The organism is Ravibacter arvi (assembly GCF_039540405.1).
Taxonomy (GTDB): Bacteria; Bacteroidota; Bacteroidia; order Cytophagales; family Spirosomataceae; genus Ravibacter; species Ravibacter arvi.
Window position 1 is genome coordinate 634386 of sequence record NZ_BAABEY010000036.1, and the last position, 57671, is coordinate 692056.

Genomic DNA, 57671 nt, shown 5'->3' on the forward strand with positions numbered 1-57671 from the left:
TGAAATTTTGTCTCCCTCCAGGTTCATGAATTCATTGGCCGGTACGTTGTCGGGAAGAATATAGCTGCCTTCTTCCATCAGCGTGGCCGGGAATATGATACAATGGAAAACGATATTGTCCTTTCCGATGAAATGGACCAATTTGGTTTCGCGGTCTTTCCACCAGTTTTCCCAGCCGCTGTCGTCTCCGTTCTTTTGGATCAACCAGTCTTTAGTCGCCGAAATATACCCGATGGGGGCTTCGAACCACACATATAAGACCTTACCGTCGGTATCGGGGAGGGGAACCTTTATTCCCCAATCCAGGTCACGCGTCATGGCCCGGGGTTTTAACCCTTCTTTTAACCAGGATTGGCACTGCCCCATTACATTCGTTTTCCATTCCGGGTGGCTATTGATAAATTCCTCTACCTTCGGCTGCAGCCTGTCGAGTGGAAGGTACCAGTTTTTTGTAGCCTTCAGTACGGGTTTAGCGCCTGAGAGCATGGATTTCGGGTTGCCAAGCTCGCGGGGGCTGAGGGTCGAACCGCAACGCTCGCACTGGTCGCCGTAGGCATCAGGGTTTTGACAGGTCGGGCAGGTGCCTACAATGTAACGGTCTGCCAGAAACTGGCCTGCAACTTCGTCATAATATTGCTCGGTGACTTCCTCGTCAAACGCGCCTTTTTCATAGAGCGTCGTGAACAGTTCTTGCGAAGTCTGGTGGTGAATTTCACGGCTGGTACGGGAATAAATGTCGAAGGATATGCCCAATTCGTGAAAGGCATCCCTGATCTGGTCATAGTATTTGTCTACCACCTGCTGGGGCGTTAATCCCTCTTTTTTGGCTCTCAGGGTAATCGGAACGCCGTGCTCGTCGGTTCCGCTGATGAACGAAACTTCGGCGCCGGTTGAACGCAGGTATCTGACATAAATATCCGCCGGAATATAGCATCCGGCGAGGTGTCCGATATGGATCGGTCCGTTTGCATAAATAAGCGCGGCGGTAACGGTATATCTTTTTGGATTTTTCAAAGCAGGCATTTGCGCGATGGTTGCATAACAATTAACAGGGCGTAAAGTTAGGAAAAAAAAAGCGGGCCGGGCGCGCCGGAAGTACCTGCTTTCATGAAGGTAAAGTGGAGTTTTGCTTCCGCCGGCCGGCTCTCAATAACAAATTTGCTACTTTTGTCTACACATGAAGGCGGATTTGCTCAAGCGATAATTACTAATAAGATCTTATGGGAGGAAATAAGCTCCGGTCCACATTTCTCTACGCCCTTTTTGCCGCCCTGTGGCTTTACGTGTTTTTTATGAGCGTCGTGAAGCCCCCTTTTTTATCCTACTATACATTTGATGAAACCTTCGTGACAGATTCGGGCGTCTTCCTCTGGTACGGCATTACCCCGAGAATCCTGGACTGGCCTGCCTCGCCGAGCGTATTGATGTATGCCGGTATCTTCGGCCTGTCGCTGCTGTACCAGGTGGCCGCACACCTGTCCGAACTGAAAGGGTTCCTGGACGCCTTTGTGGTAATGGACCGGACTGCGTACGACTACCTGTTTGATCGGGAAGCTTATATCCTGGCCGGAAGGGCCGTGCAATTGCTGATCGTGTTGACGGTGATGTTGTGGACGATCAGGTGGCTGATGCGAAAGACCAACGTATTGTTGACGGATCAGAGCCGTTTCTGGATCATCCTCGTGCTGATTTCCACCCACCTGCTCTGGAACAACGGGGTAGTACTGAGGCCGGAAGCAATTTCCGCTGTTTTTTTTCTGCACATTTTATGCCGTTTGGTTTTTTCAGAGCGGCTCGCCTGGAAGGATGTATGGGTGCTGTCGCTGCTCTTCGGGATCGTGGTGGCGGAGCGGCTGATTTTTATGTTCATGGCTCCCTTCTTCTGGTGCAGCATCTGGCTGCTGTCCGACACGGCCCGGTGGAGCCGTTTGCAGGTTTCCATAGGGGTGTTTACGGTTTCATTCCTGGCTTTTTGCCCCTTCGTCCTTTCCGATCCGCTGATTGTCTCCAAGGCCTTTTTCGGCGGAATTATGGCCAAAGTAAACGATGCGCCCATGGAAACTTTTTTTAACCGGGGATTTATCGCGAGTTATTTTGAAAGCCCAGCCGGTTACCTGGCACTCCTGCTTACCTTGCTGGGGATAACCAGGCTGGTAAAGGAAAAGAAAGCGATTTACTTCGTGATGATCGGAAATTGGCTGTTTTTCCTTTTCCTGGTGCTCAAATCTTCGAAAATATACGATCCGCATGTGCTGCCCGGCGCGCTCATCAACCTGCTCCTGATTGGGTTAGGCCTGGCTTCCGTGGTGGAGATGGCGGGAAGAAAATACCGGTACCTGGGCTGGGCTGTTGCCGGCCTGATTGTTTTGGGCGAGGTGGTCGCGGTGGTTTCCTACCATTCGTGGGTGCGGCGAAAAACCAATGTACAAGCCGCGGTTAACTGGGTAATAAAGGAGCTTCCCGCAGATGCGAGTATCCTGGCAAATATTGATGTGGGTTTGTTTATCCCGCCGAATAACGCCGCGCTTCAGCGGCAGATCTCGGCGGCGGATAATATTGAAAACAGGGTCAGAAAATTAAATTACCTCATGGGGCTTAACACCATTTCACAGGGCGGAATCACTGCAAAGGAAATGCCCATGGCGGCCGCAGCCTTCGCCTTTGAAGATGAAGAGCTGTTCGGACTGCAATACCGGCTGCTTCAAAAATACGGAGAAGACGAAAAACGAAAGCGCTTCGATATTGACCTTGCCGTTGAGAACAATACCTTGCTTTATCACGGCGTGCCGCAAGCGGAGGCCGATGAACGATTCCGGAACGGTCACTATACTTACCTGGTAACTGACGACGAGCTGGAGGGCCTGACGCCGCTAAAGGAATTCGGTGGCAATGACGGCGCGCCGCTCCGGGTATACAAGAGCGTCGTAAAACCAAGTACAGGACCCTGATGAGCCGTTCCCGCTATTGGTTGTGGATACTCCTGGCGGTACTTTGCTGCGGGGCATGCCGGCAGAGCAGCGTCCAAACGGAGAAGGCCGGCATTGCCATTTCATTTGATGACCGCTTCATTGCGGATTGGCACAACCTGAGGCCCCTCCTGAATGAATACCAGGCGCGGGTGACGTTTTACATTACCGGTGACACCCTGTCAGACATAGAATTGTCCATGCTCCGCGATCTGGCATCAGATGGCCATGAGATCGGGTTTCACGGGACCGTTCATGGCAACGCCCGGGAACTGGTGGCCGACCACGGCCCCGACGGGTACCTCGGCATAGAAATCCGGCCCGGTCTCGATTTCCTTCGGAAGAAAGGATTTAACCCTACCACATATGCTCACCCCGGCGGCACACGCTCGGGCCGTTCTGATTCGGTGTTGTTTGCCAACGGTTTTGTGACCCTCCGGGAGGTGTCTAAAGCAGAGCGCTACCTGGGAGGAATCCGGCTGTACCACATCCCGCCCGCCTGGATGCCGCATATTTACTACGATTTCGATCACCGCAGTACGCTTTTTGCCCTGCAAATCGATCGCGAAACTGAACTGTCGGAGGATGAGATGAGTTCTGCATTGGAAAAAGCAAAGACAGAAGGGAAAGTGCTGATGCTCTTCGGACATCAGCCGCTGCCGGAAAATCCGGCGCCCGAGCAGTACGGGTTCCGGGTAGATTTCCTCAGGTATATTTTACAGGAAGCTCATGCCCGCGGGCTTCACTTCTATACCATGTCGGAGCTGCAGTAAACGTTATCTGCCGAACTTTTTGTCTTTGTACGCCAGCAGCGGCTTTTCCAGGTATTCGTAAGAAAGAACGCAGATCAGAATGGTGCCGGCAATGGAAAGCGAGTAAATCAGGATATTGTGCAGTAAAACCGACTTGATTTCGAACGAAGCGAGCAGGTTGATGGTAGCCACAACCGCTATTACATGGTAGAGGTAAAGCCCGTACGAGATCCTGCCCAGGTAGCTAACCCATTTGTGCTCCAGGTGGATAACGGTAGCCGGGTTACAGGAAACGTTGATGATGAAGAACCCGAAAAGAAGCGCATACAACTCCATGAAGCCGAAAAAATGTACCCCCGAAAGGTAGAAGGCAATGGTAAATGCATAGACGGCGTATTGAACGTCGCGGCGGAACAGGAAATTGGTGATCTTCGTTTTGTTGTGAAAAACTACCCAGGCCAGCAGCCCGCCGAAAGCCATCACCTGGAGCCGGAACTGACCCAGGAAGGTAACCAGTTTTTCAACCTTTTTTTCTGGAGGAATTTCAAGAAAGTAAAGACCCGCCCACAATACCAGCGCTGTGACTGCGAAGAAAAAAAGGACAATTACCCATTTGCGTTTCGGGTATTTGAACAGCCACGGCCACAAATAATAGAACTGCTCCTCAACACCGATGGACCACGCCTGGGCGCACCAGTAAGGAAGATCATACAGCACAAAAGCAAAATTGGGAAGGATCAGCAGGAGAAAGGATAGTCGCTCCCAGTAATGGTTGGTGACATTTTCTACCGCACCCGGATACTCCAGCAGCGGAACCCGGGGAAAAATAAAGTACGACGACAGGATTACAATAAAATAGATAGGCCAGATGCGGAACGCCCGTCGCAAGTAAAAACTCCCCGCGGCAATCTGTCCGTGACGACTTTTTTCCTGGAGCAGGAGGTAGGTGATCAGGAATCCGCTCAGAACAAAAAAAAGCCCGACCCCAAGCCTTCCCATATGTTGTATAGTGGCCCAATGGTAAATATTGGGCATATCCAGCGCGTGCTTAGCCTGTTCTATATGATGAATCAGCACCATGAACGCGGCGATAAAGCGGACGCCGTTCAGGTTGGGGAAAAAGCGTTTTTGGGACATTCAAACTGTTTTACCGGGCAAAAATAACAGCAACCATCCATAAAACCGAAGCCTTAAGGTGTGATTGACCTCCTGGTACCATTAATTTGGTTTCCACCGCTACCACTTGCTCCTGTTTTTTGGGTAGCTTTGCAGCTCAGTGATACCCGGCCCAGCCCGGTTAAACCATCCATAAAAATGGCGAAACGCATTATATATTCAGACAAGGCGCCCATGCCCATTGGGCCGTACAGCCAGGCTGTTCTGGTGAATGATACCCTATACGTGTCGGGCCAGATTGCGCTGGAAATCGCCGGGAAAGGCGATATCAGCGCGGAAACCCATGCGATACTACAGAACATCGGGCATATCCTGAAAGCGGCCGGGCTCAACTATTCACATGTTGTGAAAAGCAGTATTTTCCTGAAGGATATGAATGACTTCGGGAAAGTGAACGAAGCCTACGGAACTTATTTCTCCGAAAACCCCCCGGCCCGCGAAACGGTGCAGGTAGCCCGTTTGCCAAAAGATGTAAATGTTGAAATTTCAGTAGTTGCCGTAAAATAACTTCCCCCCAAACGAAGCTGGTCGAAACAGCCGGTTAGTATTACAGAATTAATTGATAATGGATAAAGTACGTGTCCGTTTTGCTCCGAGTCCTACGGGGTCATTGCATATTGGCGGAGTGCGCACCGCGCTCTATAATTACCTGCTGGCCAGAAAGCATGGCGGTAAAATGTTGCTCAGAATTGAAGATACGGACCAGACCCGTTTTGTGCCCGGAGCAGAAGCTTATATCCTCGACGCCCTCGAATGGATGGGGATCGAAATAGATGAAGGGATCGTGAAGGGCGGCAAGGATTTGGGGCCGCATGCGCCTTACCGCCAGTCGGAACGAAAGCCCATCTACCGGGAGTATGCGGAGCGGCTCGTAAAGGAAGGCAAGGCCTATTATGCATTTGATACCGCGGAAGAGCTGGAGTCGATGCGGAAGGAGCTGGAGGCTGCCCAGGTGGCCACGGCGCAGTACAACGCGGTGACGCGTATGAAGATGAAAAATTCGCTTACGTTGTCTCCTGAAGAAACGGCGCGCAGGCTTGCAGCGGGGGATGCCCACGTGATACGGATCAAGCTGAATCCCCGCGACGAGGTAAGGCTGAATGATATGGTGCGGGGTTGGGTGTCCTGGCACGCAACAGAACTGGATGATAAGGTGCTCCTGAAATCGGACGGAATGCCCACCTATCACCTTGCCAGCGTAGTCGACGACCACCTGATGGAAATCAGTCATGTTATCCGGGGTGAAGAATGGCTACCATCCGCGCCTATCCACGTGCTTCTTTACCGCTATCTGGGCTGGGAAGCTACCATGCCGCGTTTCGCCCATATTTCGTTGGTATTGAACCCGGATGGCAACGGCAAGCTTTCCAAACGCGACGCCGGCATCGGAGATTTTCCAAGGATTCCGCTTTCGTGGACGGACCCGGTGACCGGCCAGAAGGCTATCGGGTTTAGGGAAGAGGGTTATTTGCCTGATGCAATGGCTAACTTCCTGGCTTTTCTCGGCTGGAATCCCGGTACTGAACAGGAGCTGTTTTCGATTGACGAGCTGATCCAGGCTTTTAGCCTGGAAAGGATGAATAAGGCCGGCGCACGTTTTGACATTCAGAAAGCCAGGTGGTACAACCAGCAATACATCCGGATGATGGCCGACGAGAAGCTGGGCGGACTGGTAATACAAGACGCGAAAAACAGGGCGGCCGGCCTCGACGAAGCGCTGGTTCCGAAATTTGTACGTCTGTTTAAAGAACGGGTGACCTTTGTGCATGAAATTGTTTCGGAATCAACTGGTTTGCTGATCGCCCCCGAATCTTACGAGACGGAAGTGGCGTCAAAAAAGTGGACTTCGGAAGCGGTTCGGGGTATTGAAGCATTTAAGGTAGCGCTTGCGGGCGCGTCGCCGGAGGTCAATGCCGAAGAAGCAAAAAACCTGCTGCATGACGTCCTTGAATCCCTGGGGATAAAAATGGGAAAGGTCATGCAAAGCCTCCGCCTGGCCATTACCGGGAAGGGAGCAGGTCCGGACCTGATGCTGATTATAGAAGTGCTGGGCCGTGACGAAACGGTGAAGCGCCTCGATGCCGCGATTGAACGCCTGCCTGTAATTGATTAATAATTGATTGTGCAGGCAACAAAAAAACAGCAGCCATTCTTCCGGGCTGCTGTTTTTTTGTTGGATGTGGTTTTATGCACCTATCACCTCGTAGAGAATCTTCTCCGTAAGCGGTTTGGTGTGATAGTAGACATGCTCCCAGATACTGGATGCCTTTTGCTGGTCCTTCGGTAGCGACGACGTAGATAGCATCACCACCTTGGTTTGCGCGTGTACCTCCGCAGGGAGCGCCTTGTACTTTTCCAGAAAATCGAAACCGCTCATGCCCGGCATATTGATATCCAGGAAAATAATGTCCGGTCTGCGAAATGCGCCGGCATGGTTGTCCTTAAAATAGTTCAGGGCCTTTTCTCCACTTTCAGCAACCAGTATTTCCGGAGAAAGCCCGGTATCCTGAATTACCAGCCGGTGTAAAAAATTATCATCGGGGTCGTCGTCGATCAGCATGACGCACTGCGGAATAACATGAGCGGGCATAGCTTTTATTCTTCAAACAGGCTTCCGAAACGCCCGATGACCGAGCCGCTTTCCTTGTTGGCATTGGGACCGCCCGTAGAAAGGCGCTGAACCAGTTTGGAAATAGGCATGGATTGTATCCAGCATTTGCCCGTTCCGCGCAAGGTGGCAAGAAACATGCCTTCGCCGCCGAAGACCATGGATTTCAGGTTTCCGGACCTTTGAATGTCGAAACTGAGGGAAGGTTCAAACGCTACCACACAACCGGTATCAACCCGGAGCGTCTCATTGTTGAGCTGGCGCTCGATCACCACGCCGCCCGCATGAATAAAGGCTAACCCGTCGCCGCTCAGCTTCTGAAGTATAAATCCTTCTCCGCCGAAAAGCCCGGAACCGAAACGTTTGTTGAAATGTACCTTCATACTGGTTCCGAACGCGGCGCAAAGGAAACCGTCTTTCTGAACAATCAACTCGTTGCCGTAGATCTGTGCCAGGTCAACGGGGATTATCGTGCCCGGATAAGGAGCAGCAAAGGCAACCTTCTTTTTCCCGGCGCCCTGGTTGGTAAAATGCGTCATGAACAACGACTCACCGGTAAGCAACCGGCTTCCGGCGCTGAATACTTTGCCGAGAATACTCTGGTTGGCCTCCGATCCGTCGCCCATTTTGGTTTCGAACTGGATGCCGTCTTCCATAAACAGCATGGCGCCGGCTTCCGCAATTACCGTTTCGCGGGGGTCAAGCTCTATTTCGACGATCTGGATATCGCCTCCTGTAATCTGGTAATCAATTTCATGGGACCTCATAAAAAGGAGCGGTTTTGGCTGTTAACAGTTATTATTCTTCTTCTCCCGTCGATTTTTCATCAAAAATATCAAACGGAGCGTCTTCGTCCGGCAGCTCCTCGTCGTCTTTCACGCCCGGTAGGTCTTCCCGGTCTTTCAGCTTCTTGTCTTCGACATGGCGGTTCAAAAACTCATTGATCTTATCCATGTCGAAAGTTGACGTAATTTCGCCAAAAGAGTTGATCTTGATGTCAAATCCGTCCAGCTCTTTATGAACTTTCGGAAGTTCGGCTCCTTTCTTGCCTGATGCGGTGGATTTTCTCTTCGCCATGTTGCGTGCAGGACGGAACGTCCGGGTTAAGTACAATTAACGGGTGGAGTAATTGGGGGCCTCCTTCTGGATCATGATATCATGCGGATGGCTTTCCTTTACCCCTGCAGAGGTTATTTTGATAAATTTCGCCTGCCACAGCTCCTGTACATTGGCAGCGCCGCAGTATCCCATACCGGCTTTCAGACCACCGTTCATCTGGTAAAGTATTTCGGCAACTTTTCCTTTGAAAGGAACGCGCCCTACAATTCCTTCCGGTACGAGCTTTTTAATGTCGTCTTCGGCGTCCTGGAAATACCGGTCTTTCGAACCTTCTTCCATTGCCTCGAGCGAGCCCATTCCGCGGTAGACCTTAAACTTACGGCCTTCATAGATAACAATTTCGCCGGGGGCTTCGTCCGTGCCGGCAAGCATCGAGCCTATCATCACCGTGTGCGCGCCGCCGGCAAGCGCCTTGGTTACGTCGCCGGAGAACCGGATACCGCCGTCTGCTATTACCGGGATATCCCGGTTTTGAAGTGCTTCAGCTGCTGAAATAACCGCCGACAATTGGGGAACCCCGATACCGGCGATGATACGCGTCGTGCAGATACTTCCGGGGCCTACGCCGACCTTTACGGCATCGGCGCCGGCGTTGGCAAGCGCAATGGCGGCCTCGCCGGTTGCGATGTTGCCCGCTATCAGATCAACGGTAGAAAAGTGAGCTTTGAAAGCTTTTACCGCATCTATCACCCCTTTGGAGTGTCCATGTGCCGTGTCGAGGCTGATAACATCTACACCGGCTTTGATAAGCGCATCGGCCCGCTGCAGCATATCCGGCGTAACGCCGAGCGCCGCACCCACCCGCAGCCTTCCGTAGGCATCTTTCGAGGCGTTCGGATGAGATTTGCGCTTCATGATGTCCCGGTAAGTGATCAGGCCCGTGAGCTTGTAGTCTTTGTCTACGATCGGAAGCTTCTCAATTTTGTATTCCTGCAAAATAGTTTCCGCTTCGTCCAGCGTAATGCCTTCCTGCGCGGTCACAAGGTTGTCGCGGGTCATAATTTCCCGCACGGGGCGATTGCCGTTTCTCTCAAAACGCAGGTCCCGGTTGGTTAGAATGCCGATCAGCTTTCTGTTCCCGTCTACCACCGGTATCCCACCGATCTTGAACTCGCGCATAATCTGGTGCGCATCCGCAAGTACCGCATTTTCCTGCAAGGTGATGGGGTCAAGAATCATGCCGCTTTCTGAGCGTTTTACTTTCCTGACCTGTTCTGCCTGCTTTTCAAGCGACATGTTCTTGTGGATGACACCGATCCCGCCTTCCTGGGCCATGGCAATAGCCAGTTCATATTCGGTAACGGTATCCATCGCCGCCGAAACGAAAGGAAGATTGAGCTCTATGTTTCTGGTGAGCCTGGTTTTGGTGCTGGTTTCTCTGGGGAGAACTTCTGAATAACCTGGCAGAAGAAGAACGTCGTCGTAGGTAAGCGCTTCGAAAAGCACTTTGTTGGAGCTTGAAATCATAGCAAATAATCCGGTCGTTTATTTGCAAGGCAAATTTAGTATAAAAAGTTGAAAACTAAATGCGCGGGGTTTCGGAAAAAAGTAAAGTTTTTTCCGAAAGGGGAGGGGCCGAGGTTCAGCGCCTTGTATCCGGGCATCGATAGTGATACCCTGCGGCGACCGGCTCAAAAGAAACGTAATCTCACCCGGGGAGCGTAACCCTGATTTTTTTTACCTGGCGTTTGTTGGCTGACAATATTTTGAAAGTGAGGTCTTTGCATACGGTTTCTTCGCCAATTCTCGGAACCCGGGTGAAGAGCTCCAGGATCAGGCCCGCCAGCGTTTCGCTTTCGGTGCGCAGCTCCGAAAAGTAGTCGCTTTCGAGTTCGAGGGCCCTGATCACGTCATTGAGGAGAGCCTGTCCTTCGAAGACAAAATTATGAGCGTCCAATTGTACAAAATTGCTTTCGTCTTCGTCGTCATGCTCGTCATTGATGTCGCCGAATATCTCCTCTATAATGTCTTCGAGCGTTATCAGTCCGCGTGTGGTTCCGTACTCGTCGATGACGATCGCCATGTGTACACGTCTTTCCTGGAACTCTTCAAGGAGACTGTCAAGCCGTTTGGTTTCAGGGATAAGATAGGGTTTCCTGATGAGCTTCTGCCAGTTGTAATTTTCATCCTGTCGGACGTACGGCAGCAGGTCTTTGATGTAGAGAATACCTTCTATATCGTCCAGGTTGTGCCGGTACACGGGTACCCTGGAATAGCCGAACTTGTTCACGAGGTCCATCAATTCATGGAAATCCAGCTCGTTGCTGAATGCCCTCATGCCGGACTTCGAAACCATGGCCTCCCGCGCGGTAGTTTTGCCCATGGCCGCGACCCCGAGCAACAGTTCTTTTTCTTCAAGGGTATCGGATTCGGCGCTGTCCGGAAGGGGCGTTACCGGTTGGTGCTTGTCTTTGCGGTAAATTCTCAGGGTAGTGGCGATCCTGAGGAAAATACGCCCTATTGGGCTTAATACATCCAGCACCGGGATAACCAGTGAAAGAAATCGTTCCGGCAGGTCCGCAGCATATTTACTGGCGTACCATCTGGATATGGCGTCGGCGACCAGCCAGATCGCCACCAGCGCCAGGAAGCAGTAACGGGCGGTTTCCAGGTCTGTCAGTTCCGCTATAAAAGTGTTTGCTGCAAGGATGAAGGCCAGCAGCATACAAAAGTGCTGGATCAGCAGCAGCGCGAATCGCCCGTGCCGGTCCGGAGTTTTTTGGTGAATTTTTTTTCTCCAGGGAGTTTCCAGGGCGGCATAAGCGGAAAGGCAGGCTCTTAGTGCGGAACAAACCAACGCAACCACCAGGAGCGCAATAATAAGAATGAAGCCCGGGAAAATGCCCGCTGCTAATAAGAGCAGCGGCGAAAAAGAGTTAAGAGTTGAATGCGGGTTGAATAGCCGGGAGCCCGTTCGGGGGTCTCCCTCTTCACCATCAGGTAAATCTTCCACGAAATTGGTTATTTTTTAAAAAGGCAAATCATCATCATCGTCCTGGGCAGCAATAGCCGGGGGAACTTCAGACGACCGTTCCGGCGGCGCAACCCTGGCGGCACTCGGCGGGTCGGCCTGGGGCGAGTTCGGTTTTCCCAGAAGGGTCATGCTGTCACCTCTTATCGCTACCCGGCTGCGCGGGTTCCCGTCTTTGTCCGTCCAGTTTTCGGTGCGCAGGCGCCCTTCAATATAAACCTGGTTTCCCTTTTTCAGATGCTGTTCTGCAATTTGAGCAAGGCGATCCCAAAGCTCAATCCTGTGCCATTCGGTCTGCTCGATGCGTTCGCCGTTTTTATTGGTATAGCTTTCGGAAGTGGCGATGTTAAAATTAGCCACCATCGACCCGCTCGGGAGATGCCTGACCTCGGGGTCTGCGCCGAGGTTGCCGATCAGAATTACTTTGTTAACTCCTGCCATTTCGCTGATTGGGGTTGCAAGTTAAAATACTGCTGTCCGCAAATGCACGGTATTCAAGTGTTAAAGAGTTAAAGTTACAAAAAATCCTTCAGAAACCGGTTAATGGGGAGCGGCTTTGGGAGCTCTTTTATTTCGCCGGGCGTATACCATTGCAATTCCGCCGGCAGTGACACGGTTTCCGGGAGTTCGAGCATGGAAAAGGAAATCAGAAGGCGGCGATGCGTTAAAAGGTGCTTTGCCGGGCCCGAAACCGGGGTGGGCGAGAACCGGGCAAGGTCTTCAGGAAGCACCGCCGGCCAGTCGGGTGCGGCTCCCGCCTCTACTTCGAGGAAGTCGAAAAGCCCTTCCCAGATATCCTTTCCGGTGCGTTCTTTCATCGCGATGCTGCCGTTTCTGCACAATACCACGTAATGGATATGGCGCTCTTTTACCTGTGTTTTCTTGTTTTTTACGGGCAGCATGCTTTGTGCTTCATGACGAAATGCATAGCAGGTACTGTTAACCGGGCAGCTCGGGCAGAGCGGAGAAACGGGCGTGCACTGCAGCGCGCCGAATTCCATTATAGCCTGGTTGAAAGTGGCCGCCTGCCCGGGCGGCATGGCCATCGCGGCGGCTTTTTTGAATAAATTTCTTGAGGCCGGGTTGGCGATGTCTTCGAATATGCCGTAGTACCTGGACAACACGCGAAAGACGTTTCCATCCACGACGGGGGTTTGCTCATCGAAGGCAAAGGAAGCGATTGCCGACGCGGTATAATCGCCGACACCCCTGAGCCCGATCAGTTCCCGGTAGCTGGCAGGAAACTTTCCGCCGTACTCCAGCACGATCGTCCGGGCGGTGGCATGCATGTTCCTGGCCCTGGAATAGTACCCCAGGCCTTGCCACAGGGCGAGCACTTCCTTTTCTGAGGCGGCGGCAAGGGCATGAATATCGGGAAAGGCTTGCATGAAGCGCTCGTAATACGGGCGGCCCTGGACCACCCGTGTTTGCTGGAGGATTACTTCGGAAAGCCAGATCGGGTAGGGATCGCGGGTGCGCCGCCAGGGGAGGTCCCGGCTATTGCTCTGGTACCAGTCAACTAGTTTATATCCAAAATGAGCGGTGAGAGTTGCTTGGGTGTTCATAGGCGGCTCAGTCTGATCCCGCGGGGTATCAGGCTGTAACAGAAAAATGTTAGCGGATTCAACTTTTTAACTTGATGAAAAAGATGTAACTTTGTGTTTTCAAATTTGAACCTAAAAATAAGTAATCAGTAATAGTTTATCTAAAAAGTTAGTATAAAGTGACTAAAGCAGAAGTAATAGCTCAAATATCGGAAAAAACCGGTGTAGAGAAGGTTGATGTTCAGCAGACACTTGAGTCTTTTTTTACAGTGATTAAAGACACGCTTGCTGCAGGTGAGAATATTTATGTTCGTGGCTTTGGGAGTTTCATCAACAAGAAGCGCGCAAGGAAAGTGGCAAGAAACATCTCGCTGAAAAGTACAATTATTATTGATGAGCATTTCGTACCGAGTTTTAAGCCGGCCAAGGTTTTCATCGAGCAGGTGAAAGAGAGCGAGGAGCTGAAGGCGCAGTTGTAACCAGGCTGGCCCGGTGCCGGGAAATGTAGAAAAGGTAGTCACTATTTTCAATACCCAATGAATAAAACAACCCTTTTGGTGGTAATACTTTCCGTTGGATTGGTAGGTTTGTTATACAGCCTGCCCAAGGGAGTAGTATCCAGCCAGTCGAAGGAGGTTTCTGCCGGGAAAATAGAGGAAAGTACCGATTCTTCGTCGAAGTCTTCAGAGGCTGAAGCGATGAGTCAGCATGGAGCACAGTCGCTTCAGCCGGAACAGCTGAAAGTGGTTGAAGATTTGAAAAAGGGGTCAGAGGCGGATGCAAATAAGCTTGCAGCTGTTTCGGATGCCTTTTTTAAGTTTCAAAAGTTCGACAGCGCAGCGGTTTACGCCGAAAAAGCTGCGGTGGTTGACGCTTCTGCGGCCAACTACCTGCGTGCCGGGGATCGTTATTATGAAGCGTACACATTTGCGGTCGCGGGAGAGAAAGCTGCTAAATTGGGAGAGAAAACGCGTTTTTTTTATCAAAAAGCGCTGGAGCTCAACCCGAACTATACGTTGGCCAAGGCGAATATGGCGATGACCTATGTGAATACGGAAAACCCGATGCAGGGCATCACGATGTTGCGTGAAATCCTGGATCAGGATCCCACCAATGAAGTCGCTCTGTTTAATATGGGGATTTTGTCAATCCGTTCCAATCAGTACGGCCGGGCGGTTCAACGTTTCAGCCAGATTATTGCAAACAACCCGGACAACGTAAAAGCGAAGTTTTATCTCGCGGTGAGTCTTTTGGAGACCGGTAAGCCTGATGAGGCGCAAAAGCTTTTAAAAGAAGTCAAAAACAAGGAGAAGGATCCCATTATCCAGAAGGCGATTGCCGAGCTGGAAGAAAGATTATAGGCAAATGCTGGGAGTTGCCTGTTTAAAGGCAGGCCCGTTTTGTCGGAAGATTAAGTAAAAACAATTAAACGTATTAATATTATGCCTTGCGGTAAAAAAAGAAAGCGTCACAAAATTGCTACGCACAAGAGAAAAAAACGCCTGAGAAAAAACAGACACAAGAAGAAGTAATTAGCTTCGCTGTGTTTTGTCTTCGTCAGTGAGGGGGAGTTTCGTCTAATCTGAAGGCAGGGTAGACGTTTCTCCCGTATTTCCACTGTATGGCGGCCTACGTGTTCTCAACTATTTACACCATGTATCTGGCTAGCATTGAGTAACGAATTAGTAATAAATTCTACCGAAAAGGGCGAGCGTATTGCCCTTCTGCAGAATAAACGGCTTCTTGAATATCATGTAGAATCGTCCAACCAGAGTTTCACAGTAGGGGATATTTACCTCGGTACCGTGAAAAAGCTGGTGGCAGGTTTGAATGCAGCATTCGTAGACGTAGGCTACGAAAAGGATGCGTTTTTGCATTATCTTGATCTTGGCCCAAAGATTAATTCCCTCAACCAGTATACAAAGGATGTTATTGCCAAAAGGGCCAATACGGGAAGCCTGAAGGATGTCCGGATAGAACCCGACATCGATAAGCAGGGCAAGATTGACAAGGTGCTGACCAAAGGGCAGCCTATTCTTGTCCAGATTGTCAAAGAGCCGATTTCAACCAAAGGTCCCCGTTTGTCCTGTGATATTTCCATCGCAGGACGATACATCGTACTGGTTCCCTTCGGAGATTCTGTAAACCTCTCCAAAAAGATTACGGAAAGACAGGAGCGGCAGCGGCTTCAACGGCTGATGTCCTCCATTAAGCCGCCGAATTTCGGTGTGATTGTCCGGACAGTTGCCCAGGGACATGATGTGGATGAGCTGAACCGCGATCTGCAGAATTGCCTCGACAAATGGGAACAGGGGATGAAGCTGCTTCGCGACGCCCGTCCGAGAGAAAGGATAATTGGTGAGATGAATCGTACTTCTTCGATTCTCCGGGATATGCTGAACGAGTCTTTCGACAGCATTACGCTTGATTCCAAGGAGGTCTACGAAGATACCAAGTCGTTTATCCGTACCATTGCGCCGGAAAAGGAGAATATCGTCAAGCTGTATTCCGGAAAAACCAAAATTTTTGAACAGTTCGGGCTTGAAAAGCAGATTAAATCACTTTTCGGGCGCTCTGTAAGCCTTCCCGGCGGCGGTTACCTGATCGTAGAGCATACGGAAGCGCTTCATGTGATTGACGTGAACAGCGGGAACAAGTCCAACTCCGAAGAGGACCAGGAGGCAACTGCACTTAGTGTCAACATAGAAGCGGCCAAGGAAATTGCCCGGCAATTGCGGCTGCGTGATATGGGCGGTATTATAGTGGTCGACTTCATTGACATGAAGAAGGCCGAGAACCGCAAGACCGTGTATGAAACCATGCGGGAGGTCATGCGGTCGGAACGTTCGAAGTTTACAATTCTTCCGTTATCAAAATTCGGGTTGATGCAAATCACCCGCCAGCGTGTACGCCCGGAACTCAACGTGGTGACCCGCGAAACCTGCCCGACCTGCAACGGCACCGGGAACATCCAGGCGAGTATCCTGGTGACGGATTCAATTGAAAGCCACCTGGATTACATACTTACCAAGCAGAACGAAAGGGCCGTCAGTATTGTACTGCATCCTTATCTTCACGCTTATTTTACAAAAGGCTTCATTTCCGAGCAAATGAGGTGGCTTTTCAAGTACAAGACCTGGGTTACGCTTATTCCGGACAGCGCAATCGGCATAACGGAATTTAAATTCCACAACCGTTTCGGCGAGGAGATGGAGTTGGTGGGTTAGCGTGCTGCCCCGGCCTTACCTGTTTTTCCAGACGGCGTGCCGCTTTTCCTTAAAAGCATGAATTCCTTCGGCAGCGTCCTCGGATTGCAGTAGTTTTTCAAGTTCTTCCTGCAGCATCCTGTAAAGGGTTGCCTGATTGTTGTGCGTATGCATGGCCTGGAAAGCCCGCATCCCGCTGGAAATAGCCAGGGGGGCACTGGCTGCAAGTTGCCCGGCCAGTTCGCTTACCTTTTCCTGTATGGAGCCCGCGTTTATCACGTCTGAAAGCAGCCCCATCTGATGCGCCTCGGCAGAGGTGTACAACCGGCCTGTCATGCACATTTCCATTATCTTTCTTTCCGGTACCCGCCTGGAAAGCGATGCCATAACCTGCATCGGCCAGATTCCTCTTTTAACCTCGGGCAAGGAAAAATGTACCTCAGGAGTAGCATAGGCAAAGGTCGCTCCCGCCAGGATCAGAAACCCGCCGGCTAATACCGGCCCTTCAATTTGGGCGATTGAAGGTTTGTAGGTAAAAGCAAAGGCTTCGCCGAGATTGACTTTCCGCTGCGGGGCAGGAATTGATCGCTGCACACCTGCGTCCAGGAAGGCATTCAGATCAGCCCCGGCGCAGAAAACAGGCCCTTCGGCCTTGATTACCAGGCACCGGATGGCGGTGTCCTGGTTGGCATAGCCCAGCACAAAAGCAATTTCTTCAGCCATTGCCTGGTTGAAAGCGTTTCGCTTCCCGGGCCTGGCAAGCGTAAGGGTGAGTACGTAATCTTTTACTTCCACCTTGAGGTACTGCAGGCGAGCAGGGTCGAATCGTGTATAGGTGTCCGGCGCAAAAAAAGGTGATTGCATGGCTTACGTTGGTTTTGGGAGCGATGTCCGCTATTTATTGGCGGCGATTTGCGTACGGAATATTTCCCTCGCCTCTTCCAGTGCTGCGGAATTAAGGTTGGGGGCCAGCTTGTGTTTCCGGGCGAAATAGACCAGGTTTTCGGTGGCAATATTCCCGACGAGATCATCCTGCGCAAACGGGCAACCGCCAAACCCTGAAATGGTACCATCAAAGCGCCTGCATCCTGCGTCAAAAGCCGCCGATACTTTTTCCAGCCAGGCGTCTGGACGGGAGTGAAAGTGCGCGCCTACCCTGAGATCAGGAAAAATGCGCGCGATTCCTTCAAAAACAAGGCTTATTTCGTCAGGCTTTGCGAGGCCGACAGTATCGGCAAGGGAAAAGTTTTTTATGCCCAGCGCTGAAAGCTTTTCCACCCAATTGAAAACGGTATCCGCGGTCCAGGGATCACCATAAGGATTTCCGAAACCCATTGACAGGTATACGACCAGTTCCTTCCCTTTTTTTTGGCATAAGGCATAAATGTCTGCTACGGTCCTGAAGGATTGTCCGATGCTTGCATTCGTATTTTTCAATTGAAAGGTTTCCGACAGCGAAAAGGGGTAGCCAACGTCGCTGATTTTTTCCTGTTCGCAGGCCAGTTCAGAACCTTTCAGGTTGGCAACAATAGCCAATAGCCTGGAATGGCTTTTTTCGAGTGAAACGGCTGCCAGTAATTTTGCGGTATCGCTGACCTGCGGCACGGCCCTGGGTGAGACAAAACTCCCTACATCTATTGTGTCAAAACCCGTCTCGATGAGTTTTTGTACATACCGGGCTTTGAGCCCGGTGGGTATAAAGGCATGCATACCCTGCCAGGCATCCCGCGGGCATTCTACCAGGTGCAGCCGGTGTATCGGAGTTGACATAGGCTTGTCTTTCTCCTAAAGTAGCACTTTCCTGCAGAAGGTGCAAGGCCGGTTGTCGCAGCTTATTAAACAGACGGCTGTCCGAAGAGCGCGGTCAGATCAGGCGTATGCCAAGGGTGATCTGCCATGATTTCAGTTTTTGCTTTACAGTCGAGCTGTTGTCGCCGGTGTTTACCTGGAAAGAATTGATATTAGATAGCGTCCCTTCTCTTCTGACATCGAGACTCAACCCGAAAATGTCGAGGCCCGCACCGACCTGGTAACCGAAAACAGCCTCCGACATTGCATTTGGTGAGGTAGTGTAGTACCGGATAGCGTCCTTTATTTTCTGGTTGTTCCCGATTTTAAACATAGCTACCGGGCCGGCGTTTACACGGAAGGGCCCGCCTTTCAGTCCGAACAGCAAGGGTACGTCAATACTGCTGAATTTATAGTCAATCTGTTTGACGGTAGGAGTCGGACCGTCGTTTTGCTGAATGTCGAATCGCCCTCCTTTGGTGGAGACCAGCACCTCGGGCTGTACATAAAAGCCTGATCCGAAGCGCATGTAAATCCCGCCGGACCAACCGGTCTTGCTGTCGAAACTTTCCTGGAGATTATCCTTTACGGTGTGGCCGTCATAGTCCAGATAGGGGTTTCCCTGGCCGTCATAACGGGTGGTAAGGAAATTGCCCATCGAAAGTTTCGAAAGGTTGACGCCCCCCTTGATTCCCATCGTGAATTTTTTCCCCTGGGCGCCGGCTGTATTGGTCAAAAAAGACGCAATTAACAGGAATAGAATGATGTGGTTTGATTTCATAGTTTGTGAAAAAGGTGTGAGCTATGAGCTGCAAGCTGTGAGTTGGTTGTCGGATGGGAGATCGGAAATCAGAAATCGGAAATCAGCCCTGGTTATTGTTTGTGAAAAAGGTGTGAGCTGTGAGCTGCAAGCTGTGAGTTGGTTGTCGGACATCGGAGGTCGGAAGTCCGATGTCCGATGTCCGACCTCCGATGTCCAAAAAAAAGCCACAATCTATCCTCACCCCTCATCGCTCAAACCTCACCCCTCAAGCCTCACAGCTGTTGAATAACGACCGTCTTGCGAAAATGTGATGGAAGATTTAATTTTTTTGATGGGGAATTAGCTGACCGGCCTTCGCTATCTTGCAATGTTGCAGGTAAGGGGTGAGGTGTGAGCCATGAGTTGTGAGGGGTTGGCTTTTTGCTCACAGCTCATGGCCCATAGCCATTAAATCATATGTCAAAACAGAAATTAGCAGACCGGCCTTCGCTATCTTGCAATGTTGCAGGTAAGGAGTGAGCCATGAGTTGTGAGGGGTTGGCTTTTTGCTCACAGCTCACGGCTCATGGCCCATAGCCATTAAATCATATGTCAAAACAGAAAACAGTATTCGTTTGCCAGGAGTGTGGGCACATAGCGCCGAAATGGCTGGGACGGTGTCCCTCATGCCTGGCCTGGAATTCATTGGTGGAGGAAATATCGGATACGCGGGAAGAGCGAGCGCGTACAGTCTGGAAGGCTGTAAATGTGTCTGCCAGGCCTAAGTCCATTCCAGCCATTGTATATGAAAAAGAGCCGCGCCTTGTCACCGGGGACCTGGAACTGGACCGTGTGCTTGGCGGTGGGATTGTGCCTGGCTCGCTTACCCTGATCGGCGGTGAGCCCGGAATCGGGAAGTCAACCCTGATGCTCCAGGTGGGAATGTCGCTCAAAAACCAGCGGGTTTTGTACGTTTCCGGCGAGGAATCCGAAAGCCAGATCAAGCTTCGGGCGGAGCGTATGCCCGGGACCGGCGAAAATTGCTTTGTACTGGCTGAGACTTCGACCGAGCAAATATTCAGGCAGTCGGAGGAGCTCCAGCCACACCTCATTATCATCGATTCCATCCAGACGCTCCAGTCACCGCAGCTCGAGTCGTCGCCGGGTAGTATCGGCCAGGTTCGTCAAACGGCGGCCGAAATGATGAAGTACGCAAAAGAAACGGGAATCCCTGTTTTCCTGATCGGCCATGTCACCAAAGACGGGTCCATCGCCGGCCCTAAGACACTGGAGCACATGGTGGACACGGTTATCCAGTTTGAGGGAGAGAAACACATGGCCTACCGTATTCTGAGAACCAGCAAGAACCGGTTCGGTAATACATCGGAGCTGGGTATTTACGAGATGCAGTCCACTGGTTTGCGGCAGGTTAATAATCCGTCAGAGCTGCTGATTCCCCAACGTGAGCGCCCGATCAGCGGTGTGGTCATCGGTTCGGTGCTGGAGGGAAACCGGCCTTTAAAAATTGAAATACAGTCGTTGGTGAGTGTGGCCAGTTATGGAACCCCGCAGCGTACCAGTAACGGATACGACAACCGGCGGCTTCAAATGCTGCTTGCGGTACTGGAGAAGCGTGGCGGCTATAAATTTGGAGTGCAGGACGTTTTTCTGAATGTTGCCGGAGGAATCCGGGTAGAAGATCCCGCCATTGACCTCGCGGTGGCGGTGTCGCTGTATTCGTCTTACGAAGATCTGCCAATTCCGATGGACGTATGTTTCGTTGGCGAAGTCGGGCTGGGCGGAGAAATACGCGCTGTCAACCGGATAGAGGCGAGGATCAACGAAGCGGCGAAACTGGGCTTCAAAACCATGTATCTGTCGAGGTACAATCTGAAAGACGGGATTGTGAACCAGGTAAAAGGCCTTGAAATCAGGGCGGTAGGGGCGCTTGAAGAGCTCTTTTCTGTTTTGGAAAGCGGTGATTGACCTTTCTCACCGGAGGAGTAGTTCTCCGATGGCGTCCAGGTAGTGACGGTCTACGCGTGGCTGGTCAAAGCGGGCAAGAATGTTTTTTCTCGCGTTTTGGGCCATTTCCAGTTTTTGCGCCTCCGTCAACCGGATGAACGCGATCATTTGCCTGGCCAGGTCGGCGGAGTCCTGCGGCTCGCAAAGGAAGCCGTTGAAGCCATGTGTTATTACTTCTTTGCAACCGGGGACCCGGGTGGTAATGCATGGCCTTTCCATAGCGCCGGCTTCCAGCAATACTCTCGGAATTCCTTCCCGGTATGACGGGAGTACCACACAGTGGGCGTCGGCTATAAAAGACCGGACATCAGTGGTTTCTCCCAGGTAGGTAATCGCCCCTTCGTTTTCCCAGTTTTCAAGATCTGCCCTGGAAATAGCATCCTTGTTATCCCCGTCGACGGGGCCGAGCAAAACTCCTTTTACGTTAAAATTTTCTTTTTTAAGCGTACCGATAGCTGCCACAAATTCCGAGACGCCTTTGCTCCCGAGCATTCTGGCAGCCATCAGGAAACGGGTGACGGGAACCTGGTAGGTAACGGGAGCAGGAGCAAAAAAGCGGGTGTCTATCCCTTCGCCATTGACGATCACCGTTTTATTTCCAGCCCGTATGCCCTCTTTTTTGAAGTCCGCAATGTCGTCCTGGTTGAGAAACCACACCTGATCGGCTTTGCGGAGTGAAATATTGTACATTCTCCTGATCAGCCAGGCAACCAGATTCCGGCGCATAAACGCATAGCCCAGCCCGGTGACGAACGCAACGTTCCTGATTTTTAGGGCGCGGGCGGCAAGAGATCCGTAAATATTCGGTTTTACGGTATAGTGAAAAACAATTTCAGGCTTTAGCGACTCGTAATGCGCCTTTAATTCCCGGTAAAGCTGGTAATCGGTCAGCGGGTTCGTGCCGCTCCCTTTTAGGTACCCGAGCGGGATAAATTCGACCGGTATTTGACGCAGCCGCTCGGAAAAATGATCTTCCGGAGCCAGGACCACCACCCTGTACCCGCTCTCTTTTAGCTTCCGGAGCGTCTTTTCCCGGAAGTTGTACATTCCCCAAGATGTGTTCCCTACAAATACCAGGGTTTTCTCTTGCATTGTTAAGCAGAATTTTGTTTTGAAAATAGCAGCTTGTACAGGTGTAATTTTATCCTGGACAGGAACCTGACGTGACGCGCCAGGATGCTGATCTTCGCAACGAAGGTATCGCGATGCCTGATATTGAATAGTAATATACGCAAAGATTGTGTGGAAACTTCCTTGCGCCCCTTTTCCCATACAGGTTCCGGCTGCAAAACGTCGCGTTTCGGCGAATATGCCGGATTTGAAAGGGCTTTCGGGGGGACGACCGACGGATCAAAACGCCGCGCCAGCTCAAGGCTGTCGGTTACAATTTTCAGGATGGCCTTTTCCGATGCTTTGGCCCGGATAAAATCCCAGTCCAGCGTGGCCCCCTCTTTTCTGAGAAAGAAAACCAGGTCGACAACAAATTTGATTTTGGACCACTGTTCGATCAGACCGTGGTGAATGACCAATAGCAGGAGCTGGTATTCAGGCCGCGGCGCTTTTACCTGAAGCTGGTTGATTTGATAAGTGCCGGCGTTCTGCATCAGCTCTTCCCACAAAAAGAAGTCGCCAAACCTTTGATAAATAACCCGCCAGTGAATTTCGACAGGCGGGAGCTTTCGCCGGGCATCCCTGCCGCAAAACATCAGTTGCGTATCTTCGGCAATAAGTGTATCCAGCAGGTTGCCTTTTTCAATCAGGTAATTTCTGTAGGGTTCAATCTCGTAGCCGTTTGCCGCAACAGATGCCACAGCATCGGTTATTTTGTTGAGGGGGATAATAAAATCCAGGTCCGAGTAGGTTCGGGTGGCAGGAACCGGGTAGAACAGGTAAGACCACAGCGGGCCTTTGGTAGGAAATGCAGGAATGCCGTTTTCAGCCATGTACTTGTACAGGCTCATCAGCTGTGCAGACTGGTACAGGTGTTGGATGGTAGATTCACGGAGCGCAGTTTTCAATTCGTCCGATATCGGGTCGGGGAGTACCACTGCTCCCGCCAGGATGTTGTGTGCAAACAGCGGTTTGACGGCGTGGTTGCCGAGCAGCACCCGGACACGGTTCCAGTCAATTTTTTCGGGGAGTGGCCGAGGGACATCCGGGTGCAGACAGATGTCGAGAATGAACCCGAGTTCAACGGAATATTTATTTTCACTCACTGCGGAAGGGGTAAAGGTTTCCTGGCCAGACACTCCGTCACCCATTGATTGAGCGCTTCAAAGCCGTCCGGTCTCGGTATTTTATTTCCCGGGATACGCTTTGCGCATAATATACTCTGTTTGAAAAATGTTTTGAGGTTTTCCGGGTTCAATAGTTGATTAGGTAGCGGAAAATGCCTGATCAGCTCTGTCGGAAGGTTTCCGGGTTTAAACGGCCCGCTCTCCTGCTCTGACGGAGATATAAAAATAAACCTTTCCAAAGGAACCGGTGATACCGGGAAGTTCTTTCTCGGTTGAAGCGAAAACTTATTGGTTCCTTCGGTTACCGGGGTCAATGTATCCGTTTGATAGCCGAGACCGCGCGCGCTGGATTCCCATATTTTAATTTGCGGGTATGCCGGAATAATGAAAGGAACTCCCCGTGCATCGAACCGGATTGCGGTGAGATCGTCGCTTAGAAGCGGGCACCCGGCGGTAACAAAAGCTGCACAGGTTGTTGATTTCCCGGCGCCGGGGTTTCCGATAAAAATCCAGCCCGAGCCTGCAATTTCTACGGCGCTTGCATGGAGCAAAAAATCTCCTTTCTGAAACAGGATGAGCCCGATTGCTTCGGAAACAGTAAAAAGGCTTAAGACGTCCGGAACATCTGTCAGCACATCTACCTCCAGGGTAGCCCCGTTAACGGCGTGGAAGGTAGCGACGCCGTTCCAATGTAACCACAGAGAGCCGTCGGCGTCGACAATGCTCTGCGCTACAATGCCTTTGCGGAAAAGGTTAGTCGTTTCGAGCGGGGGAGGCGTTAATTTCTTTTGGATTATTACAAAATCATCCTGTTCACCAGTACCTGCGGTGCATTCGGAAAGAAAGACTTCAGAAGAAAAATTAAGGTTGAAGGCGCGATACCGATACATTGATCAGGGGGTTAATTCCAAACCCAGAGAGGTTGATAATAAGTAGGCAGGCTCCCGATTACGGTTTGCCCCTGTTTCTCTACCCAGGCGTGGAATTGGAAATCTTTTGTGGGTTCTTTGTTAAAACCAATATGGACCACTACGTCGTCAGCAACGCCGAGGAGATATTTCACCGCCAGGGCCTGCGGAAGGCAAAGAAGGGTCATGGGTAATTTCTGAGCGGCGCTTTCAACGGCCCAGACAACCTCCCCGATATTCGCGTCTTTTACCGGTTTGCGCGGAAACCGGCTTGTAGTTTTAATATAGTAGCTTTTGAATTTGGCAAAGGGTAGCAGGCGCAGTGCCAGGCCGATCAGCAGCAGCACGAAAGCTGCGTTCAGCCAGTTGCGTTTCCGGCTATTGCTGAGTTTTGCCCATTTGCCTATGCCTGTTAAAATGTTCATATTGAAATCAGGCTACCGGTTCAATCAACCCGTTTTTTTTCAGGTCGGCAACCAGCGCCTGCACGTCGCGCCGGCATTGCTGTTCTTCAACATCGTAAGTCGCCATTACCTGTTCGCACAGGTCGTCGGTAGAAACCTGGCCTTGCTGTTGTATAAGGGACCAAACGAAACTGCCGACTCCTTCAAGACCAAAATACTTCCCGGCTTCGTAGTCCAGGATAACAGTTTCTCCTGAGATTTCAGAGGCAACCAATTGCGGAGATAGCCGGTAAATAGTGTTGTCTGAAGAGTTCATGGTCATAAACGTAAAGCGATAGCTGTTCGGACAAAGTTACAAGAAATTTCAAAAAGCCAGCTCCTTTCGACAAAGAGCTGGCTTCTGACCGGTTACTAAAACCGGAAGTTATTAAAACAGAAACTGAATCAATTGGCCAGTGCGACGGCCGCCGTCTTGTTGAGGACGTTTTTGCCGGTTGGGCTAATGCTGCGGTGGTAGGCCGAAAGAGAGGCCAGGAAGCCTGCATCCACCCAATTGCTGGACCGTTCCGGCGAATTGAACAGTTCTTTCACCGCAACAATTTTGTATACGTATTTGGAAGTCTCGGAATTCAGCCGCAGATGGTAGAAGTTATTCTTCTTTTGAAGCCCCATTTGCTTGATCATTTTGCCCGGACCTGAATTGAAAGCTGCTGCCGCAAGCGTCCAGTTCCCCATTTCGCCGTACAGCCATTTCAAATACCGCGCTGCGGCGTGTGTCGATTTTACCAGGTCGGTGCGCTCATCTATGGTCTCGTCGACGCGCAGCCCTAGCGCAATCGCAGTCTGCGGCATAAACTGCCAATAGCCAACGGCGCCCCTTGGTGAAACGGCAAACGATGTAAAATTGCTCTCTACCAACGGGATGTATTTTAAATCCCTGGGCAGGTTATATTGTTTCAGAATCTTGGAAATTATCTTCAGATCACCGGCTACCTGCTTTTTGTACTGCTGATAGGTAGGATGGTTAAAGTGCTTGACCGCGGCATGATAGCGGCGGGCGACGTGCGGCTCTCTGAGTGGGATTCTGTCGCCGCAGAAATCAATGGCAAGCATTGTGGTGTCAATAAGTGGCTTTTCTGTCGCCAGCGTACTGTCCGGCGCTACGGTGCCACCCTCCGTAGTCTTGTCGCCCAAATCATCCATGAGGGCGATGGCTTTTTTGCTAATATGTCCCATTAACAGGAGGGACAGACAGATCAAAACTGCATATCGTAACATTTATTTTTATTTCGTGAAACATATTTTTCAGGATGCAAAAATAACGAAATATAATTAATCTTATTATCGTGTCTTGTAAATGGCTGATAATTAGCCTTATTGTCTGGGGGTGTTTGAATAAAAATTATTTTACGGTTTCGGGTATTTTCGGCCGAACCGTTTCCCTGATGAAGATTTTGATTTAGAAAAGTTTTGTTGATTCCGGCTTTATGGAAACGAAACTGTGGAGCTGAAATTGTGGCCGGTATTTTTTTTAGTGGTTACATTGTATTCGGTATTTTTGGCGGGATTTTAAGCACATAAGCATGCTACACGAGAGAATTCATCGCAACGACTTGCTTCAGCGGGTTATTTCCCGGGAGGAAGCGGCGTCCCGTATCAAAAATGGAATGGTGGTTGCAACCAGCGGCTTTACGAAGGCGGGCGATAGTAAAGAAGTATTGCCGGCGGTGGCGGAAAGAGCGCTGACGCATCCATTAAAGATTACGCTGATGACGGGCGCGTCGCTGGGACACGGAACAGATGGGAAGCTGGCCGAAGCCGGTGCACTCGCCATGCGGCTTCCATTCCAGGTAGACCCGGTACTAAGGCGGAAAATTAACGATGGCGAGGTGCTTTTTATTGACCAGCACCTGAGCGAAACGGCCGAATACATCAAAGCCGGCCATTTTCCACCGATTGACTACGCCATTATCGAGGCAGCCCAGATTCTTGCCGACGGCAGCATTGTGCCCACCACTTCAGTGGGCAACTCGGCCATTTTCTGCCAGCTTGCCCGAAGGATAATTATCGAAGTCAATACGGTTGTCCCGCTTTCGGTAGCAGGGGTACACGATATTTTTTCTGCCGGGACCTATCCCAACCGGACGGTGATTCCGATACTTTCTCCGGACTGCAGGATCGGAAGGCCTTCCATACCGGTTGACCCCGAAAAAATTGAAGGAATAGTCATCACCAATATCCGGGATAGCGCCGCCGAGGCTGCATCCGGTGATGCGTCAACCGCAAAAATAGCCGGCCACCTGATGGACTTCTTTTCCTGGGAAGTTACCAAAGGAAGATTGAAGGAATCCCTGCAGCCTTTGCAGGCCGGGATCGGTAAAGTAGCCAATTCTATCTTGCGCGGGTTTGTCGATAGCCGGTTTCATGACCTGACCATGTATTCCGAAGTACTTCAGGATAGTACTTTCGACCTCTTTGATGCAGGAAAACTGAATTTTGCTTCGGGTTCGTCCATCACGCTTTCCGAGTCCTATTATGACAAGGTGTTCGGCGATTTCGGAAAGTACAAAAACCGGTTGATTTTGCGCCCTCAGGAAATCAGCAATTCAGTTGGCGTTATCAGGCGGCTTGGGGTGATTTCCATTAACACGGCCCTGGAATGCGATATCTACGGAAATGTGAACTCGACCCACGTAACCGGCACACACATGATGAATGGAATTGGCGGGTCCGAAGATTTCGCGCGAAACAGCTACCTTAGCATTTTTGTAACTTCTTCAGTTGCGAAGGGCGGCGCGGTTTCTTCCGTGGTCCCGATGGTGTCCCACGTCGATCATACCGAGCACGACGTCGATATTATTGTAACGGATGAAGGGCTTGCAGACCTTAGGGGCTTGTCCCCGCGGCAACGAGCCAGGGTAATTATTGAGAACACCGTGCATCGCGACTACCGGGAGCGACTGCAGTCCTATTTCGAACGAGCTGTAAAACGCGGCGGGCATACACCGCATTTGCTCGAAGAGGCACTGAGCTGGCACCGTTCCCTCCAGGAAACTGGAAGAATGTAAAGCCGTAAGGGAGGGATGAGGTGTGAGACGTGAGGTGTGAGCTGCCTCCGGTCAACACCCCTACCCCTCACACCTCACACCTCAAACCTCAAACCTCAAACCTATGAACATTGTCTTGATTATCAGCGTTTTGATGACTGTTTTTTCAGCGTCCGAGTCGAGGCCGCCGCGAAAGAAAATGGACTTGTACCTTCTCATCGGCCAGTCCAATATGGCAGGCAGGGGCAAGCTGGATAGTGCCGCAGTACTTGAGCGCGAAGGCATCTGGGTGATCCAGGCCGACAATAGCTGGACTGCAGCGAAAGACCCGGTACACTACGACAAGCCCAAGATGGTGGGCATAGGACCGGGGCTGGCTTTTGCGGAAGAGATCCGTAAGGCTTCCGGACGGCCGATAGGGCTTATCCCGTGCGCGGTGGGCGGCAGCCGGCTGGACGATTGGGCTACCGGCCGCCGTCATGAGCAAACCGGTATTTATGCTTACGATGCTATGCTGGCGCGCGTAAAAGAAGCACAAAAACGGGGCCGGTTAAAAGGCATTCTCTGGCATCAGGGGGAGGGTGACAGTACACCGGAGCTTGCCGCAGTATACGGGCAAAAGCTCAGCGCTTTTTTTGAAAGGCTGAGAAAGGACATCGGGGCAGAAAAAGTGCCTGTCCTGATCGGCACGCTCGGGGATTTTTATGTCAGGAAAAACCCCCGGGCGGCGGATATCAATAAGATTATAGAGGGATTCCCGGTTCCTGGCGATCACATCTACGTGGTCTCCTCATCCGGCCTGACCGATTTGGGTGACGGTACCCATTTTGACGGGCCTTCCGCCAGGGAACTTGGGAGGCGATACGCGGAGCAGTATCTCAAGATAAAATAGGGGTGCTGTTACACAAAGGCACTTTCTCCCGTAATGGCTCTGCCGACAATCAGTGAATTGATTTCTTTGGTGCCTTCGTAGGAATAAATGGCCTCCGCGTCAGCTACAAAGCGGGCAATGTCATATTGAAGTAAAATTCCGTTTCCTCCGAATAGCTCGCGGGCGTGATCTACAATGGAGCGCATCCGTAAGGTGCAGAAGACCTTGGCCAGGGATGCATGCTCGTCGGTGATGGTGCCGCCGTCCTGTAGCTGTGAAAGACGGTAGACCATGGTTTGCATGGCAGTCAGGTCGCCGAGCATGGTGACCAGCAGGTCCTGGACCAGCTGGAACCCCGCGATCGGCCTGCCGAATTGCCTGCGTTCCATGGTGTATTTCAGCGCGGCTTCGTAAGCGCCGCGGCCGCAGCCGACGGCTTGCCAGGCAACGCCCGCGCGCGTCATGCGAAGCACGTTGGCGGTGTCTTTGAATGAATTGGCGTTCTGGAGCCGGTCGGCCTCGCTTACTCTACACCCGGTCATGGTGATCAACGCATTCTGCACCGTTCGCAGGGCCATTTTGTCTTCAAGCTTTTCTGCTTTGAAGCCCGGATTGTCCTTGCGCACGATAAAACCCTTTACCTGCTGATCGTCCAGGTCCCGAGCCCAGATGATGGTGATATCCGAAAAGGTCGCGTTCCCTATCCATTTTTTCTGCCCGTTGATAGTCCACTCATCGCCGACCCGCCGGCAGGTGGTGGTAAGTCCGCCTGCTACTGCCGACCCGACTTCCGGCTCGGTCAACCCGAACGCCCCGATCAGCTCCATCCTTTGCATGCGCGGCAACCATTCCTGTTTCTGTTCCTCCGAGCCGCATAAGTAGATAGAGCCCATGGCAAGCCCGCTGTGAACCCCGAAAAATGTCGAAATTGAGGCGTCTACACGGGCCATCTCCATAGCAACGAAGCCTTCCAGGAGAGCGGATTTCCCGGGGCACCCGTACCCATGGTAGGTAAGGCCGGAAATATTCAGTGCCGCCATTTTGGGAATAATTTCCATTGGAAATTTGGCCCTGTTCCAGTAATCGTTGGCAATAGGCCGGATTTCAGTTTCCATAAAATCCCGGACCCTTTGCAGCACTTCATGATCATCCGGGGCGAGCGTTTGACCGAGGCTGTAGAAATCGCCGTTAATCTCCGGCTTTTTCTTCTTATGCCCGCCCCCGGCCTGGATCATCTTCATCATTTTCGATAGGTCGTCGTCGTTCATTTTGGAGACCGCCTCCATGACCGCCGGCAGGTCGACTTTTTCGGATATTCTTTGCAATGACTTGAAATCGAGAGATTTGATTAGTTTTCTGAGACCCGAAAAAGATTGGAAAATACTCATAACAGGAAGTGGTTTAGTAGAAGAACGCCGTTGGGCAAAGCAGGAAGCGGTAGCCCGCGGACTAAAGTACTATCCAAATTTAAACGAAAAAGCGGCCGTGCGACATACATCAGGCGGCTTACTGTATATTTCGTCGCTTGTCTTCCCGGGGCCAAAAAGTTACCTTTGGTGCTTTAAGATTAGAAAACAGATAGATGGGGCCGGGGTAAAGCGCCGGTCTCAAGTCGGGAAAATCAGTTGAATATGTTGAGCATTTACGGAATACCCAATTGTGACACCATAAAAAAGGTAACCAAGTGGCTGGATGGGAAGAAAATTGAGCATACCCTTCATAATTATCGGAAAGACGGTATTTCCCGTCAGAAGTTGGAGGAATGGTTAAAACAGCAGCCGCTGGAAAAAATACTGAACAAGGCTTCTACCACCTGGAAGGAGCTTTCGGAGAAAGAAAAGGAAAGTGCGGCCTCGCCGGAAGGCGCTATTACGCTGATGATGGCCCATCCAACCGCTATCAAACGGCCTGTTATAGAGGATCAGAAGGGCAAGGTGCTGGCCGTGGGCTTTAAGGAAGCCGAATACGAAAAAATTTTCCGGTAACCCTCGAAAATGAAGGGGGAGCCGGCTCAAATAGGCGGGCTATATTCCCTAGATTTGCCGAAATTGTCTTAGAACGTGTCAAAGCCCATTATCATCGTCAAGTTTGGTACCGCTGCAATCACGCGCCCTTCGGGGGAACCAGACCTGGAAATTATGAAGCGTATCGCGGCTGAAGTGGCCGAGGTACACGACGCCTACCGTGTAATTATTGTTTCTTCAGGGGCAGTAGGGGCGGGAAAATCATTTATAAAACGCTACAAGGGTTCTCTCTCGCAGCGGAAGGCAGCGGCTTCCATCGGCAACCCCCTGCTGATCAATATCTATTCCGAGGTTTTCAAACCTTATGGAATCCCTATTGCGCAGGGGCTTTGTGAGCGCCGTCATTTTGCTCATCGCGCTCAATTTCTCCAGCTGAAAGATACCTTTGAGGAGCTCTGGCGGAACGGCGTGATCCCCATTGTCAATGAAAACGATGTAGTAAGTGACCGTGAGTTGAAATTTTCCGATAATGACGAGTTGGCTACCCTGCTCGCCGCCGGTTTTGGAGCCGAGGCGCTAATGCTGTGTACTTCGGTAGGGGGGGTCCTGGACGAGGCGGGTGAAATAGTTTCCAAAGTGTCGGATGTAAAAGAAGTATTCCGGTTCGTTCGCACCGACAAGTCGTTTTTGGGGCTTGGCGGTATGGCATCCAAGCTGACTTTTGCCAAAATGGCCACAAAAATGGGGATCAGGGTGGTGATTTTTGGAATGCGGGAGTCCCAAGGATTGTTAAAGGCATTAAAGGGACTGGCCGGTACAGAACTTCTGTCGCACAAAAGCACCCTTTCCGCCCGGAACCGTTGGTTAGGAAGCGGCGGTCTTATTTCCGGGAAATTGCAGGTGGATGCTGGGGCGGAGCGGGCTATCCTGAAAAGAAACAGCCTGCTGGCAGTGGGGGTGACCAGTGTAACAGGAGACTTTGAAAGCGGAGAAATTGTTGAGGTAAGCAACCCGGATGGAACCGCAATAGCAGTTGCCAGGGCAAAAATTGCATCGGCCGAGCTGCTTCAGAATATGAAAACACTGAATTACGAGGTAGCCAATGCCAATGATATTGTACTTTTGTAAGGAAGCTGTAGGGAGTTGGAAGTCGGAAATCGGAAATCAGAAATCGGTGGGTGGTACAGGCCGGAGCACCGGTTGGAATTTAATTAAAAGAGCGTTATGTCGATAGTCGAATCAAGTGAAAGCATCGGTGAGCTGGAGGCGGAGGAATCCATAGTACCGCAATTGAAAAGAGTGAAGGCTGCGTCTGCGAGTATCAGGAATTTACCGGACGGGGAGAGCCGCGCGTTGCTGCTTCATCTGGCTGAGTTGGTAGTTGCGCATACTGATGAAATTCTCGGGGCCAACCAGAAGGACCTTGACCAGGTGAGCGATACCGATCCGAAAAAGGACCGGCTAAAGCTGACAGCAGCGAGAATTCAGGACCTGGCAAAGAGCCTTCGCGAGGTAGCAAACCTGGAGAGCCCCGCAGGAAAGGTGCTTACGGAGCGTACCATCGAGCAGGGGTTGCAGTTGAAGAAAATAGCCGTTCCGCTGGGCGTGGTAGGTGTGATTTATGAGTCGCGGCCCAACGTAACGCTGGATGTGGCCTCGCTCTGTCTCCGTTCAGGTAATGCCTGCGTACTGAAGGGCGGGAAGGAGGCTTTCCATTCCAACCGGGCGCTGGTAGCGCTTATCCACGAGGCTTTGGTTGCCTTTAAAGTTGATCCCAATGCGGTGATGCTGTTGCCTACGGACCGAAAATACCTGCTGGAATTGCTGAAGGCCGAAAAGTATGTGGATATCGTAATCCCGCGCGGCTCGGAGGCACTCATACAGTTTGTTAGACAGAATTCACGCATTCCTGCGATCGAAACCGGGGCGGGGGTTTGTCATACCTACGTGGAGAAAACTGCCGACCTGGAAAAGGCGGCCCGAATTGTTGTTAATGCGAAAGTCTCGCGGCCTTCGGTTTGCAACGCACTCGATTGCATCGTAGTGGACCGGGAAATTGCCGCCGGTTTTTTGCCGAAACTGAAGGAAGGACTGGAAGCATATAACGTTGAAGTTTTTGCTGATGAAACGGCTTACCCGATTCTGAAATCGGCAGATTACCAGTTTCTTGACCATGCGCAAGATCGCCATTTCGGCGAGGAATTCCTCGATTTTAAGTGCGCTGTTAAAGTTGTTGAGGACCTCGATGAAGCGTTGAATCACATCCAGCAGTTTTCGTCCAGACATTCCGAAGCGATTGTATCCAAGGATGCTGCGGCTATCTCGAGGTTTTTGAATGAAGTGGACGCGGCCGCTGTTTATGCCAATGCTTCGACCCGTTTTACCGATGGCGGCGTTTTTGGATTGGGTGCCGAAATAGGTATTTCAACCCAGAAACTTCACGCAAGGGGGCCCTTTGCATTGGAAAAACTCGTTACTGAAAAATGGGTGGTAAACGGTGACGGACAGATAAGATAATGGAACAGGAGGCTGCCGCCGTTGTGAATGACTCCGTTAGGTTGTATGAGGCGTTTGAAAGCTTCAGGGAGCCGGTACTTACCCGAAGACGTTTCAGACAGGAGCAGATTCTGCCTCTGATCGAAAGGCGGCGCCGGGATTCGGGCTGGGAGGTGACCACAGCGGGATACTCCTTTGAAGGGCGGCCTGTTCAAATGCTCAAAACCGGGAAAGGGCGCGCGAAAATATTGCTCTGGTCGCAGATGCACGGCGATGAGCCGACCGCTACGATGGCCCTTTTCGATATTTTTAATTTTTTTGATCGGGATGATCCCGGGTTTGCGGCGTTCAAACATCGTATTTTATCCGAGGTCACGCTGTATTTTGTCCCGATGCTCAATCCTGATGGTGCGGAACGCTACCAGCGACAGACTGCCCAGATGATTGATATGAACCGCGATGCGCTGGCACTTCAAACGCCCGAAGGACGGATCCTGAAAGGACTTATCGAAGATTTGAAACCAGAATTCGGCTTCAACCTGCACGATCAGAATCCACGCTATACCGCGGGAAAATCAGGTAAACTGGCCACGATTTCCTTTCTGGCTACTTCTTATGACGAAGCGCTGTCGGTAAACGACGTCCGGCTCCGGTCAATGCAGCTTATCGCGGCGATGAACGAAGTGCTGCAGCAGTTTATTCCGGGGCAGGTAGGGAGGTTCAGCGACGAGCATGAGCCCCGCGCCTTTGGCGACAACATTCAAAAGTGGGGGACCACGCTTGTGCTGGTAGAATCGGGCGGGTATGCAGGCGACCCTGAAAAACAATATGTGCGCAGGCTGAATTTCGTAGCGCTCCTGACGGGGCTTGCTGCCATTGCGGACCGTACTTACGCGCGGAAGCAAATCGGAGATTACGAAGCTATTCCTCAAAATGAGCGGAACGCATACGATTTGATTATCAGGGGAGTCGGGATTGAAATGGCAGGCAAGACTTTCTTTGTGGATATCGGGATCGATCGCGTAGAGAAAAACGGGCATGGGGACGACGGATTCAAAGTGGAGTCTTCGGTGGAGGAGATGGGAGACCTGCGGACAAAATCCGGAATAGAGGAGTATTGCGGGAACGGGCTTTGGGTTGATCCGGCATCGTTGCCGCTGGCGCTGGGTGAGCGGGCCGATTTTTTGCTGATGCGTGACGGAAAACCTCACGCGACCGTTGAAAATGGAGTCGTTATTGCATCCAGAATATAACGAAATGGATTCTAGGTAGTTACAAAAATAAACCTGCCGAGAATCTGCTTTTTACCTAAATACTTCGTAACTTTGCGGCCTAATTTCAGAATAGAACCATTCAGTTCCATTTTGCCGCTTTTGCTCCGGTATTAACCCTGCGACACGGCTTTCTGGCGCTCTAATCAAACCTTATGCAATCGATTCGTAACATCGCCATTATCGCTCACGTCGATCATGGGAAGACAACTTTGGTGGATAAAATTATCCATGCGTCCAAGCTTTTCCGGGACAACCAGGAGTTCGACGACCTGATCCTGGACAACAATGACCTGGAACGTGAGCGTGGTATTACCATCGTTTCGAAAAACGTTTCAGTTCGGTATAAAGATGTCAAAATCAACGTAATTGATACCCCTGGTCACGCCGACTTTGGTGGGGAGGTAGAGCGGGTTTTGAAGCTTGCCGACGGGGTGGTACTGCTGGTTGATGCCTTTGAGGGGCCTATGCCGCAAACCCGTTTTGTGTTGAGCAAAGCGATTCAGCTCGGCTTAAAGCCCATCGTGATCGTCAACAAGGTGGACAAGGAAAACTGTCGCCCGGACGAAGTCCAGGAGTCGGTTTTTGACCTGATGTTCAACCTGGGCGCCACCGAAGACCAACTGGACTTCGTTACCGTTTTCGGGTCATCCAAACAGGGCTGGATGGGGCCGGATTGGAAAACTCCTGCCACCGATATCACCTTCCTCCTCGATACCATTATCGATGTGATTCCGGCAGCGCCTTCATTCGAAGGAAAGCCGCAAATGCAAATTACATCGCTTGACTACAATGCTTTCGTTGGCCGTATCGCGATCGGTCGCGTTTACCGCGGAACTTTACGCGAAGGCGCGCAGATGGCACTTTGCAAAGCCGACGGCAGTATTAAGAAAGTAAAAATAAAAGAGTTGCATGTGTTTGAAGGACTGGGAAAACAGAAGGTTTCCGAAGTCTCTTCAGGAGAGATCTGCGCCGTGACCGGTATCGACGGTTTCGAGATCGGCGATACGCTCACCGATGTCGAAAACCCGGAGGCGCTGCCGCGGATTTCTGTCGACGAGCCTACTATGAACATGTTGTTCACCATTAATAACTCGCCGTTTTTTGGTAAGGAAGGTAAATTTGTGACCTCCCGTCATCTCCGTGACCGGCTCATGAAAGAAACCGAAAAGAACCTGGCACTACGGGTTGAGTCAACCGATAGCGAGGACAAGTTCCTTGTTTTTGGCCGTGGTATCCTGCACTTGTCGGTACTGATTGAAACCATGCGCCGCGAGGGCTACGAATTGCAGGTGGGCCAGCCCCAGGTGCTTTTCAAAGAAGACGAAAACGGGCAACGCCTGGAGCCTATTGAAACACTGGTGGTGGACGTACCGGAGGAGTCGGCCGGAAAGGTGATCGAGCTTGCGACGCAACGCAAAGGAGAGCTGCTGATTATGGAACCCAAGGGCGACCTGCAGCACCTTGAATTTGAAATTCCTTCGCGCGGGCTGATCGGGCTTCGTTCCAACGTATTGACTGCGACTCAGGGCGAAGCGATTATGACGCACCGGTTCAAAGCATTCGATACCTACCGCGGTCCCATCGCCGGCCGTATCAACGGTTCCATTATTTCGAAAGGAACCGGTTCTGCAACCGGTTATACACTTGACAAGCTTCAGGACAGGGGACAGTTTTTTGTCGACCCGGGTGAAGATCTTTACGGTGGCCAGGTGGTAGGTGAGCATAACCGCCCGAACGATATCGTAGTGAACCTGCAGGAAGCGAAAAAGCTGACCAACATGCGGGCTTCGGGTTCGGACGACGGGCTGCGCATTGCACCGAAAATTAACTTTTCGCTGGAGGAATCACTCGAATACATCCAGAAGGACGAGTACCTGGAGGTAACCCCCCAGAACCTTCGGATGCGTAAAATCTACCTCGACGAAAACGACCGGAAACGGTACGCCAATAAGCTGGAGAGCGTTTCCTGAGGTATAGCTGTGAGGTGTGAGGTATGAGGTGTGAGCCGTATTTGGAATGGCTTACACCTCATACCTCATACCTCACACCCGAAAAGCGCCCCTGCCGGGAAACCGGCAGGGGCGCTTTTTTTAAAAGAAAAATTCGGAAGTGTGTTTTACCTCCTTCAGTACGAACGTGCTGTTCAGAACTCCGATATTGTCGATTTTGGAGAGCTTGTAGCGGACGAAATCATGATATTCTTCCAGGCTTTTGACATTGATTTTTAAAAGGAAATCAACTTGCCCCGCCATGTGGTAGCACTCCTGGACTTCTTCAAGGTGCTGAATTTCATTCACAAAATTTTCAATAAAAGCTTCGTTGTGGTAGCGCATCGAAACCTGGCAGATCGCTGTGACAGGCCTGCCTATTTTCTTCTGGTCAAGTATGGCCACGTATTTGTTGATGAACCCCTGGGCTTCCAACTTCCGGATTCTTTCGTAAACCGGGGAGATGGTCAGGTTTAAAGCCGCAGCAATGTCTTTCGTGGTTTGCTTGGCGTCCCGTTGAAGTATTTTAAGAATAGATTTGTCTATTTCATCAAGTGAGTCCATTGCAGGAAGTTTTGCTGATGTAAAATGCAAAAAGAATGCTTGTTGGTTTTATTTTCTTTTGTTTGGCTAATTTTAAGGAATATTTACTGATTATTTTACAATACTTGATATTATTTTCCAGGTAAGTTAAATTTGTTCGTAATTATTATTGAATACTTCATCAACAGACCTGGGAGGGAGGGTTTCTACTCCTCCCTCCTTTACAACTTCTTAAGACCATGTCCGCAGATAAAATTCTTGTGACCGGGGCAAACGGGCAATTGGGATCTGTTCTGATTCCTCATTTGCGCTCCCTCTACGGGGAGGAGAATGTGCTGGCGACGGATATCCGGAAGAGCGATCAGCCCGATGCGCATTTTGAACTTCTGAACGCGTCGGACGAACGGGCGTTATCGGCGCTTATCCGCCGGAACCGCGTTACGCAGGTATATCATTTGGCCGCTATCCTGTCAGCCAAAGGAGAGGAAAACCCGCTTTCGACCTGGTCTGTCAATACGAGTACTTTTTTCAATGTGCTGGAGGCCTCCCGCTGTGCGGAGGTCCGCAAGGTTTTCTTCCCGAGCTCGATCGCAGTTTTCGGAACCAATATAGACCGCGAACTCGCCGGCCAGCAGGCGCCTTTGCTGCCATCAACCGCCTACGGAATGAGCAAGGCTGCTTCCGAAAACTGGTCCCATTACTACTATAACCGGTACGGGCTTGACATCCGGTCGGTGCGCTACCCGGGCATTGTCGGTTACCAGTCAATGCCGGGCGGCGGGACTACCGACTATGCGGTGGATATTTACCATAAGGCAGTGCGCGGCGAGGCTTTCTCCTGCTTTCTGGAAGCGGGTACTACTTTGCCTATGATCTATATGGACGACGCTATTACGGCCACACTCCAATTGATGGAGGCCCCGGCTGCACGGCTTAAGGTAAGGACGTCGTACAACCTGGCCGGAATGAGTTTTAGCCCGGCGGAAATCGCGACGGAGATCCGGAAGTTTATTCCGAATTTTGAAATACAATATGCACCGGACTTCAGGCAGCAAATCGCCGAATCATGGCCGAAGCGGATCGATGATGCCGAGGCGAGGGCAGACTGGGGCTGGAAACCGCATTATGACCTGGCCCTGATGACCCGTGACATGATTCAGCACCTGGAAGCGAAATATCACCGCGAACCGGTACATCAATAACTACTTTAATCCCATCCGTATCTGCATTATGTTTGACAAGGTAAGAAATGAGCTGGCCGATGAGCTTAACGCGATAAAAGAAGCCGGTTTGTATAAAAAAGAGCGTATCATCACCACGCCACAATCAGCGCGTATCGGTGTAGCCGGCGGTCAGGAAGTGCTGAATTTTTGTGCAAATAACTACCTGGGTCTTTCCTCTCATCCGGAAGTGGTGCAGGCGGGAATTGAAGCCATACTTTCACACGGCTTTGGCATGTCTTCAGTCCGTTTTATCTGCGGGACGCAGGATATTCATAAGGAACTGGAGCGTAAGACGGCGGAATTCCTCGGAACAGAAGATTGTATTCTTTACGCGGCCGCCTTTGATGCCAACGGCGGCGTGTTCGAGCCGCTCCTCGGCGAGGACGATGCCATTATTTCGGATGAACTAAACCATGCCTCCATTATTGACGGGATCAGGCTCTGTAAGGCCAAAAGATATCGTTACAGGAATAATGATATGGAAGACCTTCGCGTGCAGCTTGAGGCGGCGCGGGGAGCACGCAGGATTCTGGTCGTAACGGACGGCGTGTTTTCAATGGACGGGACCATTGCTCAGCTGGATAAAATCTGTGACCTGGCTGAGGAGTTTGGCGCAATGGTGATGATCGACGAATGTCACGCTACCGGTTTTATCGGCAAAACCGGGCGCGGTACGCATGAGCTGCGGCAAGTGATGGGCCGGGTCGATATTATTACCGGCACTTACGGCAAAGCGCTCGGCGGCGCTTCAGGCGGCTTTACTGCTGCACGGAGGGAAATTGTGGAAATGTTGCGTCAGCGCTCGCGGCCCTACCTGTTTTCGAATACGCTCGCGCCTTCCATCGTCGGCGCTTCTATCAAGGTACTTGACCTGCTTTCAGCTTCTACGGAGCTGAGAGACAAGCTGGAGGCCAATACACGTTTCTTCAGGGAAAAAATGACGGCAGCGGGGTTTGACATTATCCCGGGGGAGCACCCGATTGTGCCGGTAATGCTATATGATGCGCCGCTTGCCCAGCAATTTGCTTCGGATCTTCTTGAGGAGGGGATTTACGTCATCGGCTTTTTCTACCCGGTAGTACCCAAGGGTAAAGCCAGAATTCGCGTACAGGTCTCTGCGGGCCACGAAAAAGAACACCTTGAGAAAGCGGTAAACGCCTTTACAAAGGTGGGTAAAAAGTTGGGGGTGATTGCTTAAAGCTGCCGCAATACGCCTATCAGGCTTCCGACGGTTTCCTGCGTGGTATTGAACACAAGATTGGGGAATATCCCGAGCAGGAGCGTCAGTACGGCTAAGGTGACCAGGAGCCCGGTTTCACGGGAAGTCAGATCGGTGAGCAGTTTTTCATCCCCGCCGTACCACAGATTCCCGAAAAACATACGCTGGTAGGTCCACAGGCAGTACATGGCTGCCAAAACGATGCCCAATGTCGAGACGGCAGGTATCCAGGCAGGGATCTGGCCGGCGCCGAATGCTCCCATCAGGGTAAAGAGCTCGCCGATGAATCCTGAAAAGCCGGGGAGGCCCAGTGTTGCAAAAAAGGCGATCCCGGTCATAACAGTATATTTTGGCATGATCCTGATGAGCCCTTTGTAATGATCGATTCCCCGATCGTGCGTGCGCTCGTAGAGCACGCCGGCCAGCAGGAATAGCATCGACGATAAAACGCCGTGACTAACCATCTGGTAGATCGCGCCGTTGAAGCCTTCAGCTGTAAAGGCAGCAATACCCAACAAGACAAACCCCATGTGGGAAACGGAGCTATAGGCAATCATTTTCTTTAGATCCTGCTGTGCCAGTGCGTTGAAGCCGCCGTATACAATGGAAAGCGCCGCCAAAATGGCAAGGGGGATAGAGTTTTCAAAGGCTTCGACCGGGAAAAAGCCGTCAACTATCCGGATGAGGCCATATCCGCCTACTTTTAGAAGAATACCGGCAAGCACGACCGATACCGGCGTTGGCGCTTCCACGTGCGCATCCGGAAGCCAGGTGTGCACCGGAACCACGGGGAGTTTTACGGCGAACCCGATCAGTAGCAGCCAGAAAGCAAGTGTTCTGACGGGCAGCGGCCCGAGCTGCATGACGGTTTCCGTATGTAACAATGAACCCGGTATGTAGTTGCCGGGATCCATGAGGTAACCGAAACGGAAGGTATGGACCAACTTGCCGGGGTCAATGGCATTTTCCGCAAGCAATTGCTGAACCGAACGGATTATTTCCGGGGTTGCCGAAGCAGTATCGGGGACGAGCCCCAGCAGGGCGGCAGTTTCTGCCGGATCAATGGCTGATAGATAAAGGCCGATCATCACGATCAGAATTAGCAGCGAACCCGCGAAAGTGTAAACAAAAAACTTGAGCGCTGCATACTCTCTCCTGTCGCCGCCCCAAAGCCCGATAAGGAAATACATGGGGAGCAGCATAAATTCAAAAAACAGGTAGAAGAGAAAGAAGTCCTGTGCGACGAAACAGCCTATAATGCTTGCACTCAAAACAAGGTAGAGCGCAAAGTAGGTTTTTGACCGGGTGTGTATGGCCCAGCTGCTTATTGCGCCCGCCAGTAAAACCAGTACCGCCAAAGCCACCAGTGCAAGGTTAAGACCGTCGATACCTACCGCATAGTCGATTGAAACACGACCCAGGCTCCCCAGGTCCAGGGTGATCCAGTTTAAGGTCTGCGCGAGCTGCAAGGAAGGGTTCCCGTTTTGAAAGGCCTGTATCATCAGGATCGCCCAAAAGGCTTCCAGAAGCAGAACACCAACGGTGAAATTGCGAAGCAAAGTCGGCCGGTCCGGGAGCAGGAAGCTCAGCAAAGCGCCCGAGAGGGGCGTTGCGATTAAAAGCGAAACCAGGTAATTGTCAAGCATATCAAACAAGCATTTCTTTATTGGCCGGCCATGATCCAGGCGACCAGCAATAACAGACTGATAAAGGTAACCAGATAATAGGTTTGGATTCGCCCGTTCTGGAAGCTCCTGACGAGCTGTCCGATTTGTCGGGCGCAGGTTGTTACCAGTTTTACCACCCCATCCACGATTATCCGGTCGATCCAATTGACTGCGCTGGCAGTGGTCACCATAGCCCATCCGAGCAGGTTAATGAAGCCGTCGATCACGTAGATTTCCAGGTTTTTCAATACTTCGGCTGCCCATTGAAAAGGCGCCAGGAAGAATGTTGAAAAATGACGATCCTCCCGGTAGTCGCGGAGCAAAGCAAAGCGGTTCCGGTCGGAGTCTTCCCGGAGTTCGGGTAAGCCGGGTACAGTCTGTACTTTTCGGGTAGCTATAAAAATCGCCAGGATTGAAATCACTACGGAAGCCGCGGGGACAAAAAGGCCATGTGCATGCGCGGTCAATTCCAGGTGCCGGGCAAACCAGCCGTTTGCGGCATCAACCGGGTTCCCGGAAAAAAACAGGAAGAAAGATAGCAGCGATAAAATTCCCGTGGGCGCGAGCATCAGTGCCCCGGACTCGTGCGGATGAATGTCCCCGGTGTGATAGCGTGGCGCGCCGAAAAAGACAAGCCGGACCTGGCGGGTCATGTAATAGGCGGTGAGGCCTGCAGCAGCCATTGCGATGACAAGCGCCACATAGGCAAAGCCGCCCCAGGCAGTAGCTTTTGCAGCGGCTGAAATAAAAATGGCATCTTTTGACAAGAATCCGGAAAAGAAAGGCAAACCCGCCAAGGCGGCAGAGCAAACCAGGTAGCAGGCGAAAGTAACCGGCAGTTTTGAACGGAGCCCGCCCATCAGCCGCATGTCCTGCCGGTCAAAACTGATTCCTTTCCCGGGCGTGAGGGCATGTATGACCGAGCCAGCAGAAAGGAAGAGCCCGGCTTTAAAAAAGGCGTGGGTGACGAGATGAAACATCGCAAGCTGCCAGGCGCCGGTCCCGATCGCAAAAACCATCAATCCGAGTTGCGATTGAGTGGAATACGCGAGCACTCTTTTTATATCCCAGGCGAAACAAGCCCTGATGGCGCCGTCGGCCATGGTAATGAGGCCGATGCCGGCGATTATCATTTCGGCGGTGGGCGTAAGCAGAAAGGCGACGCGTGCCATCAGGTAAATCCCGGCAGCGACCATGGTTGCTGCATGGATAAGCGCAGATACCGGGGTTGGGCCTTCCATCGCGTCGGGTAGCCAGGCCGACAACGGGAACTGAGCGGATTTTCCCATACAGCCGCCAAATAGCAGCAGGCCGATAACGGTGAGGCCGGCCGGGGGAATCGTCGCGACCTGTCGGGACAATAGCGCGAAATCAGCCGTCCCGGTATGGTAAATGAGAAGCAGGATGCCGCTCAGGAATGCCGCATCCCCGATCCGGTTCATGATAAAGGCTTTTTGAGCGGCCCAAACGGTACGTGGTTTCCGGTTCCAGAACCCGATTAGCAGATAGGAGCAAAGGCCGACCAGTTCCCAGAATGCATAAATGATAATCAGGTTTCCCGCCAGCAGTATTCCTATCATTGAGAACAGGAAAAGCTGAATGAATCCAAAATAACGGGCAATGTTGCTATCGCCTTTCATATAGCCGATGGAATAGCATTGTACCAGCAGTGCTATGCCGTGAACCAACGGCAGCATGAACGCGGTTAACGCATCGGTAGAAAGAGCGAGGTCAAGCCTGAACATTTTCCCGGAAACCCAGGGATATACCAAAGCCAGTTCTTTCCCGGCTGCCATTATGCTGACTACGAGCCCCGAAGCCGTTGCGATACACCCCAAAAGCCCCGCAACGGGAGTTAAGGATCTGCCTGAAACCAGTAAGATCAAAGCGGTGGTTAATGGTATTCCAATCAGTAATCCTATTTCCATACTTCACTTGCCGGAATGTAATTGACCGTTTTATTCGGTTCGCGAAACCGGGACTCCGGCAAATTACGACCATACAAGCGAAATTGCCATGAAGAATCCCTGTTGTGCAGGAGAAGCGCTGGGGCATGAGGTACAGCCATCCGGAAGGCGAAAACGGTAGATACTAAAAAAGCTCTGCAAATATCTTTAATAAATGAGCGAAATCAAACCGTAATACTAAATGGTCTATAAATCCTATCGAGAAATGGAATACTACTGACGTTCCGGTGGAATTGTGTGCTTTTACCGGCAGGAGCCGGTGATCAAGGCGTGCTCATCCTGATATCTTTTACCATCAGCTGAAGCGTTCGGTTTCCCCGGAAAACGTTTTCTTCGAGTGTATAGCACAGGGAGAAGGGCTTTTTTGTCATGAGCTGATCGAGGAATCCGGTTGCGCCGAAAGCTACCGCAGTAAAGGGACCCGTCCCGTTTTGATGAACCTCCAGCTTCAGGTGCTTTTCTTTCATGATATACGGGTTCCTGTACAATTCGAGGCCATGGGAGACGAAGACCGGGGGCATGTTTTCGGGACCGAAAGGCGCCATTTGTTTAAGCAGCCTGTAGAATTTGGGGGTGATGTCGGTAAATGAAATTTCGAGATCTACCGATACGCTCGGTATGAGCTGTTCCGGTGAGATGCGTTCCCGTACTACCTCGTCAAATTTTAACCTGAAAGCCGTGACATTCTCAACCGGAAGGGTCATGCCGGCCGCGAAAGTATGACCGCCAAATTGTTCCAGGAGTTCGGCGCAGGCTTCTATGGCTTCATACAGGTCAAAGCCCGGCACTGACCGTGCCGAACCGGTTGCTTTTCCGTTGGAGTGAGTAAAGATAATGGTGGGCCGATGGTAATGCTCAATGCACCGGCTTGCAACGATCCCGATAACTCCCTTGTGCCAGTTTTCCTGGTACAAAACGGTGCTGCTGGCGTTACGAAGCCAATCGTCCTGCTCGATCATGACAAGCGCTTCATCTGTAATGCTCGAATCAAAATTTCGCCGGTCCAGGTTATAGCGGTTGATTTCGATAGCGAAATCTTCTGCGTCGGACACGGCGGTTGCCAGGAGCAGCTTAACGGCTTCACGGGCGTGCTTGATGCGGCCGGCGGCATTGATTCTCGGAGCCAGTGCAAAAACAACCTGGGTAATGTTGACTTCACCGGCGAGGCCCGCTACGTTCATCAGCGCTTTAAGGCCGGGCCGCGGGCTTGTGTTGAGGAGTTGAAGACCATGGTAGGCCAATATCCGGTTTTCGCCGGTAATAGGGACAATATCGGCGGCTGTACTGACCATAACCAGGTCGAGGTAGGCCAATACCTCGTCGGCGGGAATACGACGGGCGCTGGCCAGGGCCTGGGCGAGCTTGAACCCGATGCCGCAGCCGGTCAGTTCTTTATAGGGATAAGGACAATCGCTCCGTTTCGGGTCCAGTACCGCAACGGCGGCCGGGAGCCGGTCGCCGGGCCTGTGGTGATCGCAAATGATGAAGTCGATGCCCCGCCTTGCGGCTTCCCCGACTTTATCCAGAGATTTAATACCGCAATCAAGAGCGACAATCAGGCCGATGCCATTTTGCTCGGCCCAATCAATAGACTGCCAGGATATGCCGTAACCTTCCGCGTAGCGATCGGGGATGTAATAGTCAACGGCTTCGTAAAACCTGCACAGAAAGCCATAAAAGAGGGCGACAGCTGTGCTCCCGTCTACATCGTAATCACCGTAAACCAGTATTTTTTCGCCTTCGGCAATCGCTTTTTGAAGACGGTCGACCGCCAGGTCCATGTCCCTCATCAGGAAAGGGTCATGAAGGTCTTCCAGGCTGGGTCTGAAAAAATGTTTGGCTTTCTCAAATGAGTCGATGCCGCGCTGTACCAATAACTTTGAAATAGCGGGCGGGACATTGATCTCCTGTTCCATTTGCGCTTCCCGGAGCGCCCGGTTTTCGTCGGCGACGGGCTGAATGATCCACCTCTTTTCTGCTTTCATCTGGCAAATATAGTATAGTAGTCTGGGATCAAACCGTTGTTTTCAGGCGGTCTGCCGGTATAGCCTGTACTTCAAATCCGCAAGACATTCACAACCAGGAGCCTTTGGCCGGTTTATGCGATTTGACACGAAAAAGAGCAGCCGCTCATTTCACTTTAACGAAAAAATGAATGGGCGGCTGCTCTTTGTGAGAACGTTTTTTTTGACAGATGTTATTTGTCTCTTGTCAGTACCTCGTCGATCAGACCGTAAGCCTTCGCTTCTTCGGAGCGGAACCACTTGTCGCGGTCCGAATCGAGTTCGATCTGTTCCGGTGTCTGTCCGGTATGGTTAGCCAGGATGCTGTAAAGCTCATCTCTCAGCTTCACGATTTCCCGGGCTGTAATTTCGATGTCTACCGATTGTCCCTGTGCACCGCCTGAAGGCTGGTGAATCATCACACGGGCATGGGGTAGGGCGGAACGCTTTCCTTTTGCCCCGCCAGCCAGTAAAACGGCGCCCATGGAGGCGGCAAGACTGGTGACTACCGTGGCTACGTCAGGACGTACGTACTGCATCGTATCATAAATACCAAGACCGGCATAAACAGAGCCGCCGGGGCTGTTGATATACATAAGGATGTCTTTTTTTGCATCGGCAGACTCCAGGAACAGCAACTGTGCGACTACGATATTAGCGATATTGTCGTCGACACCGGTACCCATAAAAATGATACGATCGGCCATGAGGCGGGAAAACACATCTACCTCGCGGAAGTTCATCGGGCGTTCTTCGATGACGGCGCGGGTCATGTTCTCAACTGTATGGTTGACGTACCCGTCAACAGTCAAACCGTTCATACCGAGGTGGTGAACGGCATATTTTCTAAATTCTTTTCCGAAATCCATATTACTTGATAATTGAATGATCAAACTTTCGAATTAAAATACTATGCCCAACGTTGTGGATACAAAAATGGGACATTAGAAGAGAAATACTTGTCAGGAAAACTGTTAAAATGTCAGATAAAACTATGAAAAGTTTTGAATATGTGCCGGAACGCATTCGGTTAGCCCGCCAGGCGAAGGGACTTTCACAGGAAAACATGGCAGATGCCCTTCATATTTCTACTACCGCCTACGGAGATCTCGAACGAGGCAAGACCGAACTTACACTATCGCGGCTGGCCTCGGTTTGCGCGATCCTGGAAATTCCGATCGCTCAGCTGCTCAGCCCCGATCAGCAGAAGCAGGCCGAAGCAGAATGGCTGAAGGAGGAAAACCGGCGTCTTCACCGGGAGAATATGGAGCTTACCTTTAAAAATGAATTGTTGCAGGACCGCCTGAAAAAACTGCTGGCTGCCGGCTCTGAGCGGGAAAGGATTGGTTTCTAGAGCTTGTTTTGCCCGGAGACAGAGACGTTTAGCGCGTTTCGTTACGCTTTTTTGTAATATTGGTATTTCATTAGAACCTCTTCCTATACCGTGTCCTATGCCCTCTCTATCCTTTTCCGGTCATTTTCGGGAATTCAAGACCCATTTTAATCCCGGCCTTCGTCACAGCGACGTCGCTGTAAAATATGCGGAATTGGCTCAATCCGCTTTTTAACGGCACGTTCATGAATGCTTTTATCAGGATCGGCCCGGAGGTAGCACCCTGGCTGATTCCCGTTGTGGTGTTGTTTGTCCTGGTTTCCGGGAAAATCCTGCTGGAATGGAAGAAGGGCGAAAGAATAGATAGCATCTGGATAGTATCTCTGGCAGTGATTACGTTCCTGGCGCGTGTGCCGGTTCTTCTGATCAACCGGACAAGCAATGTTGACGAAGCACAGACTATTGCCCATGCGCTAACCCTTTTCCGGTTTCCCGCCCCCTGGAAGGGCATTGATTTCACAACGAACGGACCGCTGAACGCCTATGCGTTCTATCTTCCGGATTTGCTCGGGCTACCAGTCGATTTTCTGACTTCCCACGTCATCCTCACAGTCCTGGAAATCATAATGGTTTGGGCTATTTATACCACCATCGTGAACTGGATGAACCGGGAAACAGCGGCGGTTACCCTTATCCCGCTTTTTATTTTCCTGGCTTTTGCGCAGAACGAAGATTTTACGCACCAGAGTAGCGAAATATGGTCAGCAGCAGCACTGTCGGTAGCCTTCGCGAGTTTTTCGGACCTGACGCGCCGAGACGACAAAAGGTTCGGGCAATGGGTGTTTTTGGGGCTGATGCTGGGCATGGTGCCTTTCGGAAAGCCTCAGGGGGCACCGCCGGCACTGATTTTTACGGCCTGCATTTTTGCATACCTGGTATTTGAACTGAAAGGGCGGGCAATGCTTGCGGCAGGTGCGGCTTTGGTACTGGGCGCTGTAACGGTTCCGGGTATTTTTGCAATGGTAATCACTTACTACCGGGCCTGGACCGATTTCCTCGATCTTTTCCTGATCGCTAACCTGAAGTATGCCGAAATGCACGGGGGAGGGGTGGCGATACTACCCTCCTTTCTTTGGAAATGGGGACGGTATTCCGGGGTGAGCTTACTGTTTTTGATTACAATGCTCATTTGCCTGCCCGCTGTGATTTCGGGGAACAAGCTTTCAAAAAGAGACCGTCTCATAGGCGTCACCTTGTTGCTGGTAACCGCCGGTGGCGCATTCGCGGTAGAGCAGGCCGGCCGGCCATTTGACCACTACCTTATTCTTTTTTTATTTCCCGGCCTGGTATTGCTACTTGCCTGGGGGATACACCAACTGAGCAATCGAAAGGCGACCTGGATAGCGCTTTCCGGAAGTTTCTGCCTGTTTCTGGCATTCATAGTGCTGGCGAACCGGGCGACTTACCAGGTCATCGCCGACGCCTATAAAAAAGGTACGCCCTGGCGAATGGAGGTCTCGCCCGTTTCGGCCTACGTTCGCAAATGGATCAAAGATGACCGGGACTGTATAGCCGTTTATGGCTACTACAATGAAATTTATGTGGAAACGCAGCTGCCTTCTGCTACCCGCACGGTCACGGCTTACCAGCATTCCGTGATTTACCCGGAATTGTATACACCTTATTATTGCAAAGATCTTCTCACGAACCGGCCGGTAGTGTTCGTGGACGCCCTGGATGTCCCGCAGGATTTCCGGCAGAAATTTGTCAACCGGGCCGGGCATTCGTTTGTTAAAGTGCCGGCGATCAGCCGGTTTTTACAGGAACAATACCAGTTGGTCAATGTTATCGGGCGGGCCCGGATTTATGTGCGAAATGACCGGTTGGCTGCGCATGACTAGCCGGCCGGGAAAGTATGCGTCCCGCTAATTCTCCTTATCGGCCGCCACTACTTTCATCTGGCCTGACATCAGCCGCCAGTGCCCGGGAAAAGTACAGGTGAACGGGTAGTCGCCGGCGGTCACGGGGGCAACAAACCGGAGCCGGTAGCGCTCATCCGGGTTGACCAGCGGACTGGCGGCAATTATTTCGGAAATGGAAGGAACGTAATTTTTCTCGCTGGCATCCGGTTGTGTAATCATAAGGTCGGCAGCACCGCCAATTTTTTCCAGCGTGCCCGGTTTGCCAATGACCAGGTTGTGGGGCATTGCGTCGGGGTTTTCAAACACAAGTTCAACCGGTTGGCCTGCCTTTACCGTAAAAGTGCTCAGGTTAAATTTCATTTCCTCGCGGACCGCACGGATGTGTACGACCTGGGTGTTGGCATTACTGCCGCTTTCCTGAACGAGCCCAAAGGATTTTAAAAGCGCAGCGTACTTGTCCAGGAGGCTGGCGGGTATTTGATGCTGAAGTTCTGTCAGGAACCCGGCGTCTCCCGGTTCTGCGTTTTCCGTCCGTTTAGCGTCCCAGCCTGAAATTACCCCTCTCAGAATGGCATTTTTTGCGCTGTTGGCCGGTTGCAGCGACATTTTTAGCAACCCGATAACCTCACTGCCGGAAGCGTAAGAGGCGTATCCCCGGATTGCGCGTTCCAGAGCGAAAGACGTCAGGTTCGCCGGGCGTATTACCTCGAAAGTCCTGGCCAGCCGGTTGTTGCCGCTTTCATCTCTTTCCGGAACGGTTTGCTCGGTATCCACGATAGCGGTAACCGTCACTTTCCCGGCTTGCTCGGCTGTAAAACCGAAGCTGCTTTTCCAGGGGCCGTTGTTGCCTTCCGTAAGTTGTACCGTCTGACCGGCGCCGATGCCTTTGGTGAGCTGGCGGCTGATAAAGCTCTGGCTGATCCCTGCCCCGTCGATGTTGACGACAACGGTGGGTACGCTTTCCTTCGGGACCTCGCGGCCACCCAGATTGGTGATGTCAACGGTGATCCGGGCGAGGTCACGCATGTTGAGCGGCTCGGGCGAGATGCGGATATCGGTTACTGCCAGCTCGGCCGTCGTGGCCAGGTCCGGCAGGTTCGAGGACTTGGCGGCAGGCGGGTTCCCGGTATCATGATGTGCATGAGCGGTTGCTTCGAGCGCAGTTGATCTGCCGGCCTTGCTTTGCAAATCAGCAAGGACCTTTTTGCGGAGCACACCGTCGTGCGCATTCAGGGCAACTGCGAATGCCTCGGGCAGCCACCGGTCTTCTACTTCCGAGGCTTGTGAAAGCCTGGTTGATATGGCGTTTTCAATGGCACGCGTCAAAGGAATTTCGCTGAAAGCCAGTAAGGTATTGAGCACAACCAGCTTATCGGGATCGTTCAGAAGTTTTTGGCTGATCAGTGCACTACCCGTTTCCGGATTTTTGGGGAGAACCTGTACCGCATTTTTCCTTACCGCAGCGCTCGGATGCCGGAGCGCCGAAAGTACGGCCCTGAATACGGCCGGATTTTCATTTTTTATTTCGCCGAGCCCATGCAGCGTCCACAGAGCGTGAATTACGCCTGTATTGAGCCCAACGGCATCTACTGAACGGTCGCTGACCAGGCTGATAAGCTCAGGCACCACATCTTTCTTTTGCCGCTCTACCAGCAGGCGCTGGGCGTGCAGGCGCCAGAACATATTGGAGTGGCGAAGTGCCTTCAGCAATTCCTTTGGTTTTTCTATTGAAAGCGTAACCGGCTGGTAGGAGGGTGCGTCTTTCCACCCGACCCGGTAAATCCGCCCGTGCGTATAATCGCGCAGGTCGGTCTGGTAAGCATTCCCGGGGCCGTTCTCGAAACCTTTCGGAGTAGGATTGTGCTGTATAATGTAGCTATACCAGTCCGCCACCCAGACGGCACCGTTCGGCCCCACCTGTGCGAACACGGGAGAGACCCATTCATCGGCTCCCGCCAGTAAGTTGAAACCCAGCTTATCGCGGAAGTCGGTTCCGTGCTTCTCCATGTAGTTGATGTGGAGCAGGTGGCCTGTAGGTTCGGCGACGAAAGCAGCCCGGTTCCAGAATTTTTGAGGGAATGCCCGCGCGGTATAGAACTGGTGACCGGCTGCCGCGGTGAAACCGCCGAAGACGTCGACCTGTCTTACTTTGTCGGTGATCGGCTGGAAGCCTTTGTGCGTATCGGTGCTGCGGCTGCCATTATCGACTTTACTGGCCCCGTAATAGCGGCTGGGGATAGCCATGTACCAGCCATGTGCGTTGTTTGCCGTTGATCCGAAAAGATCGCCTGCTTCATTGAAGCCGAGCCCCCAGGTATTGTTCGAAGTCCGGGTAAGCAATTCCATATCCGAGCCATCTGGGCGAAAGCGGAAGAGGGCCTGCCCGAAATTGAGCGAATCGCTTTTGCCGAACTTCCCTTTAAAGCCCGAATAACCGACAGCTCCGTAAATCCAGTTATCGAAACCGTAGTGCAGGCTGGAAGGGCCTGCATGCGTATCAAAAGTGCCGAACCCAGAAAACAGGATCTGCTTTACGTCGGCTCTGTCATCGCCGTCGGTGTCTTTTAAAAACAACATATGCGGCGCCTGCGCTACGATAACCCCGCCATTGGCAAATACCATCCCGGTCGGGATGCTCAATCCTTCGGCAAACCGGGTAAACTTGTCGGCTTTACCGTCGGCATCCGTGTCTTCGCAAATGAGTATGTAGTCGTCGCCCCCTTCGGCTTTTCGCTCGTTGGGATAATCTTTGGTGATTAAGACATAGAGACGGCCCCGTTCATCCCAGCTCAGGGCAATCGGGTGCGTGACGTTCGGCTCGTGGGCAAACACGTCGAGGGTAAAACCGGCCGGCACCTGGATTTGTTTGACTGATTCCTCGGGGGAAAGCGGTAACTGCTGCAGTTGGGGACCGGGGCGTTGTTCGTAATTGGGCAGTTTTGCTTCACGGTAAGCGAACGGGGCCGGATTAAGCGCCGCATGCGCCTTCCTGGCATCGTCGTCAATGACCCATAATATGCCTTTTTCAATCAGGTCATGAAAGCCGGGTTGCGACCAGGTCTTTTCATCGTGACCGTAAGCGGTATAGAAAATTTTACCTTTGCCGTGCTTTCTGACCCAGGTATAAGGCTCGGTCTTTTGCCCCGGCCGGTCTTTTTGCTGGTCCTTCCCGATCAGCCGTTCGGTTAGTACTTCATTGTCTTTTTCCAGCTTCGTATGCAGATAGGTCTCGTCGACGGTTTTGAAAGGTGCAACGCCTGCGATAGCCGGATGGTCCGGTTTTACCCAGACCGGTTGTATGGTATCCCAGGTGTGACGCCAGAATTGTCCGCCCATCAGCCTGACTATCTGCGGGTCATTCCGGAAGCAAAAGGAAGCGCAATGTACCGGGATAAACCCCTTGCCGGAAGCTACAAAATCGAGCAAAGCTTTTGACTGCGGAGGGGTAATAGAATCCAGGTTGGCATACAGCAGCAGCGCATCATATTGCTTTAACGTGGCGTTGTCCAGGTCATCGGGGTCGTCAGTATAAGTGATATTGATCCCTTTTGGTCCCAGTGCGGCCATGAGCTGCGGTACCCTCGCGGCCGGCTGATGATGGCCGTTGTCGCCGAGGAAGAGCACTTCAATGCGCCTGCCTTTTCCGTTATCGTCTTTATGAACGCGCGCCTGCTGGCCTGAGGCCGAAGTCAGCGCCAGCCCGACCAGGCATACGGCTGATAATATTTTCATTCAAAGTCCGGTAATCTGATGATTTCTCCACCTTTCAAAGCTGATTCGTGGGCCAATATTCCCACGCTGGTCCAGTTCGCGGATTGTTGTGCGTTTGGAAAAGGTTCGCGGTCTTCTACCAGCGCTGACAGGAACTCATGGACCAGATGCGGGTGTGAACCTCCATGCCCGGCTCCCTGGGTAAATGACAGGTGGGTAGCATCTTCGGCGTCGTAAACGCCGCGGGTCGTGAAAGATCGGATTTCAGCCGGCAGCAAATGAGCGTAGTCGGGCGTTTTGACGCGTTGCGGAATTTCGTGCTCTTCCTTTTTAGCAGTGTGAATGACGGGATCTTCGCCCTCAATGAGGGGCCATTCAAAAGATTTCTCGCTGCCGTAAACCTCGAAGCTTTCACGGTATTGTCTTGCCGTGTCAAACAACGAACGGTATACATAGGCAGACAAGTCGCTGTTTTTGAATTTGATATGAGCGGATTCTACCGCGAAAGGCGAGTTGTGGATTTTGGCGAGCTCTTCACGGATGGTGCCTGAACCGAAGCAGGAAACATATTCGGCCTCCAACCTCAGTAACCCCGCTACCGGGCCCACGCAATGAGTGGCGTAGTGCATGGGCGGAAGTCCCGGCCAGTAGTCCGGCCAGCCGTCCATGTCCTGCTGATGGCTGGCTTTCAGAAATTGAACTTTCCCTAATTCGCCTTTTTCATAGAGTTCTTTCACGAATAGAAATTCCCGCGCATAGACCACGGTTTCCATCATCATGTATTTTTTCCCGGTTTCCCTAACCGTGCGTACAATCTCTTTGCATTCTTCAACCGAAGTAGCCATCGGGACGGTACAGGCGACATGTTTTCCCGCCCGGAGCGCCTTCAATGTCTGTTCGGCGTGGTTCGGAATGGGCGAATTGATATGGACAGCGTCAACAAGAGGATCTTTCAGCAATTCATCATAGTCCGTGTAACGGACGCCGATTCCAAAGGCGTCGCCGACAGCGTCGAGCTTGGCCCGGGTTCGTTGACAAATTGCGTACATGTTAGCTTGAGGATGTTTCTGATAAATGGGGATAAATTCTGCACCGAAGCCCAGGCCTACAATAGCAACATTAATTTTCTTGGACATGATATGTATTACGGGTAAGTTTTATTTCAGACAATTGTTTTTTAGACATTTTATTGGCAAGGTACAAAGCGGGAGCCGCTGTTTTGAACGCAATAAAGAATATCTTGCGCAATTATAAGAGTGTGTTAAAAAAAGACCGTCATTTCAGACGTATTTGGAAGGCACTTCAAACACCCTCCGGAGCATACCTGGTTTCAAAGAAAAACTGAAGATTATGTCATCAAAGCACAGAATGGTCCCGTTTTTACTCACTTTCCTGTTTCATGCTGCAGGCTTTGCCCAGAAGTTGGACATGAAGGCGCTGGATAAGATCAGGCAGGAGGGTATGAGCAATTCTCAGGTAGAAGCCATTGCGCACCAGCTCACGGATGTTTCGGGCCCCAGGCTGACTAATTCGCCGGGTTTTCAAAGGGCCGCGGAGTGGTCTGTCGGCAAGCTTACCGAGTGGGGACTGCAAAATGCCAGGCTCGATGAGTGGGGTGAGTTCGGCAATGGCTGGCAGTTTGAGAAGAGCTATCTTGCCATGACGCAACCTTATTATATGCCTTTTATAGCAATTCCGAAAGCGTGGACAGGGAGCACGCCGGGTTTGATTTCAGGTGATGTGGCGGTGGTTGAACTTAACAATGAATCCGATTTTGCCAGGTATACGGGCAAGCTGAAAGGTAAGATTGTGCTTGTCAAAGGTGAAGATTTTGACGCGGGCCCTACTTTCAAGCCCGATGCGGTACGGCTCACGCACGAGGATCTGGATAAGCTGACCAATTCGGAGACATTCGGAGGGCAGCGGTTCTCGCCCGAAATGCTGGAGCGCTACCGGCTCATGCGAAACTTCAGGACCAAGGTAGACAGTTTTTTGAAGGCCGAAGAAATTCAGTTGGAGCTGATTCGTAGAAACGGCCGGCACGGAACGCTGTTTACGAGCAACGGAGCGTCTTTCCAGGCGGGTACGCCCGACCCGGGCCCTGCTTTTGAGCTTTCCAATGAACATGCAGGGTTGCTGCAGCGATTGAAAAACAGCGGTATGGAGGTAAAGGTAGAAGCCGACGTGAAAACCAGGTTTTTCAAGGAAAAGACAAAAGCCGCCAACGTAATTGCCGAAATACCGGGCAGCGACAGGAAACTGGCGGACGAAATTGTAATGTTGGGAGCCCACCTGGATTCGTGGCACGGAGCGACCGGCGCCACCGACAATGCCGCAGGCAGTATTGTCATGCTGGAAGCCGTACGTATTCTGCAGGCCACCGGCTTAAAGCCGAAGCGTACGGTCCGCATAGCGCTTTGGTCCGGGGAAGAACAGGGCATATACGGTTCCCGGAATTATGTCAAAAAGACCTTCGGTGACGCCGAAAGGATGATGCTTCATCCTGATCACGAAAAACTGTCGGCGTACTACAATATTGATAACGGCACCGGCCGGATCCGGGGCGTGTACCTGCAGGGGAATGAAGCGGTACGACCGATTTTTAAAAAATGGCTGGAGCCGTTCGGGGACATTATCGACCAGCCTACCCTCACCTCGCGTAACACCGGCGGAACCGATCATTTGAGTTTTGATGCGGTGGGTCTGCCGGGTTTCCAGTTTATACAGGACGGTATCGAATACGGATCCAGGACCCATCATACCAACCAGGACCTGTACGAGCGCCTGGTAATGGACGACCTCCGGCAGATGGCTGTCATTGTAGCTTCATTTGTGTACAATACGGCGCAGATGGATAAAAAAATGCCAAGAAAGGAATTGCCAAAGCCGGTCGCCAGGTAATAACATTTGATTATTAGGGTAGTACCGGTTAACTTGTACTGTTTTTAGGTTGAATTATCCGATTCGCATGTGATGAGTTTTTTTCGGGAGATTGAGCAGAGTTTTCACGATTTGCAGAGTAGACGGAATTTTCTTTCCCGGACCAGCCTGGGTTTGGGTGCCGCCGCATTGTCGGGGTTGCTCAATGCCGATAAAAGCTGGGCGGGCAAGGAACGCGGTGCAGCCGCTCCTGAAGTGGAAATGCCGCTAGGGAAGCCTCATTTTTCGCCTAAAGTGAAGCGGGTTATTTATCTGTTTCAAAGCGGGGCGCCTTCGCAACTGGACCTTTTTGACTATAAACCCCGGTTGGAGACCATGTGGGGGCAGGACCTGCCCGAATCTATCCGGAAAGGACAGCGTCTTACCGGCATGACTGCCGGGCAAAGCAAGTTTCCCCTGGCCGCTTCGGCTTTCAGGTTTGATCGCTACCTGGACGGGAAAATGTGGATGAGTGAGCTGATTCCGCATATCTCAAGCATTTCCGGCGAGGCAACGTTCATCCGGTCCATGTATACCGAAGCAATTAACCACGATCCTGCCATTACTTTTTTCCAGACAGGCAGCGAGCAGGGCGGGCGACCCTCCTGGGGGTCCTGGGTGAGCTACGGACTCGGGTCAGACAACCAGAACCTGCCTTCTTTTGTCGTATTGTTGTCCAAAGGGCGGGGTGGTGACCAGCCGTTGTACGCCAAATTATGGAGCAATGGCTTTTTGCCTTCGGTGCACCAGGGTGTCGTTTTCAGATCCGGGCCTGATCCGGTGTTTTACCTGAACAACCCCGGCGGAATAGACAAGGTAACCCGGCGGCGGATGCTCGATGCACTGACCGAATTGCACGACCTTCAATACAAGAAAGTGCTTGATCCGGAAATCAGCCAGCGGATGGCACAATACGAAATGGCGTACCGCATGCAGACTGCTGTTCCGGAAACGCTCGATATTTCCAAAGAGCCGGACTATATTTTCGATATGTATGGTGAGGAGTCCCGCAAGCCCGGTACTTTCGCTGCCAACTGCCTGTTGGCCCGCAAGCTTGCCGAGAAGGACGTGAAGTTTATACAGCTTTACCACCAGGGCTGGGACCAGCACGGGAACCTGCCCAAAGACATACAGATCATGACTAAATCGGTGGACCAGGCGTCGGCGGCGTTGGTGATGGATCTGAAACAACGCGGGCTGCTTGATGAAACGCTGGTGATCTGGGGGGGCGAATTTGGTCGCGGGGCCTATTCTCAGGGAAAACTGACACGGGAAAACTACGGGAGGGACCATCATCCGCGGTGCTTCACGATCTGGATGGCAGGCGCCGGCGTCAGGAAAGGCTTTGTTTATGGATCGACGGATGATTTCAGCTACAACATTGCGGAAAACCCGGTTCATGTGCATGATTTCCAGGCGACTGTGATGCACCTTATGGGGATCAACCACGAACAGCTCATCTTCAAGCACCAGGGGCGTCGTTTTCGCCTGACCGATGTGTCCGGTAAAGTGGTCGACGGTATTTTGGCTTAACCTGAGTGTAATGGTTTTGTTTTAAGATAGGGGCAAACTCCCTATTTTTGCACCATGTTGAATTACAGTAAGAAGGCCGTTTTTTTTGACCTGGACCACACACTCTGGGATTTTGACCGGAACGCCGGGGAGGCGCTTTCCGAACTCTATGACATTTACGGGTTTAACCGTTACTTCGGTTCCACCCCGGTTGAACACTTTATTTCGACGTATTCAACCATTAATCAACAGCTTTGGGGCTTATACAATACGGGTAAGATTACCAAGGAAGTTCTAAGGAAAAGGCGTTTCCGCGAAACCTTCCAGGTGCTCGGCGCCGATCCGGATGCATTCCCCGAAAAGTTCGAGGAGGACTACCTGGCTATCTGCCCCAGGAAACCGCACCTGTTCCCCCATGCCATAGAAGTATTGGAGTATTTGCGTCCCTCCTATTCCCTGCATTTGATTTCAAATGGCTTCAGGGAGGCCTGCCAGATGAAAATCCGGCATAGCGGTCTCGAGAAGTACTTTCAGAATATCGTGATCTCCGAGCTGGTTGGGGTATTGAAGCCGCATCCGGCTATTTTTCATCATGCCCTGGCAAAAGCCGCGGTGTCCGAGACAGAGGCTGTAATGATAGGCGATAACCTGGAGGCAGATGTAAACGGAGCAATGAAGGTGGGTATCGAGGCCATATTTTTTAATCCCAACGGACTGGAGATAGAACCGGAGGGCTACCTGAGTATCCGGTCGCTTGACCAACTGCGAGATTTGCTTTGATATACCTTAACCGGCCCTGCTCGGATTGAGGGGGCTGTCAGGACCGGGTTGAAGCGGGTTTATAGCCGCGTAGAAAATCTGCAATCCCCATTTTTCGTTTTCCCTCAAGCTGAAGTTCGGTAGCGGCCAGCCACCCGTCGCCGGTTTTGAAGTAGAGGTAACTTTTGCCGTCCGTGACATAATCGCCGGGCAGTGCGCTTCCCTGAAACGATACTTTTTCGGTGCGGTAAATCTTGCAATTTAACCCGTCCAGCGTTGTCCATGCGGCCGGGTAGGGGGAGAGGCCCCGCACCAGGTTGTATATGGACGAAGTGTCCTTCTGCCAGTCGATTTGCCCGTCTTCACGAAACAGTTTGGGGGCCGGGCGCAAGTCATCGTTTGCGTCTTGTACTACACTGGGGAAGGAACCGGCGCCTAATGCGTCTACTGTTTTTACAACCAGCGCAGCTCCTTTTTGCATCAGCCGTTCATAGAGATCGCCGGCGGTATCTTCGGGGTGAATGCGTTCACGGTCCTGGAAAATGATCCTGCCCGTATCGATTTCTTTTTCTATAAGGAAGGTCGAGACACCGGTTGCTTCTTCGCCATTAATTACCGCCCAGTTAATCGGGGCGGCTCCGCGGTATTGCGGGAGCAGCGAAGCGTGGAGGTTAAAGGTACCCAGGCGTGGCATGGACCAGACAGCTTCCGGAAGCATGCGGAAGGCGACAACCACAAAAAGATCTGCTGAGAGGCTGCGCAATTCCTGCAGGAAATCCCGGTTGCGGAGCTTTTCGGGCTGCAGCA

At 51.7% G+C, this 57671-nt stretch carries 49 protein-coding genes (2 of these 49 cut by a window edge); 22 read left to right on the plus strand and 27 right to left on the minus strand.

Annotated features, from left to right (window positions below):
* A protein-coding gene (metG, locus tag ABD852_RS22285) for a methionine--tRNA ligase (RefSeq protein ID WP_345032944.1) crosses the window boundary here: on the minus strand, window positions 1-1023 show its 5' portion. Its footprint begins 1041 nt before the window's first position; 1023 of the gene's 2064 nt are visible here — the first part of the coding sequence; its start codon is at window positions 1021-1023; its stop codon lies off the left edge, out of view.
* 197 nt (window positions 1024-1220) lie between these two features.
* On the opposite strand from metG, the gene ABD852_RS22290 reads away from it, so the two are divergent.
* On the plus strand, window positions 1221-2948 hold the full coding sequence (locus ABD852_RS22290) for a hypothetical protein (protein ID WP_345032945.1): 1728 nt from the start codon (window positions 1221-1223) through the stop codon (window positions 2946-2948).
* Window positions 2948-3739 carry a polysaccharide deacetylase family protein gene (locus tag ABD852_RS22295; RefSeq protein ID WP_345032946.1) on the plus strand — a complete coding sequence of 264 codons (792 nt, stop codon included), beginning with the start codon at window positions 2948-2950 and terminating at the stop codon, window positions 3737-3739. Before ABD852_RS22290 ends, ABD852_RS22295 begins: the two co-directional genes overlap by 1 nt.
* 3 nt (window positions 3740-3742) lie before the next feature.
* Here the strand turns inward: ABD852_RS22295 and ABD852_RS22300 are convergent, their stop codons facing one another.
* Window positions 3743-4855, minus strand: coding sequence for an acyltransferase family protein (locus ABD852_RS22300; RefSeq protein ID WP_345032948.1), 1113 nt, complete (start codon window positions 4853-4855; stop codon window positions 3743-3745).
* A 177-nt stretch (window positions 4856-5032) separates the two neighbouring features.
* On the opposite strand from ABD852_RS22300, the gene ABD852_RS22305 reads away from it, so the two are divergent.
* Both ABD852_RS22305 and gltX read left to right on the plus strand, forming a co-directional pair.
* Window positions 5033-5401 (plus strand): Rid family detoxifying hydrolase, encoded by a 369-nt coding sequence (locus ABD852_RS22305; protein WP_345032950.1) that lies wholly within the window; start codon window positions 5033-5035, stop codon window positions 5399-5401.
* Between the two features lie 58 nt (window positions 5402-5459).
* Window positions 5460-7007 (plus strand): glutamate--tRNA ligase, encoded by a 1548-nt coding sequence (gene gltX / locus ABD852_RS22310; protein WP_345032952.1) that lies wholly within the window; start codon window positions 5460-5462, stop codon window positions 7005-7007.
* Between the two features lie 72 nt (window positions 7008-7079).
* On the opposite strand, the gene ABD852_RS22315 is transcribed toward gltX, so the two are convergent.
* From ABD852_RS22315 to mutY, 7 genes are all read right to left on the minus strand, one after another.
* Complete coding sequence (locus ABD852_RS22315) at window positions 7080-7484, minus strand: response regulator (RefSeq protein WP_345032954.1); 405 nt, start codon at window positions 7482-7484, stop codon at window positions 7080-7082.
* Window positions 7485-7489: 5 nt separating this feature from the next.
* Window positions 7490-8269 carry a TIGR00266 family protein gene (locus ABD852_RS22320; protein WP_345032956.1) on the minus strand — a complete coding sequence of 260 codons (780 nt, stop codon included), beginning with the start codon at window positions 8267-8269 and terminating at the stop codon, window positions 7490-7492.
* Window positions 8270-8300: 31 nt separating this feature from the next.
* Window positions 8301-8579, minus strand: a complete 279-nt coding sequence (locus tag ABD852_RS22325; RefSeq protein ID WP_345032958.1) for a hypothetical protein — start codon at window positions 8577-8579, stop codon at window positions 8301-8303.
* Window positions 8580-8615: 36 nt separating this feature from the next.
* A complete protein-coding gene (guaB, locus tag ABD852_RS22330) occupies window positions 8616-10088 on the minus strand; it encodes an IMP dehydrogenase (protein ID WP_345032960.1) in 1473 nt (490 codons plus the stop codon).
* A gap of 181 nt (window positions 10089-10269) precedes the next feature.
* Window positions 10270-11574 (minus strand): transporter associated domain-containing protein, encoded by a 1305-nt coding sequence (locus ABD852_RS22335; protein ID WP_345032962.1) that lies wholly within the window; start codon window positions 11572-11574, stop codon window positions 10270-10272.
* 15 nt (window positions 11575-11589) lie between these two features.
* Window positions 11590-12033: a single-stranded DNA-binding protein gene (locus ABD852_RS22340; protein WP_345032964.1), complete on the minus strand. Its 444-nt coding sequence runs from the start codon at window positions 12031-12033 to the stop codon at window positions 11590-11592.
* 74 nt (window positions 12034-12107) lie between these two features.
* Complete coding sequence (gene mutY, locus ABD852_RS22345) at window positions 12108-13157, minus strand: A/G-specific adenine glycosylase (RefSeq protein WP_345032966.1); 1050 nt, start codon at window positions 13155-13157, stop codon at window positions 12108-12110.
* 158 nt (window positions 13158-13315) lie between these two features.
* Here mutY and ABD852_RS22350 point away from each other — a divergent pair, with 158 nt between their 5' ends.
* From ABD852_RS22350 to ABD852_RS22360, 3 genes are all read left to right on the plus strand, one after another.
* Entirely contained in the window at window positions 13316-13615 is a 300-nt protein-coding gene (locus ABD852_RS22350; protein ID WP_345032968.1) for an HU family DNA-binding protein, read from the plus strand.
* A 57-nt stretch (window positions 13616-13672) separates the two neighbouring features.
* Window positions 13673-14497 (plus strand): tetratricopeptide repeat protein, encoded by an 825-nt coding sequence (locus tag ABD852_RS22355; RefSeq protein ID WP_345032970.1) that lies wholly within the window; start codon window positions 13673-13675, stop codon window positions 14495-14497.
* A gap of 309 nt (window positions 14498-14806) precedes the next feature.
* Window positions 14807-16363 (plus strand): Rne/Rng family ribonuclease, encoded by a 1557-nt coding sequence (locus tag ABD852_RS22360; RefSeq protein WP_345032971.1) that lies wholly within the window; start codon window positions 14807-14809, stop codon window positions 16361-16363.
* A gap of 15 nt (window positions 16364-16378) precedes the next feature.
* On the opposite strand, the gene ABD852_RS22365 is transcribed toward ABD852_RS22360, so the two are convergent.
* The 3 genes from ABD852_RS22365 to ABD852_RS22375 form a co-directional block, all read right to left on the minus strand.
* Window positions 16379-17206: an enoyl-CoA hydratase/isomerase family protein gene (locus ABD852_RS22365; RefSeq protein WP_345032972.1), complete on the minus strand. Its 828-nt coding sequence runs from the start codon at window positions 17204-17206 to the stop codon at window positions 16379-16381.
* A 30-nt stretch (window positions 17207-17236) separates the two neighbouring features.
* Complete coding sequence (locus ABD852_RS22370) at window positions 17237-18112, minus strand: hydroxymethylglutaryl-CoA lyase (RefSeq protein ID WP_345032973.1); 876 nt, start codon at window positions 18110-18112, stop codon at window positions 17237-17239.
* A 94-nt stretch (window positions 18113-18206) separates the two neighbouring features.
* Window positions 18207-18911 (minus strand): porin family protein, encoded by a 705-nt coding sequence (locus tag ABD852_RS22375; RefSeq protein WP_345032974.1) that lies wholly within the window; start codon window positions 18909-18911, stop codon window positions 18207-18209.
* A gap of 570 nt (window positions 18912-19481) precedes the next feature.
* Here ABD852_RS22375 and radA point away from each other — a divergent pair.
* On the plus strand, window positions 19482-20858 hold the full coding sequence (gene radA, locus ABD852_RS22380) for a DNA repair protein RadA (RefSeq protein ID WP_345032976.1): 1377 nt from the start codon (window positions 19482-19484) through the stop codon (window positions 20856-20858).
* 6 nt (window positions 20859-20864) lie between these two features.
* On the opposite strand, the gene ABD852_RS22385 is transcribed toward radA, so the two are convergent.
* The 6 genes from ABD852_RS22385 to ABD852_RS22410 form a co-directional block, all read right to left on the minus strand.
* Window positions 20865-21989, minus strand: a complete 1125-nt coding sequence (locus tag ABD852_RS22385) for a glycosyltransferase family 4 protein (RefSeq protein WP_345032977.1) — start codon at window positions 21987-21989, stop codon at window positions 20865-20867.
* 2 nt (window positions 21990-21991) lie between these two features.
* The gene (locus tag ABD852_RS22390; protein WP_345032978.1) at window positions 21992-23113 is read right to left on the minus strand and encodes a nucleotidyltransferase family protein; all 1122 of its coding nucleotides are present in this window, start codon (window positions 23111-23113) and stop codon (window positions 21992-21994) included.
* The gene (locus tag ABD852_RS22395) at window positions 23110-24024 is read right to left on the minus strand and encodes a serine kinase (protein ID WP_345032979.1); all 915 of its coding nucleotides are present in this window, start codon (window positions 24022-24024) and stop codon (window positions 23110-23112) included. Before ABD852_RS22395 ends, ABD852_RS22390 begins: the two co-directional genes overlap by 4 nt.
* A gap of 11 nt (window positions 24025-24035) precedes the next feature.
* The gene (locus ABD852_RS22400) at window positions 24036-24467 is read right to left on the minus strand and encodes a lasso peptide biosynthesis B2 protein (protein WP_345032980.1); all 432 of its coding nucleotides are present in this window, start codon (window positions 24465-24467) and stop codon (window positions 24036-24038) included.
* A gap of 7 nt (window positions 24468-24474) precedes the next feature.
* Complete coding sequence (locus ABD852_RS22405) at window positions 24475-24762, minus strand: PqqD family protein (protein WP_345032981.1); 288 nt, start codon at window positions 24760-24762, stop codon at window positions 24475-24477.
* A gap of 128 nt (window positions 24763-24890) precedes the next feature.
* Window positions 24891-25724 carry a lytic transglycosylase domain-containing protein gene (locus ABD852_RS22410; protein WP_345032982.1) on the minus strand — a complete coding sequence of 278 codons (834 nt, stop codon included), beginning with the start codon at window positions 25722-25724 and terminating at the stop codon, window positions 24891-24893.
* A gap of 305 nt (window positions 25725-26029) precedes the next feature.
* Here ABD852_RS22410 and scpC point away from each other — a divergent pair, with 305 nt between their 5' ends.
* Entirely contained in the window at window positions 26030-27514 is a 1485-nt protein-coding gene (gene scpC, locus ABD852_RS22415; protein ID WP_345032983.1) for a succinyl-CoA:acetate CoA-transferase ScpC, read from the plus strand.
* Window positions 27515-27617: 103 nt separating this feature from the next.
* Complete coding sequence (locus tag ABD852_RS22420; RefSeq protein WP_345032985.1) at window positions 27618-28385, plus strand: sialate O-acetylesterase; 768 nt, start codon at window positions 27618-27620, stop codon at window positions 28383-28385.
* An 8-nt stretch (window positions 28386-28393) separates the two neighbouring features.
* On the opposite strand, the gene ABD852_RS22425 is transcribed toward ABD852_RS22420, so the two are convergent.
* Complete coding sequence (locus tag ABD852_RS22425) at window positions 28394-29752, minus strand: acyl-CoA dehydrogenase family protein (RefSeq protein WP_345032986.1); 1359 nt, start codon at window positions 29750-29752, stop codon at window positions 28394-28396.
* 243 nt (window positions 29753-29995) lie between these two features.
* Between ABD852_RS22425 and ABD852_RS22430 the strand changes: the two genes are divergently transcribed.
* From ABD852_RS22430 to typA, 5 genes are all read left to right on the plus strand, one after another.
* Window positions 29996-30349 carry a Spx/MgsR family RNA polymerase-binding regulatory protein gene (locus tag ABD852_RS22430; protein WP_345032987.1) on the plus strand — a complete coding sequence of 118 codons (354 nt, stop codon included), beginning with the start codon at window positions 29996-29998 and terminating at the stop codon, window positions 30347-30349.
* A 75-nt stretch (window positions 30350-30424) separates the two neighbouring features.
* Window positions 30425-31456 (plus strand): glutamate 5-kinase, encoded by a 1032-nt coding sequence (proB, locus tag ABD852_RS22435; protein WP_345032988.1) that lies wholly within the window; start codon window positions 30425-30427, stop codon window positions 31454-31456.
* 96 nt (window positions 31457-31552) lie between these two features.
* Window positions 31553-32845 (plus strand): glutamate-5-semialdehyde dehydrogenase, encoded by a 1293-nt coding sequence (locus ABD852_RS22440; protein ID WP_345032989.1) that lies wholly within the window; start codon window positions 31553-31555, stop codon window positions 32843-32845.
* A complete protein-coding gene (locus ABD852_RS22445; RefSeq protein WP_345032990.1) occupies window positions 32845-34077 on the plus strand; it encodes a M14 family metallopeptidase in 1233 nt (410 codons plus the stop codon). Before ABD852_RS22440 ends, ABD852_RS22445 begins: the two co-directional genes overlap by 1 nt.
* Before the next feature lie 173 nt (window positions 34078-34250).
* Entirely contained in the window at window positions 34251-36068 is a 1818-nt protein-coding gene (gene typA, locus ABD852_RS22450; RefSeq protein ID WP_345032991.1) for a translational GTPase TypA, read from the plus strand.
* 120 nt (window positions 36069-36188) lie between these two features.
* Here typA and ABD852_RS22455 read toward each other — a convergent pair whose 3' ends face one another.
* Entirely contained in the window at window positions 36189-36650 is a 462-nt protein-coding gene (locus ABD852_RS22455) for an Lrp/AsnC family transcriptional regulator (protein WP_345032992.1), read from the minus strand.
* Window positions 36651-36868: 218 nt separating this feature from the next.
* On the opposite strand from ABD852_RS22455, the gene ABD852_RS22460 reads away from it, so the two are divergent.
* Together ABD852_RS22460 and kbl are read left to right on the plus strand one after the other, a co-directional pair.
* A complete protein-coding gene (locus tag ABD852_RS22460) occupies window positions 36869-37831 on the plus strand; it encodes an NAD-dependent epimerase/dehydratase family protein (protein WP_345032993.1) in 963 nt (320 codons plus the stop codon).
* Window positions 37832-37859: 28 nt separating this feature from the next.
* Window positions 37860-39050, plus strand: a complete 1191-nt coding sequence (gene kbl, locus ABD852_RS22465; RefSeq protein WP_345032994.1) for a glycine C-acetyltransferase — start codon at window positions 37860-37862, stop codon at window positions 39048-39050.
* Here the strand turns inward: kbl and ABD852_RS22470 are convergent.
* The 4 genes from ABD852_RS22470 to ABD852_RS22485 all read right to left on the minus strand — a co-directional run bounded on the left by ABD852_RS22470 (window position 39047) and on the right by ABD852_RS22485 (window position 45577).
* Complete coding sequence (locus ABD852_RS22470) at window positions 39047-40717, minus strand: complex I subunit 4 family protein (protein WP_345032995.1); 1671 nt, start codon at window positions 40715-40717, stop codon at window positions 39047-39049. The two genes, kbl and ABD852_RS22470, sit on opposite strands and share 4 nt — an antisense overlap.
* Window positions 40718-40734: 17 nt before the next feature.
* Window positions 40735-42666 carry an NADH-quinone oxidoreductase subunit 5 family protein gene (locus ABD852_RS22475; protein WP_345032997.1) on the minus strand — a complete coding sequence of 644 codons (1932 nt, stop codon included), beginning with the start codon at window positions 42664-42666 and terminating at the stop codon, window positions 40735-40737.
* Between the two features lie 302 nt (window positions 42667-42968).
* On the minus strand, window positions 42969-44690 hold the full coding sequence (recJ, locus tag ABD852_RS22480) for a single-stranded-DNA-specific exonuclease RecJ (RefSeq protein ID WP_425568831.1): 1722 nt from the start codon (window positions 44688-44690) through the stop codon (window positions 42969-42971).
* A 212-nt stretch (window positions 44691-44902) separates the two neighbouring features.
* Window positions 44903-45577: a ClpP family protease gene (locus tag ABD852_RS22485; protein WP_345032999.1), complete on the minus strand. Its 675-nt coding sequence runs from the start codon at window positions 45575-45577 to the stop codon at window positions 44903-44905.
* A gap of 125 nt (window positions 45578-45702) precedes the next feature.
* Between ABD852_RS22485 and ABD852_RS22490 the strand changes: the two genes are divergently transcribed.
* The gene (locus ABD852_RS22490; protein ID WP_345033001.1) at window positions 45703-46062 is read left to right on the plus strand and encodes a helix-turn-helix domain-containing protein; all 360 of its coding nucleotides are present in this window, start codon (window positions 45703-45705) and stop codon (window positions 46060-46062) included.
* Between the two features lie 185 nt (window positions 46063-46247).
* The gene (locus tag ABD852_RS22495) at window positions 46248-47942 is read left to right on the plus strand and encodes a hypothetical protein (protein ID WP_345033003.1); all 1695 of its coding nucleotides are present in this window, start codon (window positions 46248-46250) and stop codon (window positions 47940-47942) included.
* Window positions 47943-47966: 24 nt separating this feature from the next.
* Here the strand turns inward: ABD852_RS22495 and ABD852_RS22500 are convergent, their stop codons facing one another.
* Window positions 47967-51695 carry a PVC-type heme-binding CxxCH protein gene (locus ABD852_RS22500; protein ID WP_345033005.1) on the minus strand — a complete coding sequence of 1243 codons (3729 nt, stop codon included), beginning with the start codon at window positions 51693-51695 and terminating at the stop codon, window positions 47967-47969.
* Complete coding sequence (locus ABD852_RS22505) at window positions 51692-52810, minus strand: Gfo/Idh/MocA family protein (protein ID WP_345033006.1); 1119 nt, start codon at window positions 52808-52810, stop codon at window positions 51692-51694. Before ABD852_RS22505 ends, ABD852_RS22500 begins: the two co-directional genes overlap by 4 nt.
* Window positions 52811-53024: 214 nt before the next feature.
* Between ABD852_RS22505 and ABD852_RS22510 the strand changes: the two genes are divergently transcribed.
* The 3 genes from ABD852_RS22510 to ABD852_RS22520 all read left to right on the plus strand — a co-directional run bounded on the left by ABD852_RS22510 (window position 53025) and on the right by ABD852_RS22520 (window position 56885).
* A complete protein-coding gene (locus tag ABD852_RS22510) occupies window positions 53025-54575 on the plus strand; it encodes a M20/M25/M40 family metallo-hydrolase (protein WP_345033007.1) in 1551 nt (516 codons plus the stop codon).
* Between the two features lie 72 nt (window positions 54576-54647).
* Window positions 54648-56126: a DUF1501 domain-containing protein gene (locus ABD852_RS22515; protein WP_345033008.1), complete on the plus strand. Its 1479-nt coding sequence runs from the start codon at window positions 54648-54650 to the stop codon at window positions 56124-56126.
* Between the two features lie 54 nt (window positions 56127-56180).
* Window positions 56181-56885 carry a YjjG family noncanonical pyrimidine nucleotidase gene (locus tag ABD852_RS22520; protein WP_345033009.1) on the plus strand — a complete coding sequence of 235 codons (705 nt, stop codon included), beginning with the start codon at window positions 56181-56183 and terminating at the stop codon, window positions 56883-56885.
* Between the two features lie 37 nt (window positions 56886-56922).
* Here ABD852_RS22520 and fmt read toward each other — a convergent pair whose 3' ends face one another.
* Window positions 56923-57671: the 3' portion of a methionyl-tRNA formyltransferase gene (gene fmt / locus ABD852_RS22525; protein WP_345033010.1), read on the minus strand. Its footprint extends 187 nt past the window's final position; the window shows 749 of its 936 coding nt (coding positions 188-936); its start codon lies off the right edge, out of view — the gene reads right to left on this strand; the stop codon is at window positions 56923-56925.

Coding starts and splice junctions, on each gene's coding strand:
- recJ (WP_425568831.1), bottom strand. CDS start 44,690: ATGAAAGCAGAAAAGAGGTGGATCATTCAGCCCGTCGCCGACGAAAAC.
- ABD852_RS22375 (WP_345032974.1), bottom strand. CDS start 18,911: ATGAAATCAAACCACATCATTCTATTCCTGTTAATTGCGTCTTTTTTG.
- ABD852_RS22370 (WP_345032973.1), bottom strand. CDS start 18,112: ATGTCAACTCCGATACACCGGCTGCACCTGGTAGAATGCCCGCGGGAT.
- mutY (WP_345032966.1), bottom strand. CDS start 13,157: ATGAACACCCAAGCAACTCTCACCGCTCATTTTGGATATAAACTAGTT.
- guaB (WP_345032960.1), bottom strand. CDS start 10,088: ATGATTTCAAGCTCCAACAAAGTGCTTTTCGAAGCGCTTACCTACGAC.
- ABD852_RS22510 (WP_345033007.1), top strand. CDS start 53,025: ATGTCATCAAAGCACAGAATGGTCCCGTTTTTACTCACTTTCCTGTTT.
- ABD852_RS22520 (WP_345033009.1), top strand. CDS start 56,181: ATGTTGAATTACAGTAAGAAGGCCGTTTTTTTTGACCTGGACCACACA.
- ABD852_RS22445 (WP_345032990.1), top strand. CDS start 32,845: ATGGAACAGGAGGCTGCCGCCGTTGTGAATGACTCCGTTAGGTTGTAT.
- typA (WP_345032991.1), top strand. CDS start 34,251: ATGCAATCGATTCGTAACATCGCCATTATCGCTCACGTCGATCATGGG.
- ABD852_RS22515 (WP_345033008.1), top strand. CDS start 54,648: ATGAGTTTTTTTCGGGAGATTGAGCAGAGTTTTCACGATTTGCAGAGT.
- scpC (WP_345032983.1), top strand. CDS start 26,030: ATGCTACACGAGAGAATTCATCGCAACGACTTGCTTCAGCGGGTTATT.
- ABD852_RS22315 (WP_345032954.1), bottom strand. CDS start 7,484: ATGCCCGCTCATGTTATTCCGCAGTGCGTCATGCTGATCGACGACGAC.
- ABD852_RS22460 (WP_345032993.1), top strand. CDS start 36,869: ATGTCCGCAGATAAAATTCTTGTGACCGGGGCAAACGGGCAATTGGGA.
- ABD852_RS22430 (WP_345032987.1), top strand. CDS start 29,996: ATGTTGAGCATTTACGGAATACCCAATTGTGACACCATAAAAAAGGTA.
- ABD852_RS22395 (WP_345032979.1), bottom strand. CDS start 24,024: ATGTATCGGTATCGCGCCTTCAACCTTAATTTTTCTTCTGAAGTCTTT.
- ABD852_RS22470 (WP_345032995.1), bottom strand. CDS start 40,717: ATGCTTGACAATTACCTGGTTTCGCTTTTAATCGCAACGCCCCTCTCG.
- ABD852_RS22455 (WP_345032992.1), bottom strand. CDS start 36,650: ATGGACTCACTTGATGAAATAGACAAATCTATTCTTAAAATACTTCAA.
- ABD852_RS22340 (WP_345032964.1), bottom strand. CDS start 12,033: ATGGCAGGAGTTAACAAAGTAATTCTGATCGGCAACCTCGGCGCAGAC.
- ABD852_RS22505 (WP_345033006.1), bottom strand. CDS start 52,810: ATGTCCAAGAAAATTAATGTTGCTATTGTAGGCCTGGGCTTCGGTGCA.
- kbl (WP_345032994.1), top strand. CDS start 37,860: ATGTTTGACAAGGTAAGAAATGAGCTGGCCGATGAGCTTAACGCGATA.
- ABD852_RS22355 (WP_345032970.1), top strand. CDS start 13,673: ATGAATAAAACAACCCTTTTGGTGGTAATACTTTCCGTTGGATTGGTA.
- ABD852_RS22325 (WP_345032958.1), bottom strand. CDS start 8,579: ATGGCGAAGAGAAAATCCACCGCATCAGGCAAGAAAGGAGCCGAACTT.
- ABD852_RS22305 (WP_345032950.1), top strand. CDS start 5,033: ATGGCGAAACGCATTATATATTCAGACAAGGCGCCCATGCCCATTGGG.
- ABD852_RS22440 (WP_345032989.1), top strand. CDS start 31,553: ATGTCGATAGTCGAATCAAGTGAAAGCATCGGTGAGCTGGAGGCGGAG.
- ABD852_RS22290 (WP_345032945.1), top strand. CDS start 1,221: ATGGGAGGAAATAAGCTCCGGTCCACATTTCTCTACGCCCTTTTTGCC.
- ABD852_RS22475 (WP_345032997.1), bottom strand. CDS start 42,666: ATGGAAATAGGATTACTGATTGGAATACCATTAACCACCGCTTTGATC.
- ABD852_RS22500 (WP_345033005.1), bottom strand. CDS start 51,695: ATGAAAATATTATCAGCCGTATGCCTGGTCGGGCTGGCGCTGACTTCG.
- ABD852_RS22400 (WP_345032980.1), bottom strand. CDS start 24,467: ATGAACATTTTAACAGGCATAGGCAAATGGGCAAAACTCAGCAATAGC.
- ABD852_RS22495 (WP_345033003.1), top strand. CDS start 46,248: ATGCGGAATTGGCTCAATCCGCTTTTTAACGGCACGTTCATGAATGCT.
- ABD852_RS22295 (WP_345032946.1), top strand. CDS start 2,948: ATGAGCCGTTCCCGCTATTGGTTGTGGATACTCCTGGCGGTACTTTGC.
- gltX (WP_345032952.1), top strand. CDS start 5,460: ATGGATAAAGTACGTGTCCGTTTTGCTCCGAGTCCTACGGGGTCATTG.
- ABD852_RS22385 (WP_345032977.1), bottom strand. CDS start 21,989: ATGCAAGAGAAAACCCTGGTATTTGTAGGGAACACATCTTGGGGAATG.
- ABD852_RS22490 (WP_345033001.1), top strand. CDS start 45,703: ATGAAAAGTTTTGAATATGTGCCGGAACGCATTCGGTTAGCCCGCCAG.
- ABD852_RS22410 (WP_345032982.1), bottom strand. CDS start 25,724: ATGTTACGATATGCAGTTTTGATCTGTCTGTCCCTCCTGTTAATGGGA.
- ABD852_RS22485 (WP_345032999.1), bottom strand. CDS start 45,577: ATGGATTTCGGAAAAGAATTTAGAAAATATGCCGTTCACCACCTCGGT.
- ABD852_RS22300 (WP_345032948.1), bottom strand. CDS start 4,855: ATGTCCCAAAAACGCTTTTTCCCCAACCTGAACGGCGTCCGCTTTATC.
- ABD852_RS22425 (WP_345032986.1), bottom strand. CDS start 29,752: ATGAGTATTTTCCAATCTTTTTCGGGTCTCAGAAAACTAATCAAATCT.
- ABD852_RS22420 (WP_345032985.1), top strand. CDS start 27,618: ATGAACATTGTCTTGATTATCAGCGTTTTGATGACTGTTTTTTCAGCG.
- ABD852_RS22405 (WP_345032981.1), bottom strand. CDS start 24,762: ATGAACTCTTCAGACAACACTATTTACCGGCTATCTCCGCAATTGGTT.
- radA (WP_345032976.1), top strand. CDS start 19,482: ATGTCAAAACAGAAAACAGTATTCGTTTGCCAGGAGTGTGGGCACATA.
- ABD852_RS22320 (WP_345032956.1), bottom strand. CDS start 8,269: ATGAGGTCCCATGAAATTGATTACCAGATTACAGGAGGCGATATCCAG.
- ABD852_RS22365 (WP_345032972.1), bottom strand. CDS start 17,206: ATGCAATCACCTTTTTTTGCGCCGGACACCTATACACGATTCGACCCT.